This is a genomic window from Escherichia sp. KTE114, from assembly GCF_000407765.1.
GTDB lineage: Bacteria > Pseudomonadota > Gammaproteobacteria > Enterobacterales > Enterobacteriaceae > Escherichia > Escherichia ruysiae.
Window position 1 is genome coordinate 1,574,612 of the sequence record NZ_KE136626.1, and the last position, 57,671, is coordinate 1,632,282.

The 57,671-nt window shown below is 51.7% G+C and carries 48 protein-coding genes and 1 pseudogene (2 of these 49 running past the window's edge); 28 read left to right on the forward strand and 21 right to left on the reverse strand.

What is annotated here, in order from left to right:
* The 8 genes and pseudogenes from glgX to WC5_RS13375 all read left to right on the forward strand — a co-directional run.
* Positions 1–1,015 carry the 3' portion of a glycogen debranching protein GlgX gene (gene glgX / locus WC5_RS13410; protein ID WP_000192584.1) on the forward strand. Its footprint begins 959 nt before the window's first position, so 1,015 of the gene's 1,974 nt are visible here — the last part of the coding sequence; the start codon falls outside the window, past its left edge; it ends in the stop codon at positions 1,013–1,015.
* 17 nt (positions 1,016–1,032) lie between these two features.
* On the forward strand, positions 1,033–2,328 hold the full coding sequence (glgC, locus tag WC5_RS13405) for a glucose-1-phosphate adenylyltransferase (protein WP_000624234.1): 1,296 nt from the start codon (positions 1,033–1,035) through the stop codon (positions 2,326–2,328).
* On the forward strand, positions 2,328–3,761 hold the full coding sequence (gene glgA, locus WC5_RS13400) for a glycogen synthase GlgA (protein WP_001197629.1): 1,434 nt from the start codon (positions 2,328–2,330) through the stop codon (positions 3,759–3,761). The genes glgC and glgA overlap by 1 nt, the downstream gene beginning before the upstream one ends.
* Positions 3,762–3,779: 18 nt before the next feature.
* Complete coding sequence (glgP, locus tag WC5_RS13395; RefSeq protein WP_000993436.1) at positions 3,780–6,227, forward strand: glycogen phosphorylase; 2,448 nt, start codon at positions 3,780–3,782, stop codon at positions 6,225–6,227.
* A 230-nt stretch (positions 6,228–6,457) separates the two neighbouring features.
* Positions 6,458–7,033, forward strand: a pseudogene (locus WC5_RS13390) (PstS family phosphate ABC transporter substrate-binding protein); the annotation flags it as partial.
* A 14-nt stretch (positions 7,034–7,047) separates the two neighbouring features.
* Complete coding sequence (locus WC5_RS13385; RefSeq protein WP_000424539.1) at positions 7,048–7,758, forward strand: YbbD family protein; 711 nt, start codon at positions 7,048–7,050, stop codon at positions 7,756–7,758.
* A 2-nt stretch (positions 7,759–7,760) separates the two neighbouring features.
* Entirely contained in the window at positions 7,761–8,537 is a 777-nt protein-coding gene (locus WC5_RS13380) for a hypothetical protein (protein WP_001183167.1), read from the forward strand.
* Between the two features lie 2 nt (positions 8,538–8,539).
* A complete protein-coding gene (locus WC5_RS13375; protein WP_000589365.1) occupies positions 8,540–9,145 on the forward strand; it encodes a hypothetical protein in 606 nt (201 codons plus the stop codon).
* A 51-nt stretch (positions 9,146–9,196) separates the two neighbouring features.
* Here WC5_RS13375 and glpD read toward each other — a convergent pair whose 3' ends face one another.
* Complete coding sequence (gene glpD / locus WC5_RS13370) at positions 9,197–10,702, reverse strand: glycerol-3-phosphate dehydrogenase (RefSeq protein WP_000448163.1); 1,506 nt, start codon at positions 10,700–10,702, stop codon at positions 9,197–9,199.
* 189 nt (positions 10,703–10,891) lie between these two features.
* Here glpD and glpE point away from each other — a divergent pair, with 189 nt between their 5' ends.
* From glpE to WC5_RS13355, 3 genes are read left to right on the forward strand one after another with little or no spacing between them, the layout of a single operon-like run.
* Positions 10,892–11,218, forward strand: coding sequence for a thiosulfate sulfurtransferase GlpE (gene glpE, locus WC5_RS13365; RefSeq protein WP_000371928.1), 327 nt, complete (start codon positions 10,892–10,894; stop codon positions 11,216–11,218).
* Between the two features lie 44 nt (positions 11,219–11,262).
* Positions 11,263–12,093, forward strand: coding sequence for a rhomboid family intramembrane serine protease GlpG (glpG, locus tag WC5_RS13360; RefSeq protein WP_000928732.1), 831 nt, complete (start codon positions 11,263–11,265; stop codon positions 12,091–12,093).
* A gap of 16 nt (positions 12,094–12,109) precedes the next feature.
* Complete coding sequence (locus WC5_RS13355) at positions 12,110–12,868, forward strand: DeoR/GlpR family transcriptional regulator (protein WP_000815099.1); 759 nt, start codon at positions 12,110–12,112, stop codon at positions 12,866–12,868.
* Here WC5_RS13355 and rtcR read toward each other — a convergent pair.
* Positions 12,850–14,448, reverse strand: coding sequence for a DNA-binding transcriptional regulator RtcR (gene rtcR, locus WC5_RS13350; RefSeq protein ID WP_001232918.1), 1,599 nt, complete (start codon positions 14,446–14,448; stop codon positions 12,850–12,852). The two genes, WC5_RS13355 and rtcR, sit on opposite strands and share 19 nt — an antisense overlap.
* 188 nt (positions 14,449–14,636) lie before the next feature.
* Between rtcR and rtcB the strand changes: the two genes are divergently transcribed.
* Together rtcB and rtcA are read left to right on the forward strand one after the other, a co-directional pair.
* A complete protein-coding gene (rtcB, locus tag WC5_RS13345; RefSeq protein WP_001105476.1) occupies positions 14,637–15,863 on the forward strand; it encodes an RNA-splicing ligase RtcB in 1,227 nt (408 codons plus the stop codon).
* Positions 15,864–15,866: 3 nt separating this feature from the next.
* Positions 15,867–16,883 (forward strand): RNA 3'-terminal phosphate cyclase, encoded by a 1,017-nt coding sequence (rtcA, locus tag WC5_RS13340; RefSeq protein ID WP_000827114.1) that lies wholly within the window; start codon positions 15,867–15,869, stop codon positions 16,881–16,883.
* Positions 16,884–16,925: 42 nt separating this feature from the next.
* Here rtcA and malT read toward each other — a convergent pair whose 3' ends face one another.
* Positions 16,926–19,631 carry an HTH-type transcriptional regulator MalT gene (malT, locus tag WC5_RS13335; RefSeq protein WP_000907056.1) on the reverse strand — a complete coding sequence of 902 codons (2,706 nt, stop codon included), beginning with the start codon at positions 19,629–19,631 and terminating at the stop codon, positions 16,926–16,928.
* 623 nt (positions 19,632–20,254) lie between these two features.
* Here malT and malP point away from each other — a divergent pair.
* Positions 20,255–22,648, forward strand: a complete 2,394-nt coding sequence (malP, locus tag WC5_RS13330; protein WP_000081937.1) for a maltodextrin phosphorylase — start codon at positions 20,255–20,257, stop codon at positions 22,646–22,648.
* Between the two features lie 9 nt (positions 22,649–22,657).
* Positions 22,658–24,742, forward strand: a complete 2,085-nt coding sequence (malQ, locus tag WC5_RS13325; RefSeq protein ID WP_016231554.1) for a 4-alpha-glucanotransferase — start codon at positions 22,658–22,660, stop codon at positions 24,740–24,742.
* Between the two features lie 101 nt (positions 24,743–24,843).
* On the opposite strand, the gene gntT is transcribed toward malQ, so the two are convergent.
* The 3 genes from gntT to gntX all read right to left on the reverse strand — a co-directional run bounded on the left by gntT (position 24,844) and on the right by gntX (position 27,821).
* Positions 24,844–26,160 carry a gluconate transporter gene (gene gntT, locus WC5_RS13320; RefSeq protein ID WP_001131743.1) on the reverse strand — a complete coding sequence of 439 codons (1,317 nt, stop codon included), beginning with the start codon at positions 26,158–26,160 and terminating at the stop codon, positions 24,844–24,846.
* A gap of 343 nt (positions 26,161–26,503) precedes the next feature.
* Entirely contained in the window at positions 26,504–27,079 is a 576-nt protein-coding gene (gene nfuA / locus WC5_RS13315; protein ID WP_000619389.1) for a Fe-S biogenesis protein NfuA, read from the reverse strand.
* 58 nt (positions 27,080–27,137) lie between these two features.
* Positions 27,138–27,821 carry a DNA utilization protein GntX gene (gntX, locus tag WC5_RS13310; protein WP_010352788.1) on the reverse strand — a complete coding sequence of 228 codons (684 nt, stop codon included), beginning with the start codon at positions 27,819–27,821 and terminating at the stop codon, positions 27,138–27,140.
* 37 nt (positions 27,822–27,858) lie between these two features.
* Between gntX and bioH the strand changes: the two genes are divergently transcribed.
* Positions 27,859–28,629, forward strand: a complete 771-nt coding sequence (bioH, locus tag WC5_RS13305) for a pimeloyl-ACP methyl ester esterase BioH (protein ID WP_001060057.1) — start codon at positions 27,859–27,861, stop codon at positions 28,627–28,629.
* A gap of 27 nt (positions 28,630–28,656) precedes the next feature.
* On the opposite strand, the gene WC5_RS25540 is transcribed toward bioH, so the two are convergent.
* The 8 genes from WC5_RS25540 to greB all read right to left on the reverse strand — a co-directional run bounded on the left by WC5_RS25540 (position 28,657) and on the right by greB (position 37,419).
* Positions 28,657–28,830 carry an Rpn/YhgA-type helix-turn-helix domain-containing protein gene (locus tag WC5_RS25540; RefSeq protein WP_016231555.1) on the reverse strand — a complete coding sequence of 58 codons (174 nt, stop codon included), beginning with the start codon at positions 28,828–28,830 and terminating at the stop codon, positions 28,657–28,659.
* Positions 28,831–28,847: 17 nt separating this feature from the next.
* A complete protein-coding gene (gene rpnA / locus WC5_RS13300; RefSeq protein WP_000039051.1) occupies positions 28,848–29,729 on the reverse strand; it encodes a recombination-promoting nuclease RpnA in 882 nt (293 codons plus the stop codon).
* A gap of 144 nt (positions 29,730–29,873) precedes the next feature.
* A protein-coding gene (locus WC5_RS24800) for an IS3 family transposase (RefSeq protein WP_107164610.1) occupies positions 29,874–31,129 on the reverse strand; the annotation gives its coding sequence in 2 pieces (ribosomal slippage) (positions 29,874–30,778 and positions 30,778–31,129; 1,257 coding nt in all).
* Positions 31,130–31,247: 118 nt separating this feature from the next.
* Positions 31,248–31,484 carry a [Fe-S]-dependent transcriptional repressor FeoC gene (gene feoC, locus WC5_RS13290; RefSeq protein WP_000157593.1) on the reverse strand — a complete coding sequence of 79 codons (237 nt, stop codon included), beginning with the start codon at positions 31,482–31,484 and terminating at the stop codon, positions 31,248–31,250.
* Positions 31,485–31,494: 10 nt separating this feature from the next.
* Complete coding sequence (gene feoB / locus WC5_RS13285; protein ID WP_000737001.1) at positions 31,495–33,816, reverse strand: Fe(2+) transporter permease subunit FeoB; 2,322 nt, start codon at positions 33,814–33,816, stop codon at positions 31,495–31,497.
* A 16-nt stretch (positions 33,817–33,832) separates the two neighbouring features.
* Positions 33,833–34,060, reverse strand: a complete 228-nt coding sequence (gene feoA, locus WC5_RS13280) for a ferrous iron transporter A (protein WP_001200455.1) — start codon at positions 34,058–34,060, stop codon at positions 33,833–33,835.
* Between the two features lie 464 nt (positions 34,061–34,524).
* Complete coding sequence (locus WC5_RS13275; RefSeq protein ID WP_000980754.1) at positions 34,525–36,846, reverse strand: Tex family protein; 2,322 nt, start codon at positions 36,844–36,846, stop codon at positions 34,525–34,527.
* A 96-nt stretch (positions 36,847–36,942) separates the two neighbouring features.
* Positions 36,943–37,419: a transcription elongation factor GreB gene (greB, locus tag WC5_RS13270; protein ID WP_000856744.1), complete on the reverse strand. Its 477-nt coding sequence runs from the start codon at positions 37,417–37,419 to the stop codon at positions 36,943–36,945.
* Between the two features lie 227 nt (positions 37,420–37,646).
* Here greB and ompR point away from each other — a divergent pair, with 227 nt between their 5' ends.
* Both ompR and envZ read left to right on the forward strand, forming a co-directional pair.
* Positions 37,647–38,366 (forward strand): osmolarity response regulator transcription factor OmpR, encoded by a 720-nt coding sequence (gene ompR, locus WC5_RS13265; protein ID WP_001157751.1) that lies wholly within the window; start codon positions 37,647–37,649, stop codon positions 38,364–38,366.
* Positions 38,363–39,715 (forward strand): two-component system sensor histidine kinase EnvZ, encoded by a 1,353-nt coding sequence (gene envZ / locus WC5_RS13260; RefSeq protein WP_001253710.1) that lies wholly within the window; start codon positions 38,363–38,365, stop codon positions 39,713–39,715. The genes ompR and envZ overlap by 4 nt, the downstream gene beginning before the upstream one ends.
* Before the next feature lie 76 nt (positions 39,716–39,791).
* Here the strand turns inward: envZ and pckA are convergent, their stop codons facing one another.
* Entirely contained in the window at positions 39,792–41,414 is a 1,623-nt protein-coding gene (gene pckA, locus WC5_RS13255) for a phosphoenolpyruvate carboxykinase (ATP) (RefSeq protein ID WP_001309803.1), read from the reverse strand.
* A gap of 376 nt (positions 41,415–41,790) precedes the next feature.
* On the opposite strand from pckA, the gene WC5_RS13250 reads away from it, so the two are divergent.
* Entirely contained in the window at positions 41,791–43,515 is a 1,725-nt protein-coding gene (locus WC5_RS13250) for a DUF4153 domain-containing protein (protein WP_016231556.1), read from the forward strand.
* A 131-nt stretch (positions 43,516–43,646) separates the two neighbouring features.
* Here WC5_RS13250 and hslO read toward each other — a convergent pair whose 3' ends face one another.
* The 4 genes from hslO to igaA form a co-directional block, all read right to left on the reverse strand.
* Complete coding sequence (hslO, locus tag WC5_RS13245; RefSeq protein WP_001135574.1) at positions 43,647–44,525, reverse strand: Hsp33 family molecular chaperone HslO; 879 nt, start codon at positions 44,523–44,525, stop codon at positions 43,647–43,649.
* Positions 44,526–44,549: 24 nt separating this feature from the next.
* Entirely contained in the window at positions 44,550–44,951 is a 402-nt protein-coding gene (gene hslR / locus WC5_RS13240; protein WP_000660491.1) for a ribosome-associated heat shock protein Hsp15, read from the reverse strand.
* 10 nt (positions 44,952–44,961) lie between these two features.
* Positions 44,962–45,630, reverse strand: coding sequence for a GMP/IMP nucleotidase (gene yrfG / locus WC5_RS13235; protein WP_010351080.1), 669 nt, complete (start codon positions 45,628–45,630; stop codon positions 44,962–44,964).
* 64 nt (positions 45,631–45,694) lie between these two features.
* Positions 45,695–47,830, reverse strand: a complete 2,136-nt coding sequence (gene igaA, locus WC5_RS13230) for an intracellular growth attenuator protein IgaA (protein ID WP_000104506.1) — start codon at positions 47,828–47,830, stop codon at positions 45,695–45,697.
* 321 nt (positions 47,831–48,151) lie between these two features.
* On the opposite strand from igaA, the gene nudE reads away from it, so the two are divergent.
* Complete coding sequence (gene nudE, locus WC5_RS13225; RefSeq protein ID WP_000045734.1) at positions 48,152–48,712, forward strand: ADP compounds hydrolase NudE; 561 nt, start codon at positions 48,152–48,154, stop codon at positions 48,710–48,712.
* A 9-nt stretch (positions 48,713–48,721) separates the two neighbouring features.
* Here the strand turns inward: nudE and WC5_RS13220 are convergent, their stop codons facing one another.
* On the reverse strand, positions 48,722–49,372 hold the full coding sequence (locus WC5_RS13220) for a hypothetical protein (protein WP_000781536.1): 651 nt from the start codon (positions 49,370–49,372) through the stop codon (positions 48,722–48,724).
* 53 nt (positions 49,373–49,425) lie between these two features.
* Positions 49,426–51,978: a peptidoglycan glycosyltransferase/peptidoglycan DD-transpeptidase MrcA gene (gene mrcA / locus WC5_RS13215; protein ID WP_010351077.1), complete on the reverse strand. Its 2,553-nt coding sequence runs from the start codon at positions 51,976–51,978 to the stop codon at positions 49,426–49,428.
* A 119-nt stretch (positions 51,979–52,097) separates the two neighbouring features.
* Here mrcA and hofM point away from each other — a divergent pair, with 119 nt between their 5' ends.
* From hofM to damX, 8 genes are all read left to right on the forward strand, one after another.
* Positions 52,098–52,877, forward strand: a complete 780-nt coding sequence (hofM, locus tag WC5_RS13210) for a DNA utilization protein HofM (RefSeq protein ID WP_000874539.1) — start codon at positions 52,098–52,100, stop codon at positions 52,875–52,877.
* Positions 52,877–53,416, forward strand: a complete 540-nt coding sequence (locus WC5_RS13205) for a PilN domain-containing protein (RefSeq protein ID WP_001069304.1) — start codon at positions 52,877–52,879, stop codon at positions 53,414–53,416. The genes hofM and WC5_RS13205 overlap by 1 nt, the downstream gene beginning before the upstream one ends.
* Positions 53,400–53,840: a DNA utilization protein HofO gene (gene hofO / locus WC5_RS13200; protein ID WP_001093901.1), complete on the forward strand. Its 441-nt coding sequence runs from the start codon at positions 53,400–53,402 to the stop codon at positions 53,838–53,840. The genes WC5_RS13205 and hofO overlap by 17 nt, the downstream gene beginning before the upstream one ends.
* Complete coding sequence (locus WC5_RS13195) at positions 53,830–54,234, forward strand: DUF2531 family protein (protein WP_001264143.1); 405 nt, start codon at positions 53,830–53,832, stop codon at positions 54,232–54,234. Before hofO ends, WC5_RS13195 begins: the two co-directional genes overlap by 11 nt.
* Entirely contained in the window at positions 54,146–55,384 is a 1,239-nt protein-coding gene (gene hofQ, locus WC5_RS13190) for a DNA uptake porin HofQ (protein WP_000816025.1), read from the forward strand. The genes WC5_RS13195 and hofQ overlap by 89 nt, the downstream gene beginning before the upstream one ends.
* 400 nt (positions 55,385–55,784) lie before the next feature.
* On the forward strand, positions 55,785–56,306 hold the full coding sequence (gene aroK / locus WC5_RS13185; RefSeq protein WP_000818618.1) for a shikimate kinase AroK: 522 nt from the start codon (positions 55,785–55,787) through the stop codon (positions 56,304–56,306).
* 56 nt (positions 56,307–56,362) lie between these two features.
* A complete protein-coding gene (aroB, locus tag WC5_RS13180; RefSeq protein ID WP_000439862.1) occupies positions 56,363–57,451 on the forward strand; it encodes a 3-dehydroquinate synthase in 1,089 nt (362 codons plus the stop codon).
* A gap of 91 nt (positions 57,452–57,542) precedes the next feature.
* On the forward strand, positions 57,543–57,671 hold the 5' end (the start) of the coding sequence (gene damX / locus WC5_RS13175; protein ID WP_000343127.1) for a cell division protein DamX. It continues 1,170 nt past the right edge of the window; 129 of the gene's 1,299 nt are visible here — the first part of the coding sequence; its start codon is at positions 57,543–57,545; the stop codon falls past the right edge of the window.

A 57,671-nucleotide genomic window follows, 5' to 3' on the forward strand; every position in this document is an offset into this window, starting at 1 on the left:
TCTACGCTATTGGGTGGAAACTTGTCATGTTGATGGCTTCCGCTTCGATCTCGCTACAGTCATGGGGCGAACGCCGGAGTTTCGTCAGGATGCGCCTCTGTTTACGGCTATTCAGAATTGCCCGGTACTTTCGCAAGTGAAGCTGATTGCCGAACCGTGGGATATCGCGCCCGGTGGCTATCAGGTGGGGAATTTCCCGCCGCTGTTTGCCGAGTGGAACGATCATTTCCGCGATGCTGCCCGGCGCTTCTGGCTGCACTATAACCTGTCGCTGGGGGAGTTTGCCGGACGCTTTGCCGCTTCCAGTGATGTTTTTAAACGTAATGGCCGTCTGCCGAGTGCTGCGATTAATCTGGTCACGGCGCATGACGGTTTTACGCTTCGCGACTGCGTTTGTTTTAACCATAAACACAATGAAGCAAACGGAGAAGAAAATCGCGACGGAACCAACAACAATTACAGTAACAATCATGGTAAAGAAGGGTTAGGCGGTACTCTTGATCTGGTTGAACGGCGGCGCGACAGCATTCACGCCCTGTTAACAACGTTGTTGCTCTCCCAGGGTACGCCGATGTTACTGGCCGGTGACGAACACGGTCACAGCCAGCATGGCAATAACAATGCTTACTGTCAGGATAACCAACTAACGTGGTTGGACTGGTCGCAAGCAAGCAGTGGCTTAACCGCGTTTACCGCCGCGTTAATCCATCTGCGCAAGCGCATTCCTGCTTTGGCAGAGGATCGCTGGTGGGAAGAAGGCGACGGCAATGTCCGTTGGCTGAATCGATATGCTCAATCTTTAAGCTCGGATGAGTGGCAGAACGGGCCAAAGCAGCTGCAAATTTTGCTTTCGGATCGTTTCTTGATCGCAATAAACGCCACGCTTGAGGTAACAGAGATTGTTTTACCTGCTGGGGAGTGGCGTGCCATTCCCCCATTCGCTGGAGAGGATAACCCAGTGATTACGGCTGTCTGGCCGGGACCTGCACACGGACTGTGTGTGTTCCAGAGATGATAAAAAAGGAGTTAGTCATGATTAGTTTAGAGAAGAACGATCACTTAATGTTGGCGCGCCAGCTGCCATTGAAGTCTGTTGCCCTGATTCTGGCGGGGGGACGCGGTACTCGCCTGAAGGATTTAACCAATAAACGAGCAAAGCCTGCCGTACACTTCGGCGGCAAGTTCCGTATTATCGACTTTGCACTGTCCAACTGTATCAACTCCGGGATCCGTCGTATGGGCGTGATCACCCAGTACCAGTCTCACACTCTGGTACAGCATATTCAGCGCGGCTGGTCGTTCTTCAATGAAGAAATGAACGAGTTTGTCGATCTGCTGCCAGCGCAGCAGAGAATGAAAGGGGAGAACTGGTATCGCGGTACGGCAGATGCCGTTACCCAAAACCTCGACATTATTCGCCGTTATAAAGCGGAGTACGTAGTGATCCTGGCGGGTGACCATATCTACAAGCAAGACTACTCGCGTATGCTTATCGACCACGTCGAAAAAGGCGCACGTTGCACCGTTGCTTGTATGCCTGTACCGATTGAAGAAGCCTCTGCATTTGGTGTTATGGCGGTTGATGGAAACGATAAAATTATCGAATTTGTTGAAAAACCGGCTAACCCGCCGTCAATGCCAAACGATCCGAGCAAATCTTTAGCGAGTATGGGGATCTACGTCTTTGATGCAGAGTACCTGTATGAATTGCTGGAAGAAGACGATCGTGATGAAAACTCCAGCCACGACTTTGGTAAGGATTTGATTCCAAAAATTACCGAAGCAGGCCTCGCCTATGCGCATCCATTCCCGCTCTCTTGTGTACAGTCCGACCCGGACGCCGAGCCGTACTGGCGTGATGTTGGGACACTGGAGGCTTACTGGAAAGCGAACCTGGATCTGGCTTCTGTCGTGCCGGAACTGGATATGTACGATCGCAACTGGCCGATTCGCACCTACAATGAATCATTGCCGCCAGCGAAATTCGTTCAGGATCGCTCCGGTAGCCATGGGATGACCCTTAACTCACTGGTTTCCGGCGGTTGTGTGATCTCTGGTTCGGTGGTGGTGCAGTCCGTTCTGTTCTCACGCGTTCGCGTGAATTCATTCTGCAACATTGATTCCGCCGTATTGCTGCCGGAAGTATGGGTAGGTCGCTCGTGCCGTCTGCGTCGCTGCGTCATTGACCGCGCTTGTGTCATTCCGGAAGGAATGGTGATTGGTGAGGATGCAGAAGAGGATGCACGTCGTTTCTATCGTTCAGAAGAAGGCATTGTGCTGGTTACGCGCGAAATGCTACGGAAGTTAGGGTATAAACAGGAGCGATAATGCAGGTTTTACATGTATGTTCAGAGATGTTCCCGCTGCTTAAAACCGGCGGTCTGGCTGATGTTATTGGGGCATTACCCGCAGCACAAATCGCAGACGGCGTTGACGCTCGCGTACTGTTGCCTGCATTTCCCGATATTCGCCGTGGCGTGACCGATGCGAAGGTGGTATCTCGCCGCGATACCTTCGCCGGACATTTCACGCTGCTGTTTGGGCATTACAACGGGGTTGGCATTTACCTGATTGATGCACCGCATCTCTACGATCGTCCCGGAAGCCCGTATCACGATACCAACTTATTTGCTTACACCGACAACGTATTGCGTTTTGCACTGCTCGGGTGGGTTGGAGCGGAGATGGCAAGCGGCCTTGACCCATTCTGGCGCCCCGATGTTGTGCACGCGCACGACTGGCATGCGGGTCTTGCGCCTGCGTATCTGGCGGCACACGGGCGTCCGGCGAAGTCGGTGTTTACTGTGCACAACCTGGCCTATCAAGGCATGTTTTATGCACATCATATGAATGACATCCAATTGCCATGGTCATTCTTTAATGTTCACGGGCTGGAATTCAACGGGCAAATCTCTTTCCTGAAGGCCGGATTGTATTACGCCGATCACATTACAGCGGTTAGTCCGACCTACGCTCGTGAGATTACTGAACCACAGTTTGCCTACGGTATGGAAGGTTTACTCCAGCAGCGTCATCGTGAAGGGCGACTTTCCGGCGTACTGAACGGCGTGGACGAGAAAATATGGAGTCCAGAGACGGACTTACTTTTAGCCTCGCGTTACACCCGCGATTCATTGGAGGATAAAGCGGAGAATAAGCGCCAGTTGCAAATCGCAATGGGGCTTAAGGTTGACGATAAAGTGCCGCTTTTTGCAGTGGTGAGCCGTCTGACCAGCCAGAAAGGACTGGATTTGGTGCTGGAAGCCTTACCGGGTCTTCTGGAACAGGGCGGACAACTGGCACTGCTCGGTGCGGGCGATCCGGTATTGCAGGAAGGTTTTCTTGCTGCAGCGGCGGAGCATCCCGGCAAGGTTGGTGTACAGATTGGTTATCACGAAGCATTTTCGCATCGCATTATGGGCGGCGCGGACGTCATTCTGGTTCCCAGTCGTTTTGAACCGTGCGGCTTAACGCAACTTTATGGATTGAAGTACGGCACGCTGCCACTGGTGCGGCGTACCGGTGGGCTTGCTGATACGGTTTCTGACTGTTCTCTTGAGAACCTTGCAGATGGCGTCGCCAGTGGGTTTGTCTTTGAAGATAGTAATGCCTGGTCGCTGTTACGGGCTATTCGACGCGCTTTTGTTCTGTGGTCTCGCCCTTCACTGTGGCGGTTTGTGCAACGTCAGGCTATGGCAATGGATTTTAGCTGGCAGGTCGCGGCGAAGTCGTACCGTGAGCTTTACTATCGCTTGAAATAGTTTTCAGGAAACGCCTATATGAATGCTCCGTTTACATATTCATCGCCCACGCTAAGCGTAGAAGCTCTTAAGCACTCTATCGCTTACAAGCTGATGTTTACGATTGGAAAGGATCCGGTCGTCGCCAATAAACATGAATGGCTGAACGCAACGTTATTTGCTGTGCGCGATCGTCTCGTGGAGCGCTGGTTACGCTCGAATCGTGCTCAGCTGTCGCAAGAAACTCGCCAGGTTTACTACCTGTCGATGGAATTTTTGATTGGCCGTACTCTCTCCAACGCCATGCTGTCGTTAGGTATTTATGACGATGTCCAGGGTGCGCTGGAGTCGATGGGATTAAATCTCGAAGAGTTGATTGATGAAGAAAATGACCCAGGTCTCGGTAATGGTGGCCTGGGGCGTCTGGCGGCCTGCTTCCTGGATTCGCTGGCGACTTTAGGATTGCCAGGGCGTGGTTACGGCATCCGTTATGACTACGGTATGTTCAAACAGAACATCGTTAACGGCAGTCAGAAAGAGTCTCCGGACTACTGGCTGGAGTACGGCAATCCGTGGGAATTTAAACGCCACAATACGCGCTACAAAGTGCGTTTTGGCGGACGTATTCAGCAAGAAGGTAAGAAAACGCGCTGGATTGAAACCGAAGAAATTCTGGCCGTGGCTTACGACCAAATCATCCCAGGTTATGATACTGACGCGACCAACACTTTGCGTCTGTGGAGTGCACAAGCCAGTAGCGAAATTAATCTTGGTAAATTTAACCAGGGTGACTACTTCGCGGCAGTGGAAGATAAAAACCACTCTGAGAACGTATCCCGCGTGCTGTACCCGGATGACTCCACCTATTCCGGACGTGAACTGCGTTTGCGTCAGGAATACTTCCTGGTATCTTCGACCATTCAGGACATTTTAAGTCGCCATTATCAGTTGCATAAAACCTACGATAATCTGGCGGATAAAATCGCGATTCACCTCAACGACACCCATCCGGTGCTGTCGATTCCTGAGCTGATGCGTCTGCTGATCGATGAGCACAAATTTAGCTGGGACGACGCTTTTGAAGTGTGCTGCGAGGTCTTCTCCTACACCAACCACACGCTGATGAGCGAGGCGCTGGAAACCTGGCCGGTCGATATGCTGGGTAAAATTCTGCCGCGCCATTTGCAGATTATCTTTGAAATCAACGACTATTTCCTGAAAACCTTGCAGGAGCAGTATCCGAACGATACCGACCTGCTGGGACGGGCGTCGATCATTGATGAATCGAATGGGCGTCGTGTGCGCATGGCCTGGCTGGCTGTTGTGGTCAGCCACAAAGTTAACGGCGTATCGGAGTTGCACTCTAATCTGATGGTGCAATCGCTGTTTGCTGACTTTGCGAAGATCTTCCCTGGACGTTTCACCAACGTTACCAACGGTGTGACCCCGCGTCGCTGGCTGGCGGTGGCGAATCCGTCGCTTTCAGGCGTGCTGGATCAACACCTCGGTCGTAACTGGCGTACCGATCTGAGTCAATTAAACGAGTTGCAACAGCATTGTGATTTTCCGATGGTCAATCATGCTGTTCATCAGGCGAAACTGGAGAACAAAAAGCGTCTGGCGGAGTACATCGCCCAACAATTGAATGTGGTGGTGAATCCGAAGGCGCTGTTTGATGTGCAAATCAAACGTATTCACGAATACAAACGTCAATTGATGAATGTGTTGCACGTGATCACCCGCTATAACCGCATCAAGGCCGATCCAGATGCGAAGTGGGTTCCACGAGTGAATATCTTTGGCGGTAAGGCGGCTTCGGCCTATTACATGGCGAAGCACATTATCCATTTGATCAATGACGTAGCGAAAGTGATCAACAACGATCCACAGATTGGCGATAAGCTGAAAGTGGTGTTTATCCCGAACTACAGCGTCAGCCTGGCGCAGCTGATCATTCCGGCAGCCGATCTTTCCGAACAAATATCGCTGGCGGGTACGGAAGCCTCCGGCACCAGCAACATGAAGTTTGCACTTAACGGCGCACTGACTATCGGTACGCTGGACGGTGCGAATGTCGAGATGCTGGATCATGTCGGTGCGGACAATATCTTTATCTTTGGTAACACTGCGGAAGAAGTGGAAGAGCTGCGTCGTCAGGGCTACAAACCGCGTGAATACTACGAGAAAGATGAAGAGCTGCATCAGGTGCTGACGCAAATCGGCAGCGGTGTGTTTAGTCCGGAAGAGCCGGGTCGCTACCGCGATCTGGTTGATTCGCTGATCAACTTTGGCGATCACTACCAGGTGCTGGCGGATTATCGCAGCTATGTCGATTGTCAGGATAAAGTTGACGAACTGTACGAGCGTCCAGAAGAGTGGACAGCCAAAGCGATGCTGAACATCGCAAATATGGGCTATTTCTCTTCTGACCGGACTATCAAAGAGTACGCCGATCTTATCTGGCATATTGATCCGGTGAGATTGTAATTTCGCCAAAAATAGAACGGGGCCAAAAGGTCCCGTTTTTTTTCGCCTTTATTTCGGAAAAGTGTCCAGCGGGGGCGAGGATACTGGAGGAGTATAATTTCGCCATTCAGAAAGAATGGACAGAATGATGCAAAACAGAAAATGGATTTTGACCTCGCTGGTAATGACTTTTTTCGGTATTCCCATACTGGCGCAATTTTTGGCAGCGGTTATTGCCATGCTGGGTGCCGGGCGTCACTTTGATATACGCCCCCTTTGCCCGCGAAGCATTTGTTTTTATCGTCAATGCTGATAATCCAGTCAATTCCCTGACTGAACAACAAGTGCGAGACATTTTTAGTGGCGCAATTACCAACTGGCGTACTGTTGGCGGTAACGATCAGGAGATCCAGACCTGGCAACGCCCGGAAGACTCTGGCAGTCAGACGGTGATGCAATTACAGGTCATGAAAAATGTCCGTATGATCTCGCCGCAGGAAACCGAAGTGGCAAGTGTGATGGAGGGAATGATTAAAGTCGTTGCCGAATACCGTAATACAAACAACGCAATAGGTTATACCTTCCGCTATTACGCAACACAAATGAATGCCGATACGAATATCAAATTGTTAGCGATTAACGGTATTGCACCGACTGCGGAAAACATTCGCAATGGCAAATATCCGTATATCGTCGATGCCTTTATGGTAACGCGGGAAAATATGACGTCAGAAACACAAAAACTGGTTGAATGGTTTTTAACGCCGCAGGGGCAGAGTTTGGTAGAAGACGTGGGTTATGTGCCGATGTATAAAACGTTGCATTAAGGCGGGTAATAAAAATGGAATTAGTTAATACATTATTTGCAAGCCTCGCTGGTAATGATCCTTTCACAGGCGTGGATATTACGATTGCCAACTGCAAATCGGCATACTGGGATGAAGGCATTGTCCAGCAACTCATTAATCAGGTCCTGGATGAAGGGGAAAAATTCGTCGGTGCTGACGGTCTTGAGGGATTGCTTCGATATAATGTCACATTAAATATTGGCTTAACCTCCAGCAATGTATGGCCGGGATTTTCCCTCGATACCGCCACGATCGGTCGTCTTTGTGCCTGTGGTGCTGATTTTGGATTTGACCCCTATATCAGTGATGTACCAGATGTTCAATGTGACCTGAATACGACAAATGACTTCACCGTTCATTTTACGGCAATGCTCAACCCGGATGAGCGGGTGATCATAGCAAAGCGCCCGCTTAAAAAATGTGACTACTGGATTGAGGATGTTTATATCTTTCAGGTGTTTAAAGAAGCATGGAAATTCTATACCGATAACAGCTTACGCGGTTTTCGGGATAAGCAGGCTGAACTGAAACTCTACGCGCGTCATTACTCAGTGGAAAATTGCACAGAGGAAAGCTGTCGGGATTGTAATTATTGCATTCGGCCCAGCTTTTCCCTCTCTCGTAGTTCCATTATTCGCCTGAATGCGGCGAATGCTCGTTTTGTTTATCAACCGTTTACACGCGACCAGCGGAAGAGGGGGTAATTATGCAACCCAGTCCCGCCATGCAGGCATTAATTGAGCAGGTTTATCATATTTTTCGTCGTTATCCGGTGCCGCAGCAATTTGTGGTTTGTTGTGAATATTGCCTGAGTCAGCAGGAACAAAAGGCATTACGGAATACATCGTTACGAGCGATCCCGTATTCCTTAATCAATGCCTGGAATAGTAGTCCAGGACCCGATCCGCAAAACAGCGATGAGGTTCGTTATTTTCTTCCTCGTTTACTGGAGTTTGTTGCGCAGAGGCAATTTGACAATATTCACGAAGTATTTTCTCTACGGCGTATCAACCTTGCCAGTAAAGAAAACTGGCGTGAGGATGAACGGGCAATATTGCAGCGATTTGCCTGCCAGTATATGGCTGATTGGGTATCTGGCGATGAGGCTGTCGAATTACAGTATATGCTGGAAATGTTTTCCCGTGCCGATATCGCTCTTTCGCCATTGCTTGATGCCGTCATCTCTGTACCCGGTTACCAACCCACAGTATCGATGGCATGTTTGCTGTGGCATAACAGGGAAGAGAATATTCAGAATAGTCGTTTTGAGCAGGATGATGACGATAAAGCCATTACTGCCCAAATCAATGCCTGGGCCTTCAACAATCAATCCATCCTGAAAGAACGCGCGCGGCAGGCGATTGAGAACCCGCTTAAGCAGCCCGAACAGGGCACACAGTATCAGATCTGGGAAGACGACTGGATGATTGATGAGTGTTTATGCGCGATGTATGACGCATCATCCGAATCACCAGGAAAATAAAAATGATTAAATTCCGGCTTTATATTCCCCCTGTAATTCTCGGTTTTGTTATCGTGCCAGTATTGGTATGGCCGACGGTTATTGTCTTAGCCGTACTTATATTCACGTTAACTTTTCTGGCAGAAATAACATTCTCCTTTCCGCTCCTGGTTGTGCGTATTTCTCTTCAGGAATTACAACTTGAGTTAATGGTTGAATATGCATTTTTTTTCAGTGTAATGTGGGGCATCGGTTGGCAATTCTCCCGCAGAACGCCTCCTGAATTAAAAAACAGACTGCATTGCTGGCTGGTCTTTTCTCCGGTCTATTTCTGGTTAATTCTCTCGAATTTCATTCTTTATATTTCTCCAGAGAAATCAGCGTTGCTGGAAAATATCCGAAATTTCTTTCTGACGTTTGTCTGGCTTCCCCTGAATTTTTCCCCTTTTTGGCCGCAGCCGTGGACTGATTTTGTCGGCCCGATTAGTGCACAGGTTGGTTTTGCATTGGGATATTATTGCCATTGGCGTAGCAAAAATAGAAGCCAGAGGCAGAAATGGGGTGAGTGGGTAACGTGCTTAAGTTTGGCGATTTTAGCTCAGGGGCCGTTATTCAATTATTTACAATAAATAGTCTAAGGAATCCAAATAGCCCGGTTGCACTTCAACCGGGCATCATCCTTACGATGCCAGCGACAATTTCTGCTGCGTATACTCTACCAGCCACTGACTCACACGAGACTGTTGCTGCGCATTCAGCCACATGCCTTGTTTTGTGCGACGCCACAGGGCATCGTCGGCGCGGCGTACCCATTCGTGGTCTACCAGATATTTCAGCTCCGCTTCGTAGAACTCATGGCCGAAATCTTCCCCAAGATCGCTTATCGCCTCCGCATTGCCGAGCAGCAGCTCGCTGTTGCTGCCGTAAGTGCGTGCGTAATGACGTGCCAGCGATTCCGTAATGAATGGATAGCGGCGGCGCAGGCGGGCGGCATAATCGTCGCGATCGCCTTCAATGGCTCCACCCGGTAACACGCTCTCTTTCGTCCATGCCGGGCCAATCCCCTGATAATACGGCGTTAGTTTTTCCAGCGCATGTTCCGCCAGTTTACGATAGGTCGTCAGCTTGCCGCCAAATACCGACAGCAGCGGCGCTTTGCCATTTTCATCGTGGATATCAAGGGTGTAATCACGAGTAATAGCCTGCGGCGAGTCGGATTCATCATCACAAAGCGGGCGCACACCGGAGTAGGTCCAGACGATATCGTCACGGCTTAACTGCTTTTTAAAGTGCGTGTTATACACTTTCAGCAGGTAATTGATTTCACTCTCTTCAATCTTCACTGCTTTTGGATCGCCTTTGTATTCCACATCGGTGGTGCCGATGATGGAAAACTCATCCATCCACGGGATCACAAAGACAATACGTTTATCTTCGTTTTGCAGAATGTAGGCTTGTTTCTGGGTATGCACGCGCGGCACGACAATATGGCTGCCTTTGATCAGGCGAATGCCATAAGGCGAAGGCAGATGCATCCCGTCGTCGAAAAATTGTTTCACCCACGGGCCAGTGGCGTTAACCAGGCCGCGCGCCTGCCAGGTATATTTTTTACCGGTATCGATATCTTCCGCTTCCACAATCCACAGGCCGTTTTCGCGGCGAGCAGAGGTGGCGCGAGTCCGGGTAAGCACTTCGCCGCCTTTACGCACCACCATCTGGGCGTTGGCGAGTACTAGACGGGCGTCGTCTACCCAACAGTCGGAATATTCGAATCCGCGCTTAATTTCCGGTTTTAACACTGAGTTTGCGCCAAAACGCAAACCGGTAGATCCCGGCAGGCTGGTGCGTTTACCCAGATGATCGTACATAAACAGACCAATCCGAATCATCCACGCCGGGCGCAGATGCGGACGATGCGGCAGGCGAAAACGCATCGGGAAGGCGATATGCGGGGCCATTTTCAGTAGCACTTCACGTTCAGCCAGCGCCTCGCTGACCAGGCGGAATTCATAGTGCTCAAGGTAGCGCAGGCCACCGTGAATGAGTTTTGAACTGGCGGAAGAGGTCGCACAAGCGAGATCCTGCGCCTCCAGCATCAGCACGGATAAACCGCGTCCAGCGGCGTCTGCCGCGATACCAGCACCATTGATGCCGCCACCTATCACAATCAGATCTTTGGTTTCCATGCTGCCCTCATTCACTTTCGTTAAAGCTCATAAATGTTCGTTATCGAACATATTAGCAAAGAATCGCGCTTTGGGTAACATTGAAAAAACATTTTAGAGTGATATGTATAACATTATGGCGTTTATCTGCCGCTTCGACGTAAACTGTGCGGTAAATTTGCCCACTTGTTTGTAAAGAAAGAGAGACGCATGGATCAGTTCGAATGTATTAACGTTGCCGACGCGCACCAGAAGTTGCAGGAAAAAGAGGCGGTGCTGGTCGATATTCGCGATCCACAGAGTTTCGCAATGGGGCATGCGGTGCAGGCTTTCCATTTAACTAACGACACGCTTGGCGCGTTTATGCGTGATAACGACTTTGACACTCCGGTGATGGTGATGTGTTATCACGGCAATAGCAGCAAAGGCGCGGCGCAGTATCTGCTGCAACAGGGCTACGATGTGGTCTATAGCATTGACGGCGGCTTTGAAGCCTGGCAGCGTCAGTTTCCCGCAGAGGTGGCGTACGGCGCGTAACGCTTTATACTGTCCCCTTTTGTGTGGAATAAGCGACAGCAACGATGTTGATGATTACCTCTTTTGCTAACCCCCGCGTGGCGCAGGCGTTTGTTGATTACATGGCGACGCAGGGTGTTATCCTCACGATTCAACAACATAACCAAAGCGATGTCTGGCTGGCGGATGAATCCCAGGCCGAACGCGTGCGGGCGGAGCTGGCGCGTTTTCTCGAAAACCCGGCAGATCCGCGTTATCTCGCCGCCAGCTGGCAGTCAGGCCATACCGATAGTGGTCTGCATTATCGCCGTTTTCCTTTCTTTGCCACCTTGCGTGAACGCGCGGGGCCGGTGACCTGGGTGATGATGATCGCCTGCGTGGTGGTGTTTATCGCCATGCAAATTATCGGCGATCAAGAAGTGATGTTATGGCTGGCCTGGCCATTCGATCCAACACTGAAATTTGAGCTGTGGCGTTACTTCACCCATGCGTTGATGCACTTCTCGTTGATGCATATCCTTTTTAACCTGCTCTGGTGGTGGTATCTCGGCGGTGCGGTAGAAAAACGTCTCGGTAGCGGTAAGCTAATTGTCATTACTCTCATTAGCGCCCTGTTAAGCGGCTATGTGCAGCAAAAATTCAGCGGGCCGTGGTTTGGCGGGCTTTCTGGCGTGGTGTATGCGCTGATGGGCTATGTCTGGCTACGCGGCGAGCGCGATCCGCAAAGTGGCATTTACCTGCAACGTGGGTTAATTATCTTTGCGCTGATCTGGATTGTCGCCGGATGGTTTGATTTGTTTGGGATGTCGATGGCGAACGGAGCACACATCGCCGGGTTAGCCGTGGGGTTAGCGATGGCTTTTGTTGATTCGCTCAATGCGCGAAAACGAAAATGATTCCAGGGATTTATAAATGAAACAAACACAACGTCACAACGGTATTATCGAACTGGTTAAACAGCAGGGTTATGTCAGTACCGAAGAGCTGGTAGAGCATTTCTCCGTCAGCCCGCAAACTATTCGCCGCGATCTCAATGAACTGGCGGAGCAGAATCTGATCCTGCGCCATCATGGCGGCGCGGCGCTGCCTTCCAGTTCGGTTAACACGCCGTGGCACGATCGTAAGGCCACCCAGACCGAAGAAAAAGAGCGTATTGCCCGCAAAGTGGCGGAGCAAATCCCTAACGGCTCGACGCTTTTTATCGATATCGGCACCACGCCGGAAGCGGTGGCTCACGCGCTGCTCAATCACAGCAATTTGCGCATTGTCACCAACAACCTTAACGTCGCTAACACGCTGATGGTGAAAGAGGATTTCCGTATTATCCTCGCCGGTGGCGAATTACGCAGCCGCGATGGCGGGATCATTGGCGAAGCGACGCTCGATTTTATCTCCCAGTTCCGCCTTGATTTCGGCATTCTGGGGATCAGCGGCATTGACAGCGACGGCTCGCTGCTGGAGTTCGATTACCACGAAGTTCGTACCAAACGCGCCATTATTGAGAACTCGCGCCACGTTATGCTGGTTGTTGATCACTCAAAATTTGGCCGTAACGCGATGGTTAATATGGGCAGCATCAGCATGGTAGATGCCGTCTACACCGACGCCCCGCCGCCAGTAAGCGTAATGCAGGTGCTGACGGACCACCATATTCAACTGGAGCTGTGCTGATCCTGCACGGCTTCCCACGTCAGATCAAAACGCGCCAGGTATTTGCGTAGCCGATCCGCGTCATTGACGCTGGCTTTGCCCTGGCGCGAAACGTCAAAAAGCTGGCGTCCGGCTGCGGAAAGCGACTTTGCCTGGCGGCAGATAGCGATAACGTGTTCCAGTTGCATACGGTCGAAGAGATCGATGTTTTCTGCCTCTGCGCCCAGCAAAGTCGTAAGCGCGGAGGGGCGGCTCTCCTGCCAGTTATAGCGCAGACGGTTTATCTCATCTTCAACCACGTCCAGAGTGATGCGTCCGCTAGTGGCAAAGGTGGCCATCCGCGTGACGCTGGCAGAAAGTTCGCGAAAGTTACCGCGCCATGTCGCCTGGGGAGATGTTGCAAAGGCCAGCCAGGCACGCCGCGCTTCAGTGTTAAAACGCACACGGTCTCCGGTCAGCGAGGCGTGGCGCTCCACTTCATAATCCAGATTAGGCTCGATATCCTCCTGACGCTGGCGCAGTCCCGGCAGGGTGAAGGTCCAGAGATTGATCCGCGCGTACAGATCTTCGCGAAATTTGCCTTCGGTAACTAACTGGCGCAAATCGCGCACCGTTCCGGCGATAAGCTGAAAATCGCTGTTTACCTGGCGATCGCTGCCAAACGGGTAAAAGGTTTTCTCTTCAATGGCTTTCAGCAACATCGCCTGTTCATCTGCGCCCAGTTCGCCTATCTCATCGAGAAATAACATGCCGCCGTTGGCGCTGCGTAATAAACCTTCCCGCGATTCCCGCGCCCCGGTAAATGCGCCTTTCACATGACCAAACAGCGCCGACATCGCGGTATCACCGCGCAGAGTGGCGCAGTTCACTTCCACAAACGCGCCGCTAAACTGATGTCGCGCCTGTTTTAATTCGAAAATGCGTCGCGCCAGAAATGACTTACCCGCACCAGTCGGGCCGTTAAGCAGGATCGGTGCGCGGGATTTAATCGCCACTTTTTCGATCTGCTCAATCATGCGGTTGAAGTGGGGGTTACGCGTGGCGATGCCTGATTTGAGGAAATCGAGCGTTTGCAGGCGTTCCTCGGCAAAGCGGCTGGCGATGGCGTTATAACGGCTTAAATCGAGATCGATAATCGTCACTGCACCTGGGCTATCGGGCTGTTCTTTTTTGCGTGGTGGTGAAGTTTGCGCCAGTCGGGCGGGCAGGTAACGAGCTTCCGCCAGCAGAAACCAGCAAATTTGCGCGACGTGGGTGCCAGTGGTGATGTGAATTAAATAGTCTTCGCACTCTGGCTGAAAAGCGTAACCTCGGGCGAAATCATGCAGGCAGGCGTAAACCTCTTCGAAATCCCACGGGTTATGCAGTTCAATCTCAACGCCCACGACTTCTGTTTCTGGCGAAACGCTGGCGATATCGCGTTTAAGCGTTTCAAACAGCGAGCGTGAGCGGGCGTCATGCAACAATTCCAGCCGGTCGATGACCAACGATTCTTGCTGACATAAACAGAGCGTCGGGCGCCATTTTGACCAGCGTTGGCTGCCGCGTCCGGCATAATCCAGTACGGTTCCGACAAAGCCAAAAGCCACTGTTTTACGCATCTTAGATATCCTTATAAAAGACGATATTTCATTATCGGGTAAGTGACTTTATAGAAAATCTCCGTTTACGGACTTTGTGCCTTTAATTAAATAAAAACAATTAATTATAAGTTTAATTTGCTGATTTAATTTTTTGGCACGACGGTTGCAATTATCAGGACAGCAAACAACGAAAAGAGAAAAACAAAATGAATTACGAATTACTGACCACTGAAAATGCCCCGGTAAAAATGTGGACCAAAGGCGTGCCGGTAGAAGCCGATGCGCGTCAGCAACTTATTAATACGGCGAAGATGCCGTTTATTTTCAAACATATTGCGGTAATGCCTGACGTGCACCTGGGTAAAGGTTCCACCATTGGTAGCGTGATCCCGACCAAAGGGGCGATTATTCCTGCAGCGGTGGGCGTGGATATCGGTTGTGGAATGAACGCACTGCGTACCGCGTTAACGGCGGCAGATCTGCCGGAAAACCTGGCGGAACTGCGTCAGGCGATTGAAACTGCCGTGCCGCACGGGCGTACTACCGGGCGTTGTAAACGTGATAAAGGCGCATGGGAAAACCCGCCTGTTAACGTCGATGCGAAATGGGCTGAGCTTGAAGCCGGTTATCAGTGGTTAACGCAAAAATATCCGCGTTTCCTTAACACTAACAACTATAAACACCTGGGAACGCTGGGAACGGGTAACCACTTTATTGAAATCTGCCTTGATGAGTCGGACCAGGTGTGGATTATGTTGCACTCCGGTTCACGCGGAATTGGTAACGCCATCGGGACTTACTTTATCGAGCTGGCGCAAAAAGAGATGCAGGAAACGCTTGAGACGTTGCCGTCGCGTGATCTGGCGTACTTTATGGAAGGCACGGAATACTTTGATGATTACCTGAAAGCCGTGGCCTGGGCGCAGCTTTTTGCCAGCCTTAACCGCGATGCGATGATGGAAAACGTGGTTACGGCGTTGCAGAGCATTACGCAGAAAACGGTCAGACAGCCACAAACGCTGGCGATGGAAGAGATCAACTGTCACCACAACTATGTGCAAAAAGAACAGCACTTTGGTGAAGAGATCTACGTGACGCGTAAAGGCGCGGTGTCTGCGCGTGCTGGTCAATATGGAATTATTCCCGGTTCGATGGGCGCGAAAAGCTTTATCGTCCGTGGGCTGGGAAATGAAGAATCTTTCTGTTCATGCAGCCACGGTGCCGGACGCGTGATGAGCCGTACCAAAGCAAAAAAACTGTTTAGCGTGGAAGATCAGATTCGTGCCACCGCTCATGTGGAATGCCGTAAAGATGCCGAAGTGATCGACGAAATCCCGATGGCGTATAAAGATATTGATGCGGTGATGGCGGCACAAAGCGATCTGGTGGAAGTTATCTACACCCTGCGTCAGGTGGTGTGTGTAAAAGGATAAATAATGAAAAGGATGATTGCGCTGGATGGCGCACAGGGTGAAGGCGGCGGGCAGATCCTGCGTTCGGCGCTGAGCCTGTCGATGATAACCGGCCAGCCATTTACCATCACCGGCATTCGTGCCGGGCGTGCGAAACCTGGGCTGTTGCGCCAACATCTGACGGCGGTAAAGGCAGCGACGGAAATTTGCGGAGCGACGGTGGAGGGCGCGGAGTTGGGGTCGCAGCGCCTGGTCTTCCGGCCTGGCATCGTGCGCGGCGGCGATTACCGCTTCGCCATCGGTAGCGCAGGTAGCTGCATGTTGGTGCTGCAAACGGTATTGCCCGCGCTGTGGTTTGCTGACGGGTCTTCGCGTGTTGAAGTCAGCGGTGGCACCGATAACCCGTCTGCACCGCCCGCTGATTTTATCTGCCGTGTGCTGGAACCGTTGCTGGCGCGGATGGGGATTCAGCAGCAAACAACGCTGTTGCGCCATGGTTTTTACCCTGCTGGCGGCGGTGTGGTGACAACAGAAGTCTCGCCTGTGGCATCACTTAACGCATTAGCGTTGAATGAGCGGGGCAACATTGTGCGACTGTGCAGTGAAGTGTTACTGGCTGGAGTGCCTCATCATGTTGGCGAAAGAGAGATGTCCGTACTGGCTGCCAGCTTTTCCCTGAATGAGCGGAATATTCAAAGTCTGCCGCGCGAGCAGGGGCCAGGAAATACCGCTTCGCTTGAAGTCGTCAGCGAACACATCACCGAGCGTTTTTTTGCTGTTGGTGAAAAGCGTGTCAGTGCCGAAGTGGTTGCCGCCCAACTGGTGAAAGAGGTTAAACGCTACCTGGCAAGTTCGGCTGCGGTAGGGGAATATCTCGCAGACCAGTTAGTGTTGCCGATGGCGCTGGCAGGCGCGGGGGAGTTTACGGTTGCTCATCCCTCATGCCATCTGCTGACCAATATCGCGGTGGTGGAGCGTTTCTTGCCAGTGCGGTTTATTCTGGCTGAAACAGATGGCGTAACGTGGGTTAGCGTTGAATGATGCAGAGAAGCAAGTCGGATCAGGTGTGTTACCCGACCAGACTCACACCCCATATCCCATCATTTTCAGCAGTTTCTGCGCGTGCTGTACCGCAGCCTGACGGTGGGCAACGCCGAGTTTTTGATACAGATTGCGGATATGCGTTTTGATGGTGGTCGCTGCTACTTCCAGTTCGCCCGCAATTTGTTCGTTACTGTAACCGGAGTAAATCAGCCCCAGCACCTGCCATTCGCGTTGGGTCAATGGGCTGGTGCGGATCAGTTCCGGCACTTCCGGGTGATTTAGCAGACGTTCGACAAAGCTCTCGTCAAAGTGAGCGAACTTGTGTCGGTGATGTTGATTGATTTCCCGCAGGATACGCTGCGCGCGGTGCTGTTCCAGTTCCGGCAGCGTATTGAGCTGAATCAGCTGGCGTAACTGCTGCGCCATCGCTTCGCCTTCGATGACAAAATGACTGATAAATCCGGTGCGATTCGCCAGTTTTAATGCGTCCAGCAGCACGCGCTGAGCGTCGCTTTTACGTCCGGCCTGCCAGTACAACTGATTGAGCAACAGCAGGTTGCGGTTCAGGTCGCTCATTAACCGCAGACTGCGGGCATTTTCGTTGAGTTCTTCGAGGACAATTTCCGCAGGCTCAAACTCGCCCAGCAAAATTTGTGCACGGGCAATGTTGCGCCATTGGCCTTGCAGGAAGTGGTTGTTCGCAAACTCCGGTTTGGCCGTGTGACGCAACCAGTTGGCAGCGGCGGCTTTGTCGCCGGTCATCTGCCAGTAAATAACGCGAACTTTGTTGGCGTTAGAGATCCAGTCGCTGTGATATTTGCCATTCCCCAGCAGGTTTTCCAGGCGGTTAAGTTGGCTGCGGGCGTTATCCAGATCGCCACGAGCCAGCGAGCATTGAATTAACATTGCCAGGCACTGAAGCTGTTGCTGAGGCTGATAAGAAGATAAAACTTCGATCCCGCTACGCGCCGAGGCTTCGGCTTCATCCAGCCGTGCCCATGCCCATAACAGTTGCGCACGGATGCGTACCAGAAACTCATGCATCGGCAACTGTTCCAGATGCTGTTCGTTAATCAACTGGAACGCTTTTTCCTGCGTTTCCCACGCAGTTTGCAGGAACCCCTGGGCAAACAGAATTTCACTTTGCTGGATTAAACTCCACAAGGCGTAGTGCCAGACATCATGCTGGCGCGCCATTTGCTCGGTTTGCTGCATAAGTGCCAGCGAGCGGGTTAGTTCACCTTTACAGTGCAACACTTCGCCAAGTACAGAGGTCGCGACAATGCGACTGTAGAACCAGCCCGGAGGCAGTTCTTCCAGTGCCTGTTTTGCCAGTCGTTCGGCTTCTTCCGGATTACCGTCGTTAATGGCTACCTGGGCGCGCAGAGCGTTAAATTCTGCGTGCATGGTGCCTTCCCTGATACCCTGGATCTCGTGTTCGGCTCGTGCCAGCAGGGTATTTACTTCGCCGTAGCGATGCTGACTTTGCATCAACCAGGCCTGCAACAATACCAGTTGTGGATTTTCCAGCAGGCTGTCCCACGGCAGGGCTTTAAGCGACTCTTCCAGCAGCGACAGTTCGCTGTGGTTGAACAAACTCCAGGCGTGATTCAGCAGAATATCGCGCAGCATCAAAGCGTCGCCTGCCGCCAGCGCATGATGGATGGCTTCGCTGGGAAAACCTTGCGCCATCCAGCTTTCTGCGGCGGCACGGTGGATTTCCGGCAGTTCCGCCGCCAGTTCCCACTGGCAGCGTTGGCGCAGGAAGTTGCCAAACAGCGGGTGATAGCAGAACCACTCGCCAGTATCATCCATCCGTTGCAAAAACAGCCCCTGACGCTCAATCTCCTCAAGACGCATTTGCCCGTTTTCTTCGCCGGTCACGCGGGTGATTAGCGCATCATTCATCGAGCGCAAAATGGCGCTTTTTAGCAGGAAATGACGCGTGGTCAGATCAACGTTATCTAACACCTCATCGACCAGATAATCAGAAAGATGACTGGCATTGATGCCCGCCAGACGACGCGCTGATTTATGCGCCGAGTGGGTATTTTGCCTTGCTGAAAGCGCGATTAGCTGCAACGCCGTCGCCCAGCCGGACACGTCATCGCAAATCCGACTGCTTTCTGCGGCTTCAATCGGCGATGACAGACGGCAATCAAAAAACTGCTTCGCTTCCTGATGGGTAAATGTCAGTTGCTGGCTGCCAATTTCCAATAGTTGGTCACGCACGCGCAGATTGGCAATGCCCAACTGCGGAAGGTTGCGTGACAGCACCACCAGAGTGAGATTTTCTGGTTGATGGCGAATGAAGAAGCGCATTGATTCGTGGATCACCGGATTGGTGATCAAATGGTAATCGTCGATCACCAGGTAAAGTGGGCTATGCCATTCCGCCAGTTCGATGAAAAGCTGGGCAAACAGTGACGTCAGACTGGCATATTGCCGTTTTTGCGTCATTGTTTCACTGATGGCGCAGTGCCCGCTGGTTGCCTGTTGCACGGCGGCGATCAGATAGCTGGCGAAACGTTCTTGCTGGTTATCGCCTTCATCAAGCGAGTACCAGCCCAAATCGTTTTTTCCTGCCGCCCATTGGGATATGAGCGTTGTCTTCCCGTAACCCGCAGGACTTGTGATTAGCACCAGCCTGAAGTTGTTCGCGCCGGAAAGTTTAGCCAACAGGCGCTCACGAACCACAGTATGGTCGAGTCGAACCGGACGACTTAATTTTGACGGAATCAGCATAGTTAATCACTTCACTGTGGAAATTGAGGAAATATTATTTTTTTTGCGCTTCGTAATTAATAGTTATAAGTTCGGTCAGAAACCTGTGCAATGCAAGCGATGACGATTTTTTATGTGTCTGAATTTGCACTCTGTCACAATTCCAAATCTTTATTAATACTTCATCTTAAAACAAGGCAAATGCAGCGTGGATACTGGATTTTAGGGTGTTTTCTTTCAGTTCAAAAGCCTTATTAAAGCAACGATACCGCCTTAATTCCTGATGAAAGGTCTATCTAAAAAGTTGATCTTAATAAATCTATTAACAGTGAGATGACCCTCAATGGATATTTCATTACTGAAACTATTTCGCCGCTTTACTTAATTTATAGAGTTGCTTTCCGCTTTTTGATAATACGCAACGACCATTTCTTACTGTTAATAGCAGGTTTTCTGCGCTCTCTGGCATTGAGCTGATGCTTTTGCAGTTGATTGCACTACCTTTAAGTGGTCGTGATCACATTTTCTTGCTCATCCCCGTCACTCCTCCCCGCCTAATCCCCCGTAGGATGAGGAAGGTCAACATGGAGCCTGGCAAACTAACGATAACGTTGTGTTTAATATCTAAGAAAACTGGAACTCCTATGTCACAACCCATTTTTAATGAAAAGCAATTTCAGGAAGCCCTGTCACGCCAGTGGCAGCGTTATGGTTTAACTTCTGCGGCTGAGATGACCCCTCGCCAGTGGTGGTTGGCAGTGAGTGAAGCCCTGGCGGAAATGCTGCGAGCCCAGCCTTTCGTTAAACCGGCGGCGAATCAGCGCCATGTTAACTACATCTCAATGGAGTTTTTGATTGGGCGTCTGACGGGCAACAACCTGTTAAATCTCGGCTGGTATCAGGCTGTTCAGGATTCACTGAAGTCTTATGACATCAACCTGACTGACCTGTTGGAAGAAGAGATTGATCCGGCGCTGGGTAACGGTGGCCTGGGGCGTCTGGCTGCGTGTTTCCTCGACTCAATGGCGACTGTCGGGCAGTCTGCCACTGGCTATGGTCTTAACTATCAGTATGGTTTGTTCCGTCAATCCTTTGTCGATGGTAAACAGTCTGAAGCGCCAGACGACTGGCATCGCGGCAACTACCCGTGGTTTAGCCATAACGAAGCTCTGGATGTGCAGGTGGGCATCGGCGGCAAAGTGACGAAAGAGGGGCGCTGGGAACCGGAATTTACCATTACCGGGCAAGCGTGGGATCTTCCAGTGTTGGGCTACCACAACGGTGTGGCACAACCGCTGCGTTTATGGCAGGCGACTCATGCTCATCCGTTCAATCTCACCAAATTTAATGACGGTGACTTCCTGCGTGCCGAACAACAAGGCATCAATGCTGAAAAACTGACCAAAGTTCTCTATCCAAACGATAACCACACTGCGGGTAAAAAGCTGCGCCTGATGCAGCAATACTTCCAGTGTGCCTGTTCGGTGGCGGATATTCTGCGTCGCCATCATCTGGCGGGGCGTAAACTGCACGAACTGGCAGATTACGAAGTCATTCAACTGAACGATACCCACCCGACTATCGCTATTCCAGAACTGCTGCGCGTGCTGATCGATGAGCACCAGATGAGCTGGGATGACGCCTGGGCAATCACCAGCAAAACTTTCGCTTACACCAACCATACTTTGATGCCAGAAGCTCTGGAGTGCTGGGATGAGAAACTGGTAAAAGCCCTGCTGCCGCGCCATATGCAGATAATCAATGAAATCAACAACCGCTTTAAGAAACTGGTAGAAAAAACCTGGCCAGGTGATAAAGCGGTGTGGGCAAAGCTGGCGGTTGTGCATGACAAACAGGTTCGCATGGCCAATATGTGTGTGGTAAGCGGCTTTGCGGTGAACGGTGTGGCGGCGTTGCACTCGGATCTGGTGGTGAAAGACTTGTTCCCGGAATATCACCAGCTGTGGCCGAACAAATTCCATAACGTCACTAACGGCATTACCCCACGTCGCTGGATCAAACAGTGCAACCCGGCACTGGCGGCGCTGCTGGATAAATCACTGAAGAAAGAGTGGGTTAACGATCTGGATCAACTGATCCATCTGGAAAAATTCGCCGATGACGCGAAATTCCGTCAGCAATATCGCGAGATCAAACAGGCGAATAAAGTCCGTCTGGCAGAGTTTGTGAAAGCCCGTACCGGTATTGAGATCAATCCGCAGGCGATTTTCGATATTCAGATCAAACGTCTGCATGAGTACAAACGCCAGCACCTGAATCTGCTGCATATTCTGGCGCTGTATAAAGAAATTCGCGAGAACCCGCAGGCCGACCGCGTACCGCGCGTATTCCTGTTCGGCGCGAAAGCGGCGCCTGGCTACTACCTGGCGAAGAATATTATCTTTGCGATCAATAAAGTGGCTGACGTGATCAACAACGATCCGCAAGTTGGCGACAAACTGAAGGTGGTGTTCCTGCCGGATTATTGCGTTTCGGCGGCGGAAAAACTGATCCCGGCGGCGGATATCTCCGAGCAGATCTCCACTGCAGGGAAAGAGGCTTCTGGTACTGGCAACATGAAACTGGCGCTCAACGGCGCGTTAACCGTGGGTACGCTGGATGGCGCGAACGTTGAAATTGCCGAAAAAGTCGGTGAAGAAAACATCTTTATTTTTGGTCATACCGTGGAACAAGTGAAGGCAATTCTGGCCAAAGGCTACGACCCGGTGAAATGGCGGAAGAAAGATAAGGTTCTGGACGCCGTGTTGAAAGAGCTGGAAAGCGGTAAATACAGCGATGGTGATAAACATGCCTTCGACCAGATGCTGCACAGTATCGGCAAACAAGGCGGCGATCCGTATCTGGTGATGGCGGATTTCGCAGCCTATGTAGAGGCACAAAAGCAGGTGGATGTGCTGTATCGCGACCAGGAGGCCTGGACTCGCGCGGCGATCCTCAATACCGCCCGCTGCGGTATGTTTAGCTCGGATCGCTCTATTCGCGATTATCAGGCTCGTATCTGGCAGGCAAAACGCTAAGGAAGCTCGATGGAAAGCAAACGTCTGGATAATGCCGCGCTGGCGGCGGGGATCAGCCCCAATTACATCAATGCCCACGGTAAACCGCAGTCGATTAGCGCCGAAACCAAACGGCGTTTGCTTGACGCGATGCATCAACGTACCGCCACGAAAGTGGCGGTAACGCCAGTCCCGAATGTCATGGTTTATACCAGCGGCAAAAAAATGCCGATGGCGGTAGAAGGCAGCGGCGAATATAGCTGGCTGCTGACCACCGAAGAAGGTACTCAGTACAAAGGGCACGTGAGCGGCGGTAAAGCGTTCAATCTACCGACGAAGCTGCCGGAAGGTTATCACACGCTGACGCTTACCCAGGACGAACAGCGCGTGCATTGCCGGGTGATTGTCGCCCCGAAACGTTGTTACGAACCGCAGGCGTTGCTGAATAAACAAAAGCTGTGGGGGGCCTGCGTTCAGCTTTATACGCTGCGCTCGGAAAAAAACTGGGGCATTGGTGATTTTGGCGATCTCAAAGCGATGCTGGTGGATGTGGCAAAACGAGGCGGGTCGTTCATCGGTTTGAACCCGATTCATGCGCTCTATCCGGCAAACCCGGAAAGCGCCAGCCCGTATAGCCCGTCTTCTCGCCGCTGGCTGAATGTGGTTTATATCGACGTTAATGCCGTCGAAGATTTCCATCTTAGCGAAGAGGCACAGGTCTGGTGGCAGATGCCGACCACACAACAGACGCTGCAACAGGCGCGGGATGCCGACTGGGTCGATTACTCCACGGTTACCGCCCTAAAAATGACAGCATTGCGGATGGCGTGGAAAGGTTTCGCGCAACGTGATGATGAACAGATGGCAGCGTTTCGCCAGTTTGTTGCAGAGCAGGGCGATAGCTTGTTCTGGCAGGCAGCGTTTGACGCGCTACATGCACAACAAGTGAAAGAGGACGAAATGCGCTGGGGTTGGCCAGCATGGCCGCAGGCGTACCAGAATGTGGATTCACCAGAAGTGCGTCAGTTCTGCGAAGAACATCGTGATGACGTCGATTTTTATCTCTGGTTGCAGTGGCTGGCTTACAGCCAGTTTGCCGCCTGCTGGGAGATAAGCCAGGGCTATGAAATGCCGATTGGTTTGTACCGTGACCTGGCAGTTGGCGTAGCGGAAGGCGGAGCGGAAACCTGGTGCGACCGCGAGTTATATTGCCTGAAAGCATCGGTTGGCGCGCCGCCGGATATCCTCGGTCCGTTAGGGCAGAACTGGGGATTGCCACCGATGGATCCGCATATCATCACTGCGCGCGCTTATGAACCGTTTATCGAGCTGTTGCGTGCCAATATGCAAAACTGCGGCGCGTTGCGAATTGACCATGTAATGTCGATGCTGCGTTTGTGGTGGATACCGTATGGCGAAACGGCGGATCAGGGGGCATATGTTCACTATCCGGTGGATGATCTGCTCGCTATTCTGGCGCTGGAAAGTAAACGCCATCGCTGCATGGTGATTGGCGAAGATCTTGGCACGGTGCCAGTAGAGATTGTCGGTAAGCTGCGCAGTAGTGGGGTTTACTCCTACAAAGTGCTCTATTTCGAAAGCGATCACGAGAAGACGTTCCGCGCACCAAAAGCGTATCCGGAGCAGTCGATGGCGGTCGCGGCAACACACGATCTGCCTACGCTGCGTGGTTACTGGGAGAGCGGGGATTTAACGCTGGGCAAAACGCTGGGGCTGTACCCGGATGAAGTGGTGCTGCGCGGTTTGTATCAGGATCGCGAACTGGCGAAGCAAGGGCTGCTGGATGCGCTGCATAAATATGGCTGTCTGCCAAAACGTGCCGGGCATAAGGCATCACTGATGGCGATGACGCCGACGCTTAATCGTGGCTTGCAACGCTATATTGCCGACAGTAATAGTGCCCTGTTAGGGCTACAGCCAGAAGACTGGCTGGATATGGCGGAACCTGTAAATATTCCTGGCACCAGTTACCAGTATAAAAACTGGCGACGTAAGCTTTCCGCAACACTTGAGTCGATGTTTGCTGATGATGGTGTGAACAAGTTGCTGAAGGATTTAGACAGACGGCGCATGGCGGCAGCGAAGAAGAAGTAGAGTGCGGTTGATGCCGGATGCGATGCTTGATGCGTCTTATCCGGCCGACTCATCAGAGCAGCCGGATAAGGCATTCACGCCATATCCGGCAGTCAGTGTTATCAAATCACCATATTCAGCAGCAGACAGCCTACCAGACCGCACACTGAGATAATGGTTTCCAGCATCGACCAGGATTTGATGGTCTCGCCGATAGTCAGGTTAAAGTACTCTTTGAACAGCCAGAAGCCCGGATCGTTCACGTGAGAGAAAATCACACTACCGGAACCAACCGCAATAACCATCAGCTCCGGGCTAACACCTGTCGTTGCAATCAGCGGCGCAGCGATACCACCCGCAGTGATTGCCGCAACGGTTGCAGAACCCAGCGCGATACGCAGCACAGCGGCAATAGACCACGCCATCAGCAGCGGAGAAATGTTAGTTTCATGCATCATGGAAGCAATGTATTTGTCCACGCCGCTGTCTACCAGCACCTGCTTGAACGCACCGCCACCACCGATGATCAACAGCATCATCGCGATGATTTTGATGGAAGAAACCAGCGTGTCGTTAATCTGATCCATTGAACGACCACGGTTCAGACCAAAGGTGAACATCGCAATCAGCACGGCAATCAATGTCGCCATCACCGGGTCACCGAGGAACTCTGCTACCGGCAGGAAAGCGTGACCTTTCGGCAGGATCATTTCAGCGATGGCACGCATCGCCATCAGTACAACCGGCACCAGAGAAGTCCAGACGCTGACGCCAAAGCTCGGCATCTCTTCTTCGCTAAAGGTTTTCGCACTGTACAGACCTTCCGGGATCGGCTTATCAATGCCTTTCAGCACGCGAGCGTAAACCGGACCCGCGAGAATCACGGTCGGGATCGCCAGAATAGTACCGTACAGCAGGGTTTTACCCATATCGGCATTGAAAATGGTGGCAATCGCAGTCGGGCCCGGGTGCGGCGGCAGGAAGCCGTGGGTCACAGACAGTGCAGCCGCCATTGGTACACCAACATACAGCAGCGGGATATTGGCAGCAGCAGCGATGGTGAATACCAGCGGCAGCATCAGCACGAAGCCTACTTCATAGAACAGGGCAAAACCGACGGTAAAACCGGTCAATACCACTGCCCACTGGATGTGTTTTTTACCAAATTTGGCAATCAGCGTGGTGGCGATACGTTGCGCGCCGCCACAGTCTGCCAGCATTTTGCCCAGCATTGCGCCAAAGCCCATGATCAGGGCAAGGCTACCGAGCGTCCCGCCGACACCGGCTTTGATAGAGCCAATAACTTTATCCAGCGGCATCCCTTGCATTAATCCAACAGCAAGCGCCACCAGGACGAGAGCGATGAAGCCGTTCATTTTGAAGCGGATCATCAGGAGTAATAACAAGATAACACCGATAGCAACAATGACTAATGGCATGATTTACCTGGCCTTTAATTTGTTATGGGTAACGTCAGGTTTCTGACGACAAATCCTGGTTGTCCCAACTGGGAACAGAGATATAACGGCACCACGGCTGATGACCCCTAAAACGTATTAGTGTAGTCAGATGTTATGAGTGTGTTTGGTGCCCATGAGAATGATACGGGTAACATAATGCGCTTGAGAATCACCAGAGCGGGGTAAATTTAAATTATGAGAGGTTGGTCATATTATCGTGGGGAAACGAAGGGGGACGGAGTAAAGCTGCGCCATAAGAACAACGAAAGCCCGATAAGACACTTTAGCGTCGCATCGGGCAATCTACAAAAGAGGGGATAACTTAGTAGTAAGAGTGTTCGCCGCGCTGGTGTTCGGTGAGATCGCGCACACCTTTCAGTTCCGGGAATTCGTTCAGCAGCTGCTTTTCGATCCCTTCTTTCAGCGTTACGTCGACCATGGAACAGCCGTTACAGCCGCCGCCAAATTGCAGAATGGCGTAACCGTCTTCGGTGATTTCCATCAGCGAAACGCGACCACCGTGACCGGCAAGCTGCGGGTTAATCTGCGATTGCAGCATATACTCGACGCGCTCCATTAGCGGCGCATCGTCAGCCACTTTACGCATTTTGGCGTTCGGTGCTTTCAGCGTTAGCTGGGAACCCAACTGGTCGGTAACAAAGTCGATCTCTGCATCTTCCAGGTATGGTGCGCTTAACTCATCAACATACGCGGTCAGCAGGTCAAATTTCAGGGCGGTGTCGGTGGCTTCCACAGCGTCCGGCGGACAATAAGAAACGCCGCATTCAGCGTTAGGTGTGCCAGGGTTAATCACAAATACGCGGATTTGTGTCCCTTCTTCCTGGTTTGCCAGCAGTTTGGCAAAGTGCGCTTGTGCAGCATCGGAAATACGGATCATAGTAATGGCCTAATAGTTGACTATTTTAGTTGGTTATAATACGCCCATCATCGAGGCTCTACAAGGTTCGACAAAGGCACCAGACCTGGACAGTCGCCGCACCATTGCGTAAAAGCAGCTGCGCAATCTCTGCGACGGTACTTCCGGTGGTAACGACATCATCCACAATCACCATATGGAGACCTTGCACGGGCAATTCAAGGCGAAAGGCATTTTTCAGGTTGCGCTTGCGCAGACGGGCGTTGAGAAAATGCTGGGTTGCAGTGGCTCTTGTTCGTGTGACGGCTTCGCTATCCCATTGGCAGTGCAACCAGCGTGATAACGGCTGACACAGCAAATCGCTCTGATTAAATCCCCGACGCCAGTGGCGATGCCGCCATAACGGGACACTGACGATACGATCCGGCAGATGTAATTCGCTGGTGCGACGGGCGTGTAAGACTTCCAATAGTAACAAACGTGCTAGCGCACTGGCGATTTCACTGCGCCGGGAAAACTTAAGCTGGTGGATGAGCGGACTTAAGGGCGGCGCATAGTTGGCAACAGTGAGCAGTCTTTGCCACGGCGGCGGTTTTTGCAGACAGCGACCACAGGGAAGATGTGAGTGTGTAGAGGGTAATCCACATTGCGGGCATAGCATTTTATCTGTACGTGCGGCGCGGGAGCAGACCGAGCAAATCCCCCAATGACCTAGCGCCAGCGGCATTCGGCATAGCCAGCATAATCCCGGTACTGTTAGCATATGTTCATCCTTGTAAGTCAAAAGAGAACAATAGCGGATGAATAACATCTGGTGGCAGACCAAAGGTCAGGGGAATGTTCATCTTGTGCTGCTGCACGGATGGGGACTGAATGCCGAAGTGTGGCGTTGCATTGACGAGGAACTTAGCTCGCATTTTACGTTACATCTTGTTGATCTGCCTGGCTTCGGGCGCAGTCAGGGATTTGGTGCGATGTCGCTTGCTGACATAGCTGAAGTTGTGCTGCAACAGGCACCGGATAAAGCCATTTGGTTAGGCTGGAGCCTGGGCGGGCTGGTGGCAAGTCAGATTGCATTAGCCTGTCCCGAGCGTGTTCAGGCGCTGGTCACCGTGGCGTCGTCACCTTGTTTTAGTGCTCGTGACGAGTGGCCGGGGATAAAACCGGACGTGCTGGCGGGTTTCCAGCAGCAACTCAGTGATGATTTTCAGCGTACAGTGGAGCGGTTCCTGGCGTTACAAACCATGGGTACTGAAACGGCGCGCCAGGATGCGCGGGCGTTGAAGAAAACCGTTCTGGCGTTACCGATGCCGGAGGTTGACGTGCTTAATGGTGGGCTGGAAATCCTGAAAACGGTCGATCTTCGTCAGCCGCTGCAGAACGTACCAATGCCGTTTTTGCGATTGTATGGTTATCTCGACGGTCTGGTGCCGCGCAAAGTAGTGCCGATGCTGGATGAACTCTGGCCGCACAGCGAATCATATATCTTCGCCAAAGCGGCCCATGCGCCGTTTATTTCACATCCAGACGAGTTTTGTCAGCAGCTGGTAGCGTTGAAGCAGAGGGTGTAGCAGTATTTGAAATGGCGAGGCAGGTATTTACTGACTCGCCTCAACCAACTCTTCTTCTGAAAGCCCGGTAAAGAGCATGATGTCTGCAAGAGGGACTCCGGATTGCAGCATTCTTTTGGCGGTATCCAGGGCTTCCAGGCGTCGACCCAATAAACAACCAATCAGGTAACTAATAAGATATTCTCTTTCTGCATCTGTCATTAAAACCATCCTTTACGTTATTGATGATTTATTTCAGCAAGGTCTTCAACCGTCAGGCTAGTAAATCGCAGAACGTCCTCAAGAGAGACTCCGGCATCCAGCATAGTTTTGGCAATATTTAGGGCGTTGGTACGTATACCTTTCTGAAACCCTTCCTGCCGCAATCTTTCCGCAATAGTCATTAAACTCTCCTTGTTTTTCGGTGAACGTTCGGCAACGCCGTCGATAAAATCGTTAAAACGTACCGCGTCGCCTGTTTGCAGTATGTAATTAAACAGTCCTTTGATTTGTCTGTCATTAGCGTATCCACTACTTAATAAGCAGGCCATTTGCTCCACCAGCCCCATCAGGTCGCGTTGACGAATATGTTTTTGAATTAACTCCAGCAGCGCCATACGTCGGTGCTGCATGATTTCATCATCAGGCATGACGGTGACATCAATCAGCGGAAATGCAGAGGCATAAAGCTGCCTTGCCAGTTTGGGATCGGCGAAACAATCCAGCCAACACAGCGAATAGGGATAGGGGCTTTCAATGCCGTGGTAAAACAACAACGGTACGACCATCGGCAACGTTTTGTATCCTGCATCAAGGTGGTTTTGCATTGCGGCAATGGCATAACGCATCATGCGAAATGCGATCAATTTGTTTGAGGTGCTTTGATGTTCAATCAGGCAATAGATGTATCCTGGCCCTTGCTCCGTTTTCACCGACCACAGCACGTCGGAATAGCTTTCACGCAGATCGTCATTCGACTCCAGCTTGAGGGTTTTCATATCACAGAGCGCGTGAATGGGGGCCGGTAAATGGAACGCAAGGAAATCACGTGCCGTGTCCGGTTGGCGTAAAAAGAGTTTGAACAGCGCATCGTGTAGGGTGGAACTCTGCTTTTTGCTCATGGCGTTCCTTCACCTGTTTTTTTGAATGCCGTGACTTTACGCGCCACTCCACGGCTATGCATTAGCGAGTTTTCATCCTTGCGAGACACTTTCAGAGGAACTTACGCCACTCTGCAAGAGTTGCATTTTTATGGAAAGCCGTGACTAGTCCTGATATAAGTTGACACTTTTCTGTCTGTAAAACGCCTGATGAACGTCATCGGGCGTTTTGTATTTCAGGGCCAGGTGTGGCCGCTCACAGTTATAAATTGTCACGGACTCTTTTACCATTTCCCGGGCTTGCATCAGGTCTGCAGGACGCGAGAGTAAAAACTCATTTTTCAGGATACCGTTTATTCGCTCAGCCAGTGCGTTCTGGTAGCAGTCATAACCATCAGTCATTGAACAGGTTATTCCGTTTTTCTCATGGACTGACTGATAAAGAGCTGAACAGTATTGCAACCCTCTGTCAGAGTGATGTACCAGAGGACCTGTCGTTTTTCTTCGCCTCAGAGCCTGTCTGAACGCTTTTACCACATTTTCTGTCTGCAGATTTCCCCCGACATGGTAACCCATGATTTTTCTGGAGCAGGCATCAGTGACCAGACTCAGATAAGCCATGCCGCTGAGCAGGGGAAGGTAAGTAATGTCGGCAACCCAGACCTGCTCTGGCTCAAGGGCGGTAACCTGCTCCGGGCCGGGTTTCAGCAGATTGGGATGCCGGTAAAAGCGGTGATGGCTGTTGGTAGTTTTGTGATATGCCCGCTTTACTGGCACCAGGAGCCGGTATTCATCCAGCAGGTTAAACAAACGGTCTCGTCCGATATTCAGCCTTTTATCGGCCTGCGTGTTCAGCAGATAGTGCAGTTTACGCGCACCGATTCGCGGCTGACGACATCTGATACGGGCAACAAAATTAAGAACCTGAGCATGATGTTCCTGCCGTTTTCTGCGCCTTGCGTTGTCCTGATACCATGCCTGTCTGCTGTGCCCCAGGAACTGACATGCACGCGTAACAGTTATTTTTGGGGCCGAACTCTGCGCGAGGACTTGCCGGGCCGCTTTTTTACGATACTCACCCCGTAATCATTTTTCAGGACATTGATAACCGACTCAAAAAACTCAGCTTTCTGGTTCGCCAGCTCAAGCTGCTCTTCAAGTTCTCTGATTCTTTGCTCGGGTGTGAGCGGGATAGTTGTCTGAGTCACAGGCAGTTTCCTCTTCACCAGATCAGGAAGTCCGGGACTCCAGTCAAGCCGGCCATATTTACGCAACCAGACAAGAACGGTGGAGCGCCCCTGAATGCCATACCGCTGCTGAGCCTGTTTATAGGTCATCTCGCCTTTTTCAACCTGCTCAACAACAGCTATTTTAAAGGATAGAGGATAATCACGTTGGGTGCGTTTGAACTCAGTCATCATCACGTTCTCCGGATTTAAGTCTGGAACGTGTCAACGCTATTCAGGACGGGTCACCGCACGCAAAAAAGCCCGGTAGCTAATGCATACCGGGCTTTTCAAAACGAACGATGGAACAAGGTTAACGCAACATCCACCACTCACGCAGACAGGCTTTTCCTTCCGGGCAGCTTTTACAACTGCCAGAGAGGCAGCCATCAGGTTCTTCCTGAATCCGTACCGCTTTGCCCATATTTTCCAGCTGTTGCAGCATAGCGTTAATCATCGGCTGCGGGGTGTTCAGCGTCTGGCTGATCTGGGTCGCTTCCATACGACCCCGTAACGCCAGCAAATCACGCACCTGAATGAGCGAAGCCATTGCCGTGTCCTTAGTGGCAATCGCCAGTGGTGCTGGCTGCGCAGCAACTGCTTACCGTTTTGCGGCTTGCCAGTAGTTCGATATCGACCCGACTACGCGCGCGGCGCAGCAGTCCGATAACCACGATGTTAAACAGGACAACCGCCAGAATGCACACCAGGCTGTAAGTTGGGTGCTGGCTGTAGCTGGCGACCTGATAGAACAATGTTGCCAGCGAGTAAGCGATATTTAGCCCCCACAGGATGGAGAAGCCCATCCAGCCACGGCTTGATTCACGGGCAATGGCACCCATCACCGAAATACACGGTACATACAGCAGGACGAATATCAGATAGCTGTAAGCTGCCGCCGCGCTACCGAATTTCTCATCCATCACGCCCATTGCCCCAGTACCCATTTCGCCGTCGCCTTTGCTGGCTTCAATTGGGTTCATCAGTACGCTAAGACTGAAGGTGTCTTTCAGGCTCTGCCAGGTTTCATCTACTGCGCTGAACAGCTCTTCACCAAGGTTAAATTCCGCCGGATTGAACTCTTCGTCCTGAATGTTTTCTGCGGTATAGAGAGTGTTGAGCGTACCGACCACCACTTCTTTCGCCATTGCGCCAGTAAACAGTCCAACCGTTGCCTGCCAGTTATCTTCATGCACGCCAATCGGCTTGAAGACTGGAGTGATCACACGGCTGACAGAGGCCAGCGCCGAGTCGTTGATGTTATCGACGATTTTCCCACTCAGCGAGAAGCTGTTGAAGGCGCTCAGGAAAATGCTAACGATGATAATCACTTTACCGGCGCGCAGGACGAAGCCTTTCAAACGCTGCCAGGTCTGGATAATCAGGCTCTTAATGTGTGGTACGTGATAGACCGGCAGCTCCATGACAAACGGCGTCGCTTCACCGCGCATGATGGTGTACTTGAGCATCAGTCCCGTCAGTACCGCCATCACAATACCGATGACATACAGCGAGAACACAGCCAGTGCGCCATTCTGCCCGAAGAACGCGGCAGCAAATACTGCGAAGATTGCCAGACGAGCACCGCAGGACATAAACGGTGCCATCATGATGGTCATCAGGCGTTCACGTGGTGCATCAAGGGTTCGTGCGCCCATTACCGACGGTACGTTACAACCAAAACCGACGATCAACGGCACAAAGGATTTACCCGGCAAGCCTAACGCCTGCATCAGACGATCCATCACAAATGCCGCACGCGCCATATACCCGGAGTCCTCGAGGAAGGAGAGGAACAGGTACATCATGCCGATCTGCGGCACCAGTGGCAGAACGGTGTTAATACCGCCACCCAGGCCCTGGGCGAGGAAGATAGTTAGCCAGTCCGGGAAGTGGAGCGTGTAGCCAATCCACTGAATACCATGCACAAAGAGTGCCACGGAACCGACGTCAAACAGCGGCTGTAGCGCCCCGCCGATGTTGATAGCCAGCAGGAACATCAGATACATCACAAAGAGGAAAATCGGCAGACCAAGGAATCGGTTGAGCACGATTTTATCCACTGCCGTGGTGAAACGGCTGGGTTCTGCCGTCAGAGTATTGCTTACCACATCACAGATGGCAGCAATACACTGGTAACGTGCATCGGCAATGTGCAGCGCCGGATCGTCCATCTCATTACGCAGACGGGCGAGGGCAGCATCCAGATGCTGCGACGCTTCACCGGCGTAGGCGCGGCTGTAGATATCGCCTTCCAGCATTTGCAGACCCAGCCAGCGGCGATGTTTCAGCGGGATGTCCGACGGCATCACTTTCGCCAGTGCATCGGCTTCATTGATTAGCGGCTGCGCGTAATGCACTAGTTCTACATTCTCGTTGGCTTTATAGCGGTCAATCGCCAGTTTCAGAGCTTCAATACCGCGACCACGCGTGGAAACCAGCGGGATCACCGGGCAGCCAAGACGCGCCGACAGCGCATCAATTTCAATGCGAATATTTTGCTTCTCGGCAATGTCGAGCATGTTCAGCGCCACGATGCAGGGAATGCCGAGTTCCAGCAGTTGCAGCGTCAGGTACAGGTTACGCTCAAGGTTAGACGCATCCACCACGTTAATCAGCAGATCGGCGTCGCCACTCAGAATGTAGTGACAAGCGATTTGCTCATCCAGAGAAGTTTGCGATGAGATGGTAGTCAGAGAATAAGTACCAGGCAGGTCAACCAGAGTGACCTGATGATCGGTGGTGGAGAACTGACCCTCTTTACGTTCGACGGTAACGCCAGCCCAGTTCCCTACACGCTGGCGTGCACCGGTGAGCTGGTTAAATAAAGTTGTCTTGCCAGAATTTGGATTACCAATTAAGCCAATGGTTAATTTTTTCATTGTTATTCTCACCGTATTAACAGGAAACCGCTTCCACTTCTAATAAGGCCAGATCTTTTTTGCGTAATACCAGGCTCACACGACGGGTTTCGATATGAATGGGATCGCCGAGTGGGGCGACGCGCACCACATTAAAAGAGGAGCCAGGTAACATGCCTAGAGAAAGCAGTTTTTGGCGATATGCCGGGCTGATTTCACGGGAAAATCCAGTGATTTTCCACGCAGTATCTGGAGTGTATTGCATAAGGGCCTACTTGTTTCTCATTAACTGGATAACTACCTCATGGGGCGTTTGACAGCGACATGAGACCAGATGATTTGCCAACGAAGGAGAGATTAAATAATCAACAATACAATGATAATGAGAATGGTTTCTATCAGCAATACTTAAAATGTGTGCGAATGTTGGTTTAGATAATAATCTGACTCAATGTTGATGTGGCTCAAGGTTATATCGGAGCAAAAATATAACTCGAATGGCGAATTATTAGGGCTGGTTAATGTTTAATTAAGGTTTTAATTGTTAATGCAGTGATAAATATTAGCAAAAATATATTGTGGATTTAGCTGTGGAATAAAAATGCCGGAGATAATTTCCGGCATTTTTATGTCAGGCAAGGTGCTCGTTGTGAGTTGCCAGATGCGGCGTGAACGCCTTATCTGGCCTACGATTTCGTGCAAATTCGAACCGTAGGCCAACCAGGATGTTTAACGTTTTTTGCCCATTGCCGCCGCCAGCGCATCCATCATCGCGCTATTACCGGCAGGCTGCGCTTCACGACCGCGCGGTTTGGCTGCCGGGCGGTTGTTTTGCGGGCGATCGTTACCGCCGCTGCGACGGGCGTTGGTTTCACCTGGCTGCTCATCCAGACGCATGGTCAGGGCGATACGTTTACGCTGAAGATCCACTTCCAGCACTTTCACCTTCACAATGTCACCCGCTTTCACCACGGTGTGCGGATCTTCCACAAACTTGTTCGACAAAGAAGAGATGTGAACCAGGCCATCCTGATGCACGCCGATATCGACAAACGCGCCAAAGTTGGTGACGTTGGTGACAGCACCTTCGAGGATCATACCCGGTTGCAGGTCGTTCATTGTCTCGACGCCATCGGCAAACTGAGCGGTCTTAAATTCTGGACGCGGATCGCGACCCGGTTTTTCCAGCTCTTTGATGATGTCGGTTACCGTCGGCACACCGAATTTTTCATCGGTAAAGTCAGAGGCTTTCAGGTTACGCAGTTCGCTGCTGTTACCCATCAGATCTTTCAGCGCCTGCTGCGTTGCCGCCAGAATGCGTTCCACCACTGGATAGGCTTCCGGGTGAACGGTAGAAGCGTCAAGCGGGTTATCACCGTGGTTAATACGCAGGAAGCCCGCGCACTGCTCAAAGGCTTTTGGCCCCAGTCGGCTCACTTTTAACAGTTGCTGACGGTTCTGGAACTGACCGTTCTCGTCACGCCAGGCAACAATGTTTTGCGCCATCATGCGCGTCAGGCCCGCCACGCGAGTTAACAGCGGAACAGAAGCAGTGTTGAGATCGACGCCAACGGCGTTAACGCAGTCTTCCACCACTGCGTCCAGTTTACGAGCCAGCTGCGTCTGGCTGACGTCATGTTGATACTGACCCACACCGATAGATTTCGGATCGATTTTCACCAGCTCTGCCAGCGGATCCTGCAAACGACGAGCGATAGACACTGCGCCACGCAGCGAAACATCGAGATCCGGGAACTCCTGCGCTGCCAGTTCGGAAGCTGAGTAAACGGATGCGCCTGCTTCGCTGACGATCACTTTCTGCGCAGTCACTTGCGGGAACTGCTTCTGCACGTCGAGATAGAAACGCTCGGTTTCGCGGGAAGCCGTACCGTTACCAATTGCCACCAGCTCAACGTTATGTTTTTCACACAAAGCGGCAACGGTCATCGCCGCTTTTGCGGCTTGTCCGGTGTGCGGATAAATGGTGTCGGTCGCTACCAGTTTGCCGGTTGCATCGACCACCGCAACTTTTACCCCGGTACGCAGACCCGGATCGAGCCCCATCGTCGCACGCAGTCCTGCTGGGGCTGCCATCAACAGATCGTGCAGGTTACGGGCAAATACGTTGATTGCTTCATCTTCCGCACGTTCGCGCACGGTGCCCATCAGTTCGGTTTCCAGGTGCATCAGTACCTTGATGCGCCACGTCCAGCTCACCACGCCTTTGCGCCAGCTATCCGCCGGGGCATTGTTCAGGCGCAGATTGAGGTGATCCATAATGATTTGTTCGCAATAACTCTCTTTCGGCGGCTCATCGAACTGTGGATCGGCATTCAGCGAAAGCTGGAGTATGCCTTCGTTACGCCCACGGAACATCGCCAGCGCGCGGTGAGAAGGCACCGTGGACAGCGGTTCGTGATGATCGAAATAGTCGCGGAATTTTGCCCCTTCCTCTTCTTTACCGCTCACCACCGTAGAAACCAAATGCGCGTTCTTCCACAGATAATCACGCACTTTTGCCAGCAGCGCGGCATCTTCGGCAAACCGTTCCATCAGGATATAGCGCGCGCCGTCCAGCGCAGCTTTGGTATCTGCCACGCCTTTATCGGCATCAACATATTGTGCAGCGGCGACTTCTGGCGTGTGTGACGGATCGTTCCACAGCAGGTCGGCCAACGGCTCAAGACCTGCTTCAATGGCGATTTGCCCACGGGTACGACGTTTGGGTTTGTAGGGCAGGTAGAGGTCTTCGAGTTCGGTTTTGCTTAAGGTGGCGTTGATGGCATTCGCCAGCTCATCGGTGAGTTTACCTTGCTCAGAAATAGACTTGAGGATCGCCTGACGTCTCTCTTCCAGTTCACGCAGGTAGCTCAGACGCGTTTCCAGATTACGCAACTGCGTGTCATCCAGACCGCCGGTGATTTCCTTACGATAACGTGCGATAAACGGCACGGTATTCCCTTCGTCAAGCAGGCGAACGGCAGCGTCAACCTGTTCCGGGCGCGCCTGAATTTCACCCGCAATAATGCGGCAGAACGAATCATTCATCATGGTTTGAGTTCATCTTTTCGGATCAAAAATCAGGGGATAGTTATACGGACTGGCTGGCAAAAATGCCAGCCAAAGGCTGGAGGTTAAGACTCTTCCTTAAGGTTTCACGTACTCGATGGCATTAACATACCAGCTCGCTTCCCCGGCAGGCGTATTCACTACTGCCAGATCGCCGACTTCTTTTTTCAGCAATGCGCGAGCCATCGGGGAATCGATAGAGATGTAATCTTTACGACCAAAAATTTCATCATAGCCGACAATTCGAAAACGGTGAGTCACGCCATCGTCGTTTTCAATCTCTACCCATGCGCCAAAGAAGACCTTGCCTTCCTGCTGCGGGGAATAATCGACGATTTTGAGATTTTCCATGCATTTAGTGAGATAGCGCACGCGACGGTCGATTTCACGCAGGCGCTTTTTATTATACTGATAGTCAGCATTTTCACTGCGGTCGCCCAGACTTGCGGCCCAGGTCACCTTTTTTGTGACCTCCGGGCGTTCTTCACGCCAGAGATAATTTAGCTCTTGTTTGAGTTTTTCATACCCTTCCCGGGTAACCAGGGGCGTTTTCATCTCGTTGATTCCCTTTGTCTGTTTGATAATGCGCACATTGGGTATAACGTGATCATATCAACAGAATCAATAATGTTTCGCCGAATAAATTGTATACTTAAGCTGCTGTTTAATATGCTTTGTAACAATTTAGGCTGAAATTCATACCAGATTTTGCTGGTGACGAACGTAAGCTTTTTTAAGAATACACGCTTACAAATTGTTGCGAACCTTTGGGAGTACAAAGAATGCAAGAGAACTACAAGATTCTGGTGGTCGATGACGACATGCGCCTGCGCGCGCTGCTGGAGCGTTATCTCACCGAACAAGGCTTCCAGGTTCGAAGCGTCGCTAATGCAGAACAGATGGATCGCCTGCTGACTCGTGAATCTTTCCATCTTATGGTACTGGATTTGATGTTACCTGGTGAAGATGGCTTGTCGATTTGCCGACGTCTTCGTAGCCAGAGTAACCCGATGCCGATCATTATGGTGACGGCGAAAGGGGAAGAAGTGGACCGTATCGTGGGCCTGGAGATTGGCGCTGACGATTACATTCCAAAACCGTTTAACCCGCGTGAACTGCTGGCTCGTATTCGTGCAGTGTTGCGCCGTCAGGCGAACGAACTGCCGGGCGCGCCGTCACAGGAAGAAGCCGTAATTGCTTTTGGTAAGTTCAAACTTAACCTCGGTACGCGCGAAATGTTCCGTGAAGATGAGCCGATGCCGCTCACCAGCGGTGAATTTGCGGTACTGAAGGCGCTGGTCAGCCATCCGCGTGAGCCGCTCTCTCGCGATAAGCTAATGAACCTTGCCCGTGGTCGTGAATATTCCGCAATGGAACGCTCCATCGACGTGCAGATCTCACGTCTGCGCCGCATGGTGGAAGAAGATCCGGCGCATCCGCGTTACATTCAGACCGTCTGGGGTCTGGGCTATGTTTTCGTGCCGGACGGTTCTAAAGCATGAGGCGATTGCGCTTCTCGCCACGAAGTTCATTTGCCCGCACGTTATTGCTCATCGTCACCTTGCTGTTCGTCAGCCTGGTGACGACTTATCTGGTGGTGCTGAACTTCGCGATTTTGCCGAGCCTCCAGCAGTTTAATAAAGTCCTCGCGTACGAAGTGCGTATGTTGATGACTGACAAACTGCAACTGGAGGACGGTACGCAGTTAGTTGTGCCTCCCGCTTTTCGTCGGGAGATCTACCGTGAGCTGGGGATCTCTCTCTACTCCAATGAAGCCGCCGAAGAGGCCGGGCTGCGTTGGGCGCAACACTATGAATTCTTAAGCCATCAGATGGCGCAGCAGCTCGGCGGCCCGACGGAAGTTCGCGTCGAGGTCAACAAAAGCTCGCCTGTCGTCTGGCTGAAAACCTGGCTGTCGCCCAATATTTGGGTGCGTGTGCCGCTAACCGAAATTCATCAGGGCGATTTTTCCCCGCTGTTCCGCTATACGCTGGCGATAATGCTGTTAGCGATAGGTGGTGCGTGGCTGTTTATTCGTATTCAGAACCGACCGTTGGTCGATCTCGAACATGCTGCTTTGCAGGTCGGTAAAGGGATTATTCCGCCGCCGCTGCGTGAATATGGCGCTTCGGAGGTGCGTTCGGTTACCCGCGCCTTTAACCATATGGCGGCTGGTGTTAAGCAACTGGCGGATGACCGCACGCTGCTGATGGCGGGGGTAAGCCATGACCTGCGCACGCCGCTGACGCGTATTCGCCTGGCGACCGAGATGATGAGCGAGCAGGATAGCTATCTGGCAGAATCGATCAATAAAGATATCGAAGAGTGCAACGCCATCATTGAGCAGTTTATCGACTACCTGCGCACCGGGCAGGAGATGCCGATGGAGTTGGCGGATCTTAACGCTGTGCTTGGTGAGGTGATTGCCGCCGAAAGTGGCTATGAGCGGGAAATTGATACCGCGCTTGAGCCGGGCAGCATTGAAGTGAAAATGCACCCGCTGTCAATCAAACGCGCGGTGGCGAATATGGTGGTGAACGCCGCCCGTTACGGCAATGGCTGGATCAAAGTCAGCAGCGGCACAGAGCCGAATCGCGCCTGGTTCCAGGTGGAAGATGACGGCCCAGGTATTGAACCGGAGCAACGTAAGCACCTATTCCAGCCGTTTGTCCGTGGTGACAGCGCGCGCACTATCAGCGGTACTGGCTTAGGGCTGGCGATTGTGCAGCGGATTATCGATAACCATAACGGGATGCTGGAACTTGGCACCAGCGAGCGGGGCGGGCTTTCCATTCGCGCCTGGCTGCCATTGCCGGTAACGCGGGCGCAGGGTGCGACAAAAGAAGGGTAAATAAAACGGGAGGCGAAGGTGCCTCCCGTTTTGCTTTCTATAAGATACTGGATAGATATTCTCCAGCTTCAAACCATTACAGCTTCGGACCAGCCGCTACCAGCGCGGCACCTGCAGGGGTGTCAGTGTATTTATCGAAGTTGTCGATAAACAGTTTCGCCAGCGTTTCAGCTTTTTCCTGCCACTGTTCCGGAGAGGCGTAAGTGTTACGCGGATCGAGGATCTTCGTGTCAACGCCTGGCAGTTCGGTCGGGATCGCCAGGTTAAACATCGGCAGAGTGAAGGTTTCTGCGTTATCCAGCGAACCATTCAGAATAGCGTCGATAATGGCGCGGGTATCTTTAATCGAGATACGTTTGCCAGTGCCGTTCCAGCCGGTGTTAACCAGATACGCCTGCGCGCCCGCCGCCTGCATACGTTTCACCAGCACTTCTGCGTACTGCGTCGGGTGCAGCGACAGGAACGCCGCGCCGAAGCAGGCAGAGAAGGTTGGCGTCGGTTCGGTGATGCCACGCTCAGTACCGGCCAGTTTGGCGGTGAAACCAGAGAGGAAGTGGTACTGGGTTTGATCGGCAGTCAGACGAGATACCGGTGGCAATACGCCGAAAGCATCTGCGGTCAGGAAAATAACTTTAGTTGCGTGGCCTGCTTTGGAGACCGGCTTAACGATGTTTTCTATGTGATAGATCGGATAAGAAACGCGAGTGTTCTCGGTTTTTGAACCATCATCAAAGTCGATAGTGCCATCTTCACGTACGGTGACGTTTTCCAGCAGCGCATCGCGACGGATGGCGTTGTAGATTTCGGGTTCCGCTTCTTTTGACAGCTTGATGGTTTTCGCGTAGCAGCCGCCTTCGAAGTTAAACACGCCGTCATCATCCCAGCCGTGCTCGTCATCGCCAATCAGGCGACGTTTCGGGTCGGTGGAAAGGGTGGTTTTACCCGTGCCGGAAAGGCCGAAGAACACCGCAACATCACCTTTCTCGCCAACGTTGGCGGAGCAGTGCATGGAGGCAATGCCTTTCAGCGGCAGCAGGTAGTTCATCATCGAGAACATCCCTTTCTTCATTTCGCCGCCGTACCAGGTGCCGCCAATCAGCTGCATACGTTCAGTCAGGTTAAACGCGACGAAGTTTTCAGAGTTCAGGCCCTGTTCTTTCCACTGCGGGTTGGTGCACTTCGCGCCGTTCATGACGATAAAGTCTGGTTTGAAACCTGCCAGCTCTTCATCGCTTGGGCGAATAAACATGTTTTTGACGAAATGCGCCTGCCAGGCCACTTCGGTGATGAACCGGACGGAAAGACGTGTGTCCGGGTTAGCACCACAGAAAGCGTCAACGACAAACAGACGTTTGCCGGAAAGCTGTTTGGTCACCAGGCCTTTCAGATGCTGCCAGGTTTCAGGGGAGAGAGGTTTGTTGTCGTTCTTACCTTTGCCTTTGTCTGCCCACCAGAAGGTATCGCGAGTGGTATCGTCACGGACGATATACTTATCTTTTGGTGAACGACCGGTGAAGATTCCGGTATCGACGGCAACAGCGCCCAGATTAGTTAACACCCCGCGCTCATAACCGGTCAGGCTCGGATCGAGCTCTTCCTGATACAGCAGGTCGTAGCTTGGGTTGTAAACGATATCATGTACGTCACTGATACCATAAGCCTCGAGTTCTTGCGGGGTCAAACCATTGTTAACGCGCATTTCACTGCTCCTTAGCCAATATGTATTGCCTGAATAGTAAAGTCTTTTTGGGGGTGTTAACCGCGACAAGGCTCATAGATTTACGTATCTGGAGAAATTCATATTTGACAAAACTCCGTGATTCCTGTCACGAAACGGTTGGTATTATCGCAGAAATAGCATTTTAGGTGTGGAAAATGTTCCTAAAAGGTTAAAACTTAGTTTATATGGCGAGAATGTTGTGAGTGTAATCGCATTCCTGAGTGAAATTAATGCAAATTCAATGAGTAAAGTATCGATTCACCACGCTAACTTTTTTTGATTACTTTCTGAAAAAAGCAAATTAGTCCTGCCTGGATGCGATAATTACCTCTCCTTTTGATTCTGGATAACCAACATGGAAAACGTTGAGCTTTCACCCGCGACACGCAGGGGAATGGTTGCTACCGGATTACTCCGGGGATTAGTTTGCTACCTGCTGATCTCCTGGCTCGCTGGTAAAAATAACAGTTGGATAGTTTATGGCGTACCTGCGACCGTGGCGCTTTCATCCGTTTTGTTATTTTCTGTAGTGTCCTTCAAACAGAAGCGACTTTGGGGATGGCTGGCGATAGTGTTGATTGCCACTCTCGGGATGAGCGGCTGGCTGAAGTGGCAAATTGATGGCATGAGTCCCTGGAGAGCGGAAAAGGCGCTTTGGGATTTTGGGTGTTATCTGCTGCTGATGGGAATGATGTTGCTGCCGTGGATACAACAGAGTCTGCGTGAGCGTAATGACAATACCCGCTATAGCTATTTTTACCAGTCGGTATGGCATAACGTACTTATATTATTGGTGATTTTTATCGCCAATGGCCTGACGTGGCTGGTGCTTTTACTGTGGAGTGAGTTATTTAAACTCGTTGGCATCACGTTTTTTAAAACGCTCTTTTTTACAACCGACTGGTTTATTTATCTTACGTCAGGTCTGGTTACCGCACTGGCGGTGATCCTCGCGCGGACACAGTCACGTTTAATCGACTCCATTCAAAAGTTGTTCACGTTAATCGCCACGGGGGTGCTGCCGTTAGTATCATTGCTAACCCTGATGTTTATTATCACCCTGCCGTTTACGGGCCTGAGCGCGATTTCTCGCCACATCTCCGCTGCCGGGTTGCTTTTGACGCTGGCCTTTTTGCAATTGCTCTTAATGGTCATTGTCCGCGATCCGCAAAAAGCGTCACTTCCCTGGACTGGCCCGTTGCGTTGCCTGATTAAAACCGCTCTGCTGGTCGCCCCATTGTATGTGTTAGTCGCCGCTTGGGCGTTATGGCTGCGGGTCGCTCAGTACGGCTGGACTACGGAACGCTTGCATGGTGTGTTGGTTGTGGTGGTGTTACTGGTTTGGTCGCTGGGATATTTTGTCAGTATTGTCTGGCGTAAAGGGCAAAATCCCCTTGTTCTTCAGGGCAAGGTGAATCTTGCGGTTTCGTTGCTGGTGCTGGCGATTCTGGTGCTTCTTAATTCGCCGATGCTGGACAGTATGCGTATTAGCGTGAACAGTCATATGGCGCGTTATCAGAGCGGCAAAAACACGCCAGACCAGGTAAGTATCTACATGCTCGAGCAGAGCGGTCGCTATGGACGTGCTGCGCTTGAGTCGCTGAAAAGCGATGCCAGGTATATGAAAGACCCGAAACGCGCGCGGGATCTGCTGATGGCGTTAGATGGAGAGCAACATCTTCAGGAACAGGTATCGGAAAAAGTATTAGCCGAAAATGTGTTAATTGCCCCAGGCTCTGGTAAACCGGATGCGACATTCTGGTCGGCCTTAATCCAGGATCGCTATAACGTGATGACCTGTATTGAAAAAGACGCCTGCGTACTGGTCGAGCAAGATCTGAATAGTGATGGTCAGGCGGAGCGGATCCTGTTTGCTTTTAATGATGACAGAGTCATTGTCTATGGCTTTGACTTAGCCAGAAAAGAATGGGACGCGCTTGATATGAGTTTACTTCCGCGCAAAATAACGAAAGAAAAATTACTCATAGCTGCGAAGGATGGAAAACTGGGGACGAGGCCGAAAGCGTGGCGCGATCTGACGGTAGATGGTGAAACGCTGGAAATAAACTTAAGTAAGTGACAACGCTTTTATCGGATACGACGCTGTATCTGACCAACAATAATTTGCGATTTATTTCATAGGCCTGGTAAGCGCAGCGCATCAGGCAATTGCGTCAAATCCGGCAGAGTTATCTCTGCCGGAAAAACTAATTAATGAACCTGCGGATCTGCCGGCGATGCATTGTTGCGGATCTCGGCAATATCCATCGCATTGAACAGATAGTGGTTACCGCAGTAATCACAATGCATGTCAATTTCGCCATCTTCCGCCAGGATGCTATCCACTTCTTCATCCGGCAGCGTTTTCAGCGCATCGGCGCAACGTTCACGCGAGCAGGTGCATTTGAACTCAACATCCTGCGGATCGTAAACCGTCACCTCTTCTTCGTGATACAAACGCCACAACACTTCGTTTGCCGGTAAGGTCAGCAGTTCTTCGGTTTTGATGGTTTCGGTTAGCGTCGCCAGATGGTCGAAGTCGTCCTGCTGGGCATTTTGCGCAGGCATTACCTGCAACAACATACCGCCCGCAGCCGGTTTGCCATCTACGTCGCCGGTGCGAATAAACAGGCGCGTCGGCAGCTGTTCAGAACGCATAAAGTAATCTTCCAGGCAGGCCGCCAGGGTATCACCTTCCAGACCAACCACGCCCTGATAGCGTTCACCTTCGCTCGGGGTAATGGTGATCACCACGTAACCATTGCCAACCAGCGTTTTCAGGTCAGCATTTTCCGGAATTTCGCCCTGTACGCGCGCCACGCCACGCATCTGCTGGTTGTTGTTACCGTTAATAACCGCCAGATTCATCGGGCCGTCGCCTTGCAGCTGTACGGTGATATCACCATCAAACTTCAGCGTAGCGGTTAACAGGCTGGTCGCAACCAGCAGTTCTGCCAGCACGTTTTTAACGGGCTGCGGGTAATCGTGATTCTCAAGGATCTGTTGCAGGGTTTCCGAAACGGTTACCAGTTCGCCGCGAACGGCAAAGTTTTCAAACAGATAACGATGTAATTGGTCATGTTGCGGCATAATCATCTCTCTTGCAGGTGACAGTTATTCACTGTCGCCGTGTTTAAATCGTAACAGGTCGCGGCGCTCTTTTTTGTCCGGGCGTCGGTCCGGGTGCGGCATGGTTAAGGCATTAAGTTTACGTGCCAGCGCCATTTTTTCGCGTTTCTCTACACTTTGTGCAGTCTCTTCATACAGCAAGGCTGCCTCGCTGGCGGGGCGACGCTGTTCAGTAATCGCCTTCACGATTACCGTTCGCTCGTCATTTCCCTGGCGCAGAGTGAGCGTGGCATTCAGTTCGACGACTTTACTCGGCTTGCTGCGCTGCCCGTTGTAATGCACCTTACCGCCTTCGATCATTTCACGAGCCAGCGCGCGGGTTTTGTAAAAACGGGCGGCCCATAGCCATTTATCCAGTCGAACCTCAACAGCAGGTTTTTCTTTCATGGCGTCTCCTTCACATTAGCGAGGGGATCAGGCGGCGGTAGTCATTCAGTGACGGATGGCGCTGATACTGTTTTTCAGCAATCCCTGAGTCGGGATTAGTGACGCCGAGGCAGTAACGAATACCAAATTGCGCGGCAGCATCGAGAATCGCTTCGCTGTCATCGATAAACAGCGTTCTTTCAGCTTTCAGACCCGTAGCTTCGGCCACCGCATTCCATAACCGCTGATCCTCTTTCGGATAACCAAATGTGTGGGTGGAAAGTAATAAATCAAGGTGCGCGTCGAGACCGGTATGCTCAAGTTTTACCGCCAGGTTATGCGGATGCGCGTTGGTGAGCAAAATTCGCTGCTTACCGCTGGCTTTAAGTGCCTCAAGAAACGGAATGGTATCTTCACGCAGTACGGCGCGCGGTCCCATCTCGGTGGTCATCGCACAGATATCCAGACCCAGTTGCTCACTCCAGTAATCAAGACAGTACCAGTTTAGCGTATGCTGCACGTCGTGATATTGCTGGCGCATATATTCCATCGCTTCCTGTGGCGTGACCCCGTTTTTCGCGCCCCAGGTTTCAGGCACCAGCGTTTGCCAGAAATAGTTATCGAAGGCGAGGTCGAGCAACGTGCCGTCCATATCCAGCAGAACGGTATCTACGTCCTGCCAGGCAATGTTGATATGCATGAGGGAAATCTCCAGAGTGAAGCAATTTGCGCGACAGGGTAGCATAACCTGCCGCGCAAACGTGTTATTCGATAAGGCTTTCTGAAGGGGTGATCAGTTGTGGATTCAGGCAGCTTTCATAATAGGCCTGAATTTCCATCATGCGAGTACGATGACGGTGATAACGACGCCAGGCCTGTACGCCATTATAGATGGCACTGCCCAGCATCGTCAGCAACAGCAATGTCGTGCCCAGATAGCGCCACAGGCCGGAGCGATCCGGGATGGGGTGCAAGCCGATATGCTGCGTACCGTTGGCATCGGTAAAAATATTGGTGACGATACCTTCGGCGTTAAACGGCGTATGCATCAGCATTTGCGCCAGTTTCTGGAAAGCGTTCCACTGTTCTTGCGGCGGGTAGTCGTAAAGTGATGCCGAAGGCCAGGGCTGATCAACAAAATCGCTGCCTTCGTCGCTGACAATCAGGAATCCTCCCGGTGCCGGGCTATTCAGTGATTGCGCCGCTCGCGCCGTTTCATGAGTAATAAATGGTGCTGTGGAGGTTTCCACCAGGTTATCGAGTGATTCTGCGCTCACCGGGCGGAGTAACACATTCACGCCGTCGAGTTTTCCAGCGTTAGCGCGTTTTACCAGTGCGTCCCAGTCCTTACTGTTGCCGAGATTCACCAGCGCATTTTTCAACCGAACACAATCATCTTTGGCGGCACAGAGATCGGCGGTTTTCAGCACGATGTCGCCAAAGTCATCAAGCAGTACCATGTCGGATTTCTGAATTGCTGAACGCAATGTGGCGCTGACGCGAGATTCATCATCCGGTTTCGGGTGCAACTGGCGGTTTACTGCCTCGGTCAGTGCCGTGGCCTTGTTGACCAGCTCAGATTCTGGTAATGGCAATGAACGGGCGTCATTCCAGATGATCTGCGAGCAGTCAAATGGTAAAAACGGTGAATTGGTTTTCGCGCTCCAGGTGCCTGACGTGCGGATATTACACATCCCTGTACCGCTAAGACGTAAGGTATCGCCTACACGTACTCCGGCATCTGCCAGTTGTTTAACGCTGGTGGCTTCAATGGTCTGCGCACCTTTCATCCACGAGAGGGTGAATTTCAGCGGCATATCCAGTGGAACCCAGAACAGCAGCATAAACAGCACCAGCAGCGAACCCACTGCGATAATCGTACTGCGTAGCCAGTGTTGCAGCGGGAAGTTTTTAACTTCGTCATGCAGTGAAAGATAGCGTCCCTGACGTACCACGTGCCGATCAAGATAGATATCGATATCCGTTTGCTGCCCCAGATCCTGCGCAATATAAGGCTGCCAGTGTGCGGGATAGACCAGGTCGATAATACCGAGCGAAATATTGTTGATCTGTTCCTGATCGTTTTCGCCAAACAATCCCCAACGACGTGGCGTACCACGCAGACAGTGGATCTCCCGCAGGGATGATTTTGCTGGTGGCGCAAATAGCCCCCACAGACCAGCTCCCAGCAGCAGTAACGCGCCGCCAGCCAGCCACGGGACAAATACATCCGGGGTAATCAGGCAGAAAAAGAACATCAGGAAAGAGGCGACAATCAGCAACGCTTCGCGTAGCCCACGCGGGCGACTAAGCGCATACTCTTCATGCGTTTCTTTGCGAATATTGAGCAGTTCGATTTGCTCGCTTTCTTCACCGCGAATCGACGCCTGCGTTGACGGGACAGGCTGTAACGCATAGCCGCGAGTTTCCTGCATGTACTCTTGCAGCGTATGACCGTTGAGAGAAATAACCAGCGGCAGCGAATCGGTATGGATCAGTTCAACGCTATTTTCATCGTTGATGTACTGCTCCCAGAACGGGGGCAGGTGGACTTCCACCGAATCGAGATAATAACGCCATTTGTTAGGATCGTCGGTCGAAATGCCATAACGCGTGATGGCGTGTGTCAGCATCATGACGTTGTTGCTTTCAGCGTTCAGCGTCAGTGAAACGGGGGCTGCGCTGGCACCCGTCGGGCCAGGAACCTGCAAAACCTGCGTCAGGCTGTCGAGATAATTTTCAACGGCGCTACGTTCTTCAGGCATGAGTTTGCGCGTTTGCGCATCAGCGAAGGCGTTAGTCCAGGGCAGTTGACGCCGTCTGGAGCGCACCTTTATCAGCCATCCCGCAAGTAGTGAGCAGGCCAGCAAAGCAGCTAAAAAAATCACAATGGTGCTCATGCTTTCCCCATCTTACTTAATTTGTCAGGTGTGATTAGTCGCATCCTGGACACAATATAGGATTCTGCGGTTGGCTATCGGCAAGCGTGGAGTTGAACTTGAGCATCATTAAGCGCATCCCAGTGACCGGTGATCATAGCAAACCCTCTGAGGGCGGAATATCAGCAAATTCCTGGAGTTATTTCAACCTATTGACTTTTAATTTGATTTGAGAATGATTATTTATTAAGTTACGTAAATGTAAATAACATGCAATTCACATTGCCGAATGCGTGTCCGATATCGCACAATAACTGCTGATTTCACAGCATAGATTCCACGATGAGCAAATCATTACAAAAACCCACCATTCTGAATGTTGAAACTGTAGCCCGTTCCCGATTGTTTACCATCGAAAGCGTGGATCTGGAGTTCAGCAACGGCGTGCGGCGTGTTTATGAACGAATGCGTCCAACCAACCGGGAAGCCGTGATGATTGTGCCAATTGTGGACGATCACCTGATTTTGATCCGCGAATACGCAGTGGGAACCGAATCCTACGAGTTAGGATTTTCGAAAGGGTTAATTGACCCTGGTGAAAGTGTCTATGAAGCGGCAAACCGCGAACTCAAAGAAGAAGTGGGATTTGGCGCAAGGGATCTGACTTTTTTGAAGAAACTCAGCATGGCACCGTCTTACTTCTCCAGCAAAATGAATATCGTGGTGGCGCAGGATCTTTACCCTGAATCGCTGGAAGGCGACGAACCAGAGCCACTACCGCAGGTGCGCTGGCCACTGACGCATATGATGGATTTGCTCGAAGATCCTGACTTCAATGAAGCACGTAATGTCAGCGCGTTGTTCCTGGTGCGCGAGTGGTTGAAGGGGCAGGGACGGTTGTAAAGCCCCTGGTTATGCAGGCTGGCGTGACTGGGCGAGTTTTTCGTGAATAAACGCCAGTGCTTCCTCTTCTTTATCACTCAGCCATATAAAACTTGACTTGTTCATAACCAATACAAATATATCTTTATAGGGGATAAGGTCATTTATCTCTGACCAGACACAAAAGCTGTGGGTGCCAGATTTTTTCCAGCATTTAACACCAGTCTCATCGATTTGAAAGTTCAATCCTTCCGTTATTGCGTTTTGATTGTAGATATCAGACTGTGCTTTTTTCTGCTTATACCTTGTCCAGTAGGTCTTTACTGAAAAAAACATACCATGTAGCCAAAATACGATAACTAATACTTTGTTTTTATTGAGGATAAACAGAAGGTCATCGGTGACGTTATTCCAGACTGATAATTCAATTTCTATATTAAATATCCCTAAAATCACGAGAGATGCAGGGAATAGCAAGAAAAACGTGACAGCAATGATGTCATAGAGAGCCGCTTTGTGTAGGCGTGGCACTTTATCGGGATGATACCTTCGTAAAACAAGGCCGTAGATGGTTAGAAAATCAGTCTGGTTAAGGCTGAATGGGGCATATTGCCGGGTGAACTGACGATTACTTTCGCTGCAATTCTCCGAAGGAGAAGGAGAGTGACTTTCCATTTTCATCGACATCTTCCATAGTAAAAGCCCGGCAACATTAACGCTGCCGGGCGTCGTTTTTAGAACAATTCCTGTGCCTCACCATTATCGATAATGGTCGTTCCCACCTCGCGCACCGCCTGCTGTGTAGGCTGCGTACCTTTGATGAAATACTCTTCGCGGCTGTTACCACCGTTGGCCAGTTGCCCGGTGCTGCGATCAATATTCACCGTCACAATACCTGGCGGCGGCGTCAGCGGTTGTTCCGGTACACCTTCCAGAACGGCTTTCATATAAGCGTCCCATGCTGGCTGGGCGCTCTTTGCACCGCCTTCGTAACCGGAGATCTGATCTTTAATCGCCCCGGAAGCCGTGGTGTGACCGAGATTACGACGGTGATCGTCAAAGCCAATCCATACCGAGGTCACAACGCCCGGACCGTAACCCGAAAACCACGCATCTTTCGAACTGTTGGTCGTCCCGGTTTTCCCGCCGATATCATGACGTTGCAAATCACGACCTGCGCGCCAGCCGGTGCCTTGCCAGCCAGGTTCACCAAAGATATTGGTGTTCAGGGCGCTCTTAATCAGGAATGCCAGCGGTGTGCTGATGACGTGTGGAGCGTATTCTGGCGCGCCAGTTTTTGCTACTAATGCCTGATTAGCCTGCTCCAGCTGCGGCATCGGAACAGAAACATTCTGCTGTTCGCGAGAGATAGCCACGTCTTCAACGTCGCTGTTTTCCAGCACGTTCGATTTTTGCGTATCACCGTAAATCACCGGAATATCACATTCCGGGCAGGCTACTTTCGGTTTCGCTTCGAAAATCACGCCGCCCTGGTCGTTTTCAATTTTGCTGATAAACCAGGGGTCGACCAGGAAGCCACCATTAGCCATCACTGCGTACCCGCGCGCCACCTGCAACGGCGTGAAGGAAGCGGAACCCAGTGCCAGTGACTCAGTGTGGACAATGTTTTGTGCCGGGAAGCCGAAGCGTTGCAAATACTCTGCGGCATAGTCCACGCCCATCGCTCGCATCGCACGTACCATTACCACGTTTTTCGACTGTCCCAGCCCTTGACGTAAACGGATTGGACCGGCGTACTGCGGCGGTGAGTTTTTCGGCTGCCAGTCAGAACCCGCGCCTGCATCCCAGCGGGAAATTGGCACATCGTTCAGCATACTTGCCAGCGTCAGCCCTTTATCCATCGCAGCGGTGTAGAGGAACGGTTTGATATTCGAACCCACCTGACGCAGTGCCTGGGTAGCGCGGTTAAATTTGCTTTGGTTGAAGTCAAAGCCACCGACTAACGCCATAACCGCGCCGTTTTGTGGATTGATCGATACCAGCGCCGAGTTTACTTCCGGCACCTGTGCCAGCCACCAGGCATCGCCCACCTGGCGAACCCAGATTTGCTGGCCTGTTTGCACAACATCGGTCACTTTACGCGGCGTCGGTCCCTGCTGAGTATCGGAACGATAAGGCCGTGCCCAGCGAATCCCTTCCATACGCAGCGTCACAGATGTTCCGTCCGCCAGCATTGCTGTCGCTTCCTGCGGGTTGGCGCGGGTGACAGCGGCAGGTAGCAGCGGACCATAGGTTGGCAGCGCCTTCAGCGTATCGGTAATCTTTTTGTCATCCCACGCTGATTCACCTACTTTCCACAGCACATTGGCCGGGCCGCGATAGCCGTGACGCATGTCGTAGTCCAGTACGTTATTACGCACGGCTTGCTGTGCGGCCTGCTGCACTTTGCGGGTAATGGTCGTGTAAATGCGATAGCCGTCTTCATAAGCGTTTTCGCCGTAACGGTTATACATCTCCTGACGTACCATTTCGGTGAGATACGGCGCTGAGAAGGCGATCTCCGGTGCGTGATAGTTGGCGTTAATCGCTTCGGTGCGAGTCTCATCGAGCTGCTGTTGGGTGATATACCCTTCGTCCAGCATTCGCGACAGCACGACGTTACGCCGCGCGACGGCTCGATCCATTGAATAGAGCGGGTTGAAGGTGGAAGGGGCTTTAGGCAGCCCGGCAATCACCGCCATTTCGTTCAACGTCAATTGATCGACGGTTTTACCGAAATAGACTTGTGCCGCAGCACCGACACCATAGGCGCGGTAACCGAGATAAATCTTGTTCAGATAAAGCTCGAGGATCTCGTCTTTCGTCAGCAACTGTTCAATACGAATCGCGAGGAAGACTTCCTTAATTTTACGCATTAGCGTGCGTTCTGGACTCAGGAAGAAGTTTCTCGCCAGTTGTTGGGTGATGGTGCTCGCCCCTTGCGATGCGTGACCGGAGAACAGCGCCACGCTTGCCGCACGGAAGATCCCCACAGGGTCAACGCCGTGATGCTCGTAGAAGCGGCTATCTTCCGTCGCAATAAAGGCTTTCACCATTTCCGGCGGGATTTGATCCAACGTAACCGGAATACGACGTTTTTCACCGTATTGAGCAATTAGCTCGCCATCGGCGCTGTAAATCTGCATCGGAATTTGCAGGCGTACATCTTTTAATGTCGCCACATCCGGCAGTTGTGGCTCGATGTAGCGGTAGAGGCCATAAATCGAGCCTGCTCCCAGCAGAATGCAACAGACTGCAAGGATCAATAAATACTTTACGAACTTCACTGGAAATTTCCCATTTAGTTTCATTTGGGCAGTTTATAAACAAACGCGCGGTAGTATAAAGGCAAGCCAGACGCATTGATATACCCGTCAGAGTGACGGGGGATAAGGAGATCATCACAATGGCATTTAAGATCTGGCAAATTGGTTTGCATTTACAACAGCAAGAAGCGGTGGCGGTTGCTATCGTGCGTGGCGCGAAAGAATGCTTTTTGCAACGCTGGTGGCGTTTGCCGCTGGCGACCGACATTATCAAAGATGGGCGCATTATTGACGCGGAACGGCTGACTAAAACGTTGTTACCGTGGAGTCGTGAACTGCCACACCGTCATCACATTATGTTGGCATTTCCCGCTAGCCGAACGTTACAAAGGGCATTTCCGCGTCCGGCAATGTCCCTGGGCGAACGGGAGCAAATGGCTTGGTTGACAGGTACGATGGCTCGCGAGCTGGATATGGAACCGGACTCCCTGCGCTTTGATTACAGCGAAGATTCGCTAAGTCCCGCCTATAACGTGACCGCTGCGCAAAGCAAAGAGCTGGCAACGCTGCTTAGCCTGGCAGAAAGATTGCGTATTCACGTTAGTGCGATTACCCCAGACGCCTGCGCTTTGCAGCGATTCCTGCCTTTTTTACCTTCTCATCAGCAATGTCTGGCCTGGCGTGATAACGAACAGTGGCTATGGGCGACACGTTATAGCTGGGGGCGCAAACTGGCGGTAGGGATGACAAGCGCGAATGAACTGGCCGCGACGTTAGCCATTAATTCTGAAAGTCTCGCGATATGCGGTGAAGGCGGATTTGACCCCTGGAATGCGGTTTCTGTGCGTCAGCCGCCGCTACCGCCGCTAGGTGGAGATTTCGCTATCGCGCTGGGGCTGGCGCTTGGGGAGGGGTGCTGATGAATCCGCCAATCAATTTTTTGCCATGGCGAGAGCAACGCCGGACGGCCTTTCTTCGCTTCTGGTTGCTGATGTTCGTTGCTCCTCTGCTGCTGGTTGTCGGGATAACGCTAATGCTGCGTTTGACAACCAACGCTGAAGTACGCGTTGACGCTGTTTTGCTTCAGGCGGAACAACAACGCGCCAGCACCCTACAAACCAGTAAACCCCGTTTGCTGGAACGCCAACAATTACGCGAACAGCGTTTGCAACGTCAGCGCCAGCGACAATTTACCCGCGACTGGCAATCTGCGCTGGAGTCACTGGCGGCACTTTTTCCCGAACAGGCCTGGCTGACAACGATAAGCTGGCAGCAAGGAACGTTGGAGGTAAAGGGACTTGCGACGAACATTACTGCGCTAAACGCACTGGAAAAAGCACTCCGCCAGGATGCTTCTTTTCAGCTCAATCAGAGGGGGGCCACGCAGCAGGATGCTCAAGGTCGCTGGCAATTTGAGTATCAGTTAACAAGGACGGTTAGCGATGAACACTCTCTTTGACTGGTGGTTCGCGACATCACTCCGTATCCGCCAGTTTTGCTGGGCAGTCTGGTTGCTGATGTTAGTTACGCTCATTTTTCTTTCATCGACACACCATGAAGAGAGAGACGCATTAATTCGACTGCGGGCAAGTAATCACCAGCAATGGACTGCACTGTATCGCCTGGTAGACACCACTCCCATCATTGAAGAAAAGACGTTGCCCTTTTCGCCACTGGATTTTCAGTTGCCCGGCGCGCAACTGCTTTACTGGCATCCATCCGCTCAGGGAGGCGAGTTGGCGTTGAAAACGTTCTGGGAAGCTGTGCCGTCGGCATTTACACGACTGGCAGAGCGCAACGTCAGCGTGAGCCGTTTTTTGTTAAGCGTGGAAGGTGGCGATCTTTTGTTCACGCTACAACTGGAGATGCCGCATGAGGGTTAAACGCTGGTTGTTGGTAGGCATTGCCTTGTGCCTTTTAACCGGTATGCGCGACCCTTTTAAGCCGCCGGAAGATCTATGCCGGGTAAGCGAACTCACCCAGTGGCGTTATCAGGGGATGGTAGGGCGAGGCGAGCGCGTTATTGGCGTAATAAAAGATGGGCAAAAAAAATGGCGACGGGTGGAGCAAAACGATGTGCTGGAGAATGGCTGGACAATTTTACAACTGACGCCAGAAACATTAACGCTGGGAACTGGAAAAAACTGCGAACCGCCACAGTGGTTGTGGCAACGGCAAGGAGATAAAAATGAAGCAATGGATAGCCGCACTACTGTTGATGATGATACCCAGCGTACAGGCGGCAAAGCCGCAAAAAGTGACGCTGATGGTGGATGACGTTCCGGTGGCTCAGGTATTGCAGGCGCTGGCTGAACAGGAGAAGTTAAACCTGGTGGTTTCGCCAGATGTCAGCGGTACGGTGTCGTTACATCTCACTGACGTTCCCTGGAAACAGGCACTACAAACCGTAGTGAAAAGCGCCGGGCTGATAACGCGCCAGGAAGGCAACATTCTTTCAGTGCATTCTGTTGCCTGGCAGAATGACAATATCGCCCGTCAGGAGGCTGAACAGGCGCGGGCGCAGGCAAATCTGCCGCTGGAAAATCGCAATATTACTCTGCAATACGCCGACGCCGGAGAGCTGGCGAAAGCAGGGGAGAAGCTACTTAGCGCCAAAGGCAGTATGACTGTCGATAAACGCACTAATCGCCTTTTGCTGCGTGATAACAAAACGGCGTTAAGTGCGCTGGAACAATGGGTAGCGCAAATGGATTTGCCGGTCGGGCAGGTTGAACTGTCGGCGCACATTGTCACCATTAATGAAAAAAGTTTGCGGGAATTGGGGGTGAAATGGACGCTGGCCGATGCGCAACAAACTGGCGGCGTTGGGCAAGTGACCACGCTCGGTAGCGATCTCTCCGTAGCGACGGCGACAACGCATGTCGGTTTTAACATTGGGCGCATCAGCGGGCGTTTACTGGATCTGGAGCTTTCCGCGCTCGAACAAAAACAGCAACTGGATATTATCGCCAGCCCGCGTCTGCTGGCCTCACATCTCCAGCCTGCCAGCATTAAACAGGGGAGCGAGATCCCGTATCAGGTTTCCAGTGGTGAAAGCGGCGCGACGTCGGTGGAATTTAAAGAGGCCGTGCTGGGAATGGAGGTCACGCCCACGGTATTACAAAAAGGTCGCATCCGACTGAAATTACACATCAGCCAGAACGTTCCGGGGCAGGTGCTACAACAAGCTGATGGCGAAGTGCTGGCGATTGATAAGCAGGAGATCGAAACGCAAGTTGAGGTAAAAAGCGGAGAAACGCTGGCACTGGGTGGCATTTTTACCCGTAAAAATAAATCGGGTCAGGATAGCGTACCGCTGTTGGGCGACATCCCCTGGTTCGGGCAATTATTTCGTCATGACGGAAAAGAAGATGAACGACGCGAGTTAGTGGTATTTATCACGCCACGGTTGGTTTCCAGTGAGTAAACTACCGCGAAAACGGCGATGTTTTCATGCTGAACATGTTTCATCTATTTGACGCGCGCAGGTATTTAGCATACAAGGAGTACCGATTTGAGAGTCGGTGCTCTTTGTTACCTGCGTTTTATGATGGTGATTTATCTTTCACGCGGCATTTTGCTGTCTTTTTTAGGCTAATCTTACCCGGTGATTTATCGCCAGAGCGGTGATAGCAAGGCAGTGCACCTGCAGCGACCAGATATGCAGAGGGATGGGCAATTTATTCAGTTGCCAAACCCGCTGGAGTATTGAGATAATTTTCAGTCTGACTCTCGCAATATCTTATGAGGTTTCAGTTCATGTCCTGCGGCGCTCTCTGAGCGAAGCGGGTTTATCATTAACGAATAGTCTTAGTAGTACCGAAAAAATGGCAGAGAAACGCAATATCTTTCTGGTTGGGCCTATGGGTGCCGGAAAAAGCACTATTGGGCGCCAGTTAGCTCAACAACTCAATATGGAATTTTACGATTCCGATCAAGAGATTGAGAAACGAACCGGAGCTGATGTGGGCTGGGTTTTCGATTTAGAAGGCGAAGAAGGCTTCCGCGATCGCGAAGAAAAGGTCATCAATGAGTTGACCGAGAAACAGGGTATTGTGCTGGCTACTGGCGGCGGCTCTGTGAAATCCCGCGAAACGCGTAACCGTCTTTCCGCACGTGGCGTTGTCGTTTATCTTGAAACGACCATCGAAAAGCAACTTGCGCGCACGCAGCGTGATAAAAAACGCCCGTTGCTGCACGTTGAAACACCGCCGCGTGAAGTTCTGGAAGCATTGGCTAATGAACGCAATCCGCTGTATGAAGAGATTGCCGACGTGACCATTCGTACTGATGATCAAAGCGCCAAAGTGGTCGCAAACCAGATTATTCACATGCTGGAAAGCAACTAATTCTGGCTTTATATACACTCGTCTGCGGGTACAGTAATTAAGGTGGATGTCGCGTTATGGAGAGGATAGTCGTCACTCTCGGGGAACGTAGTTACCCAATTACCATCGCATCTGGTTTGTTTAACGAACCAGCTTCATTCTTACCGCTGAAATCGGGTGAGCAGGTGATGTTGGTCACCAACGAAACCCTGGCTCCTCTGTATCTCGATAAGGTTCGCGGCGTACTTGAACAGGCGGGTGTTAACGTTGATAGCGTTATCCTTCCTGACGGCGAGCAGTATAAAAGCCTGGCAGTACTCGACACCGTTTTTACGGCGTTGTTGCAAAAGCCGCACGGTCGCGATACGACGCTGGTGGCGCTTGGCGGCGGCGTAGTAGGCGATCTTACCGGTTTTGCAGCGGCGAGCTATCAGCGCGGCGTTCGCTTCATTCAAGTCCCGACGACATTGCTGTCACAGGTAGACTCTTCCGTTGGCGGCAAAACCGCAGTCAACCATCCCCTCGGTAAAAATATGATTGGCGCTTTTTATCAGCCAGCATCAGTGGTGGTGGATCTCGACTGTCTGAAAACGCTTCCCCCGAGAGAGTTAGCTTCGGGGCTGGCGGAAGTCATCAAATACGGCATTATTCTTGACGGTGAGTTTTTCAACTGGCTGGAAGATAATCTGGATGCGCTGCTCAGTCTGGATGGTACGGCAATGGCGTACTGTATTCGTCGTTGTTGTGAGCTGAAAGCAGAAGTTATTGCCGCCGACGAGCGCGAATCCGGCTTACGTGCTTTACTGAATCTGGGACATACCTTTGGTCATGCTATTGAAGCGGAAATGGGGTATGGCAATTGGTTGCACGGTGAAGCGGTCGCGGCGGGTATGGTGATGGCAGCGCGGACGTCGGAACGTCTCGGGCAGTTTAGTTCTGCCGAAACGCAGCGTATTATTACCCTGCTTACGCGGGCTGGATTACCGGTTAATGGGCCGCGCGAAATGTCCGCGCAGGCGTATTTACCGCATATGCTGCGTGACAAGAAAGTCCTTGCGGGAGAGATGCGCTTAATTCTTCCGCTGGCAATTGGTAAGAGTGAAGTTCGCGGCGGTGTATCGCACGAGCTTGTTCTTAACGCTATTGCCGATTGTCAATCAGCGTAACAACAAGAAAGGTCAGGCCGCTTATCAAGTGGTCTATTAGCTTCAGGTTAATTGCAACGTAGTAAGCATTAACCTTTTAGTGGGGTGTTAAATGGATGAATTCAAACCAGAAGACGAGCTGAAACCCGATCCCAGCGATCGTCGTACTGGTCGTTCTCGTCAACCTTCTGAGCGTTCAGAACGTACTGAACGTGGCGAACCGCAGATCAATTTTGATGAT

What these genes read in the sequence shown, in the direction of transcription:
- glgC (WP_000624234.1), top strand. Translation starts at nt 1,033, where the DNA reads ATGATTAGTTTAGAGAAGAACGATCACTTAATGTTGGCGCGCCAGCTG.
- glgA (WP_001197629.1), top strand. Translation starts at nt 2,328, where the DNA reads ATGCAGGTTTTACATGTATGTTCAGAGATGTTCCCGCTGCTTAAAACC.
- glgP (WP_000993436.1), top strand. Translation starts at nt 3,780, where the DNA reads ATGAATGCTCCGTTTACATATTCATCGCCCACGCTAAGCGTAGAAGCT.
- WC5_RS13385 (WP_000424539.1), top strand. Translation starts at nt 7,048, where the DNA reads ATGGAATTAGTTAATACATTATTTGCAAGCCTCGCTGGTAATGATCCT.
- WC5_RS13380 (WP_001183167.1), top strand. Translation starts at nt 7,761, where the DNA reads ATGCAACCCAGTCCCGCCATGCAGGCATTAATTGAGCAGGTTTATCAT.
- WC5_RS13375 (WP_000589365.1), top strand. Translation starts at nt 8,540, where the DNA reads ATGATTAAATTCCGGCTTTATATTCCCCCTGTAATTCTCGGTTTTGTT.
- glpD (WP_000448163.1), bottom strand. Translation starts at nt 10,702, where the DNA reads ATGGAAACCAAAGATCTGATTGTGATAGGTGGCGGCATCAATGGTGCT.
- glpE (WP_000371928.1), top strand. Translation starts at nt 10,892, where the DNA reads ATGGATCAGTTCGAATGTATTAACGTTGCCGACGCGCACCAGAAGTTG.
- glpG (WP_000928732.1), top strand. Translation starts at nt 11,263, where the DNA reads ATGTTGATGATTACCTCTTTTGCTAACCCCCGCGTGGCGCAGGCGTTT.
- WC5_RS13355 (WP_000815099.1), top strand. Translation starts at nt 12,110, where the DNA reads ATGAAACAAACACAACGTCACAACGGTATTATCGAACTGGTTAAACAG.
- rtcR (WP_001232918.1), bottom strand. Translation starts at nt 14,448, where the DNA reads ATGCGTAAAACAGTGGCTTTTGGCTTTGTCGGAACCGTACTGGATTAT.
- rtcB (WP_001105476.1), top strand. Translation starts at nt 14,637, where the DNA reads ATGAATTACGAATTACTGACCACTGAAAATGCCCCGGTAAAAATGTGG.
- rtcA (WP_000827114.1), top strand. Translation starts at nt 15,867, where the DNA reads ATGAAAAGGATGATTGCGCTGGATGGCGCACAGGGTGAAGGCGGCGGG.
- malT (WP_000907056.1), bottom strand. Translation starts at nt 19,631, where the DNA reads ATGCTGATTCCGTCAAAATTAAGTCGTCCGGTTCGACTCGACCATACT.
- malP (WP_000081937.1), top strand. Translation starts at nt 20,255, where the DNA reads ATGTCACAACCCATTTTTAATGAAAAGCAATTTCAGGAAGCCCTGTCA.
- malQ (WP_016231554.1), top strand. Translation starts at nt 22,658, where the DNA reads ATGGAAAGCAAACGTCTGGATAATGCCGCGCTGGCGGCGGGGATCAGC.
- gntT (WP_001131743.1), bottom strand. Translation starts at nt 26,160, where the DNA reads ATGCCATTAGTCATTGTTGCTATCGGTGTTATCTTGTTATTACTCCTG.
- nfuA (WP_000619389.1), bottom strand. Translation starts at nt 27,079, where the DNA reads ATGATCCGTATTTCCGATGCTGCACAAGCGCACTTTGCCAAACTGCTG.
- gntX (WP_010352788.1), bottom strand. Translation starts at nt 27,821, where the DNA reads ATGCTAACAGTACCGGGATTATGCTGGCTATGCCGAATGCCGCTGGCG.
- bioH (WP_001060057.1), top strand. Translation starts at nt 27,859, where the DNA reads ATGAATAACATCTGGTGGCAGACCAAAGGTCAGGGGAATGTTCATCTT.
- WC5_RS25540 (WP_016231555.1), bottom strand. Translation starts at nt 28,830, where the DNA reads ATGACAGATGCAGAAAGAGAATATCTTATTAGTTACCTGATTGGTTGT.
- rpnA (WP_000039051.1), bottom strand. Translation starts at nt 29,729, where the DNA reads ATGAGCAAAAAGCAGAGTTCCACCCTACACGATGCGCTGTTCAAACTC.
- feoC (WP_000157593.1), bottom strand. Translation starts at nt 31,484, where the DNA reads ATGGCTTCGCTCATTCAGGTGCGTGATTTGCTGGCGTTACGGGGTCGT.
- feoB (WP_000737001.1), bottom strand. Translation starts at nt 33,816, where the DNA reads ATGAAAAAATTAACCATTGGCTTAATTGGTAATCCAAATTCTGGCAAG.
- feoA (WP_001200455.1), bottom strand. Translation starts at nt 34,060, where the DNA reads ATGCAATACACTCCAGATACTGCGTGGAAAATCACTGGATTTTCCCGT.
- WC5_RS13275 (WP_000980754.1), bottom strand. Translation starts at nt 36,846, where the DNA reads ATGATGAATGATTCGTTCTGCCGCATTATTGCGGGTGAAATTCAGGCG.
- greB (WP_000856744.1), bottom strand. Translation starts at nt 37,419, where the DNA reads ATGAAAACGCCCCTGGTTACCCGGGAAGGGTATGAAAAACTCAAACAA.
- ompR (WP_001157751.1), top strand. Translation starts at nt 37,647, where the DNA reads ATGCAAGAGAACTACAAGATTCTGGTGGTCGATGACGACATGCGCCTG.
- envZ (WP_001253710.1), top strand. Translation starts at nt 38,363, where the DNA reads ATGAGGCGATTGCGCTTCTCGCCACGAAGTTCATTTGCCCGCACGTTA.
- pckA (WP_001309803.1), bottom strand. Translation starts at nt 41,414, where the DNA reads ATGCGCGTTAACAATGGTTTGACCCCGCAAGAACTCGAGGCTTATGGT.
- WC5_RS13250 (WP_016231556.1), top strand. Translation starts at nt 41,791, where the DNA reads ATGGAAAACGTTGAGCTTTCACCCGCGACACGCAGGGGAATGGTTGCT.
- hslO (WP_001135574.1), bottom strand. Translation starts at nt 44,525, where the DNA reads ATGCCGCAACATGACCAATTACATCGTTATCTGTTTGAAAACTTTGCC.
- hslR (WP_000660491.1), bottom strand. Translation starts at nt 44,951, where the DNA reads ATGAAAGAAAAACCTGCTGTTGAGGTTCGACTGGATAAATGGCTATGG.
- yrfG (WP_010351080.1), bottom strand. Translation starts at nt 45,630, where the DNA reads ATGCATATCAACATTGCCTGGCAGGACGTAGATACCGTTCTGCTGGAT.
- igaA (WP_000104506.1), bottom strand. Translation starts at nt 47,830, where the DNA reads ATGAGCACCATTGTGATTTTTTTAGCTGCTTTGCTGGCCTGCTCACTA.
- nudE (WP_000045734.1), top strand. Translation starts at nt 48,152, where the DNA reads ATGAGCAAATCATTACAAAAACCCACCATTCTGAATGTTGAAACTGTA.
- WC5_RS13220 (WP_000781536.1), bottom strand. Translation starts at nt 49,372, where the DNA reads ATGAAAATGGAAAGTCACTCTCCTTCTCCTTCGGAGAATTGCAGCGAA.
- hofM (WP_000874539.1), top strand. Translation starts at nt 52,098, where the DNA reads ATGGCATTTAAGATCTGGCAAATTGGTTTGCATTTACAACAGCAAGAA.
- WC5_RS13205 (WP_001069304.1), top strand. Translation starts at nt 52,877, where the DNA reads ATGAATCCGCCAATCAATTTTTTGCCATGGCGAGAGCAACGCCGGACG.
- hofO (WP_001093901.1), top strand. Translation starts at nt 53,400, where the DNA reads ATGAACACTCTCTTTGACTGGTGGTTCGCGACATCACTCCGTATCCGC.
- WC5_RS13195 (WP_001264143.1), top strand. Translation starts at nt 53,830, where the DNA reads ATGAGGGTTAAACGCTGGTTGTTGGTAGGCATTGCCTTGTGCCTTTTA.
- hofQ (WP_000816025.1), top strand. Translation starts at nt 54,146, where the DNA reads ATGAAGCAATGGATAGCCGCACTACTGTTGATGATGATACCCAGCGTA.
- aroK (WP_000818618.1), top strand. Translation starts at nt 55,785, where the DNA reads ATGGCAGAGAAACGCAATATCTTTCTGGTTGGGCCTATGGGTGCCGGA.
- aroB (WP_000439862.1), top strand. Translation starts at nt 56,363, where the DNA reads ATGGAGAGGATAGTCGTCACTCTCGGGGAACGTAGTTACCCAATTACC.